Below are 55993 nucleotides of genomic sequence, written 5' to 3'. Positions count from 1 at the left end.
TCAGCACCGGCGACCTGGACGCGCGCGTGGACGACCCGCTGTCCAAGGATCCGTTCCGGCCGCAGGACGAGGTGGCCGCGGTCGCGGCGGCCCTGGACAGGATGGCCTCCACGCTGCAGAGCAAGCTGCTGAGCGAGCAGCGGTTCACGGCGGACGTGGCACACGAGCTGCGCACCCCGCTGACCGGGCTGCACGCGGCCGCGGAGCTGCTGCCGCCGGGCCGGCCGACGGAGCTGGTGCGGGACCGGGTGGCGGCACTGCGCACCCTCACCGAGGACCTGCTGGAGATCTCCCGGCTCGACACCGGGCGGGAGAAGCCGGCGGTGGGCACCGAGGAGCTGGGGGCGCTGGCCCGGCGGGTGGTGCGGGCGTCGGGCACCGACACGGAGGTGCGGATCGTCCGCAACGCGCGCGTGGAGACCGACCGGCGGCGGCTGGAGCGGGTGCTGGGGAACCTGGTGGCCAACGCGCACAAGCACGGGGGGCTTCCCGTGGTGCTGACGGTGGACGGGCCGGTGGTGACCGTGCGGGACCACGGGGGCGGGTATCCGAAGTACCTGGTGGCCCATGGGCCGCAGAGGTTCCGCACGGAGGGCGGGGCCACGGGACACGGGCTGGGCCTCACCATCGCCAAGGGCCAGGCGGAGGTCCTGGGCGCGCGGCTGGCGTTCGCCAACGCGGTGGACGGGGGCGCGGTGGCCACGCTGATCCTCCCGGTGGACGAATCCCCGGGCCTCTGAGAGAGCGTCGTGCCGGGCTGGGCCACCTGACGCCTCGTAATGTGGCGAACAGTAAGGTTTCGCCCCTTTTCCGGAGGCCCACATGTCTTTGCCCCGTTCCCTCACCCGATCACTCGCCGTAGCGGCCGCCGCCGGCGCCCTCCTCGCCACCGCCTCCATCGCCCCCGCTGCCGCCGGCGGCGGCAAGGGGGGCGAGGAGGGGCTCGGCCACTACAAGGGGGTCGTCACCGCCAAGGGCGGGATCTGGCTGCGGGAGCGGCCGGACCGCAGCAACCGGCAGGTGCGGTTCGTCAAGCAGGGCGAGCAGGTCTCCATCTACTGCAAGACCTCCGGGGACGCCGTGCGCGGCAACCCGGTCTGGTACCTGCTGACGAACGGCACCTGGGCCTGGGGGTCGGCGCGCTACATCGCCAACGTCGGCCCGGCGCCGCGCTCGTGTTAGTGGGCACAGCCCACAAGACGCCTCATATGGGTAGGTTCCGGGCATGACCAAGGCCGGAACCACCCTGGCGGCGGCGCGGAGACCCGCACCCGCCGTACGCCTCCCCCGGCGCCGTGGCTTCGAACTCGCCCTGATCGTGCTGGCCGTCCTGCTGTGCGTGTGCGGCTACTGCGCGGTGGGGCTCGCCCGGACCGGCACCGTCCCGCCCGGCGCCCTCGGCTACGGCGCCGGGCTCGGGATGCTCGCCCTGGTCGCGCATCTCGTCGTACGCCTGCGGGCGCCGTACGCCGATCCGCTGCCGCTGCCGATCGGGGTGCTGCTCAACGGGCTCGGCCTGGTCCTGATCTACCGGCTGGACCTGGAGACCCCGCACGACCGCGCGGCACCCGCCCAGCTGGTGTGGTCCACGCTCGGGATCGGGCTGTTCATCGTCGTCGTCCTGCTGCTGCGCGACCACCGGATGCTCCAGCGGTACGCGTACGTGTTCGTGGCCGCGGCCCTCGTGCTCCTCGCGCTGCCGATCCTCTTCCCGCCCGTCAACGGGGCCCGCATCTGGCTGCGGATCGCCGGATTCTCCATCCAGCCCGGCGAGTTCGCGAAGGTGCTGCTCGCGGTGTTCTTCGCCGCGTACCTGGCCGCCAACCGCAACGCGCTCGCCTACACGGGGCGCCGGCTGTGGCGGCTCCAGTTCCCGACCGGGCGGGTGCTCGGCCCGATCGTGACGATCTGGCTGCTGAGCGTCGGCGTGCTGGTCCTGGAGCGGGACCTCGGCACCTCGCTGCTGTTCTTCGGGCTGTTCGTGGTGCTGCTGTACGTCGCGACCGGCCGGACGGGGTGGATCGCGGTCGGGCTGCTGCTGGCGGTGCTGGGCGCCGATGCCGTCGGACGGTTCGAGCCGCATGTGGGCGGGCGGATCGAGGACTGGCTGTATCCGTTCCACACGATCGACGCGGGGATCGGGCCCAACCAGCTGTCCCAGTCGCTGTTCGCGTTCGCGGCCGGCGGGGTGACCGGCACCGGGCTCGGGCTCGGGCACTCCGTGCTGATCGGCTTCGCCGTCAAGTCGGACTTCATCCTGGCGACGGCGGGCGAGGAGCTGGGCCTCGCCGGGCTCGCGGCGATCTTCCTGCTGTACGCCCTGCTCGTGGAGCGCGGCTTCCGGACCGGGCTCGCCCTGCGCGAGCCGTTCGGCCGGCTCCTCGCCGTCGGACTCGCCTCGCTGCTCGCGCTCCAGGTGTTCGTGATCGCGGGCGGGGTGACCGGGCTGATCCCGCTGACCGGCATGGCGATGCCGTTCCTCGCCCAGGGCGGCTCCTCGGTGGTCACCAACTGGGCGATCGTGGCCCTGCTGATCCGGGTCAGCGACTCGGCACGCAGCCAGTACGACGGGCGGGAGGCCCCGTGAGCGATCCCGGCCGCCACCACGACCGCGCCGGCCTTCCCGACGGCGGCCGGCCCATGGCCCGGTACATCCGCCGCGCCTGGGGGTTCTGCGCGCTGCTGCTCGCGGCCCTGCTGGTCAACGCCGCCCGGGTGCAGGTGGTGCAGTCGCGCCTCTTCGACGCCAATCCGGCCAACCGCCGTGCCACGATCGCCCGTTACGGCCAGCCGCGCGGCGACATCCTGGTCGGCGGCGAGCCGGTCACCGGGTCCACCGACACCGGCGAGCAGCTGCGCTACGAACGCGCCTACCGCGACGGCCCGTTGTACGCCCCGGTGACCGGCTTCGCCTCGCAGCTGTACGGCACCACGTTCCTGGAGCACGCCGCGGACGGGGTGCTCTCCGGCACCGATCCGCTGCTGTCGCCGCTGCCGCTGTGGCAGGACATGACGCACAGGCCCGGTCCGGCCGGGAACGTCGTGACGACGCTGAACCGGGCCGCGCAGGAGGCCGCGTACCGTGGGCTCGCCGGGCGCAAGGGCGCGGTCGCCGCGATCGACCCGGCCACGGGCCGCGTCCTGGCGCTGGTGTCGAGCCCGTCGTACGACCCCGGGCAGCTGTCCGGCAACGGCGAGGCGGTGACCTCGGCGTGGGAGCGGCTGAGCCATGACCCGGAGAAGCCGATGCTGAACCGGGCGGTACGGCAGACCTATCCGCCGGGCTCGACGTTCAAGGTGGTCACGGCCGCGGCGGCGCTGGAGGCGGGCGTGGTCACCGACCTGGACGCGGACACCGACTCCCCCGACCCCTACCGGCTGCCGGGCACCACGACCCGGCTGACCAACGAGGCCGACGGCTGCGACGACGCCTCGCTGCGGGCGGCCTTCGAATGGTCCTGCAACACGGTGTTCGCCAAGCTCGGCGTGGACGTCGGGGCGCACGACATGGTCGCCACGGCGCAGGCGTTCGGCTTCAACGACACAGGCGTGCGCGTCCCCTTCGGCGTCGCGCCCAGCACCTTCGACCCGCACGTGGACCGGGCGCAGCTGGCACTGTCGTCGATCGGCCAGTACAACACCCGGGCCACGCCCCTGCAGATGGCGATGGTCGCGGCGGCCGTCGCCGACGGCGGTCTGCTGCACTCCCCTTACCTGATCGAGCGGACCACCGCGCACAGCGGTGAGATCCTCTCCGGGAGTGGGGCGCATCCGGTGCGGCAGGTGATGAGCCCGCCGACGGCCACCCGGCTCAAGGAGCTGATGACGGACGTGGTCCAGGAGGGCACCGGCACCCGGGCCGCCATCCCCGGCGCCCTGGTCGGCGGCAAGACCGGAACGGCGCAGCACGGGGTCGGCAACTCCGGTGTGCCGTACGCCTGGTTCGTCTCCTGGGCGCAGGCCGACCACACCCTGGAACCGCAGGTGGCGGTCGCGGTGGTGGTGGAGGACGCCTCGGCGGACCGGGGCGAGATCAGCGGCGGCGGGAACGCGGCACCGATCGCGCGGGACGTGATGCGGGCGGTGCTCGGGAGGTGAGACGGGGGTTCCGGGGGCGACCGCGGCCGCCGTGCCGCGGTGGGCGCCGGCCGGCCACCGCCCGACGGTCGTCAGCCGATCGGCGTGATCATCTCCGAGCGGACCCGGAGGGCGAGCTTCGCGTAGAACGCGAGGTCCACCTGGGCCGGGTCCTGCGCGGCCGACCTGGGGGTGACCGAGGCGACCATGGCCCCCGTGTTGCCGTCGTTCCAGGCACACGCGGGGTAGGTCACGGTCGCGCCGACCCTCTTCTGCGTCAGCACCTCACAGCTGACCGTGGGCGAGCCGCTGTCCGTGAAGTCCTTCCGTGCCACCGCCACCGTCATGCCGTCCGCCTCGGAGGCGCCCTTCAGCATGTCGACGCGGGCCTCGTCGGCGTTCTTGAACCGGCCGTACATGCCCGACACCGCCATGGTGCCCTGGCTCGCGTCGCCGTTCAGGGTGTACGAGGCGATCACGGCGTGGACGTCCTTGGCGTCCCAGGCGCCGTCGGCCTCGTCCTCGATCTTCTTGCCCTCGGAGTCGGAGAGGTCCTGGGCCAGCTGGAACCTCCCGCCGACCAGTGTCCTCGGCAGCGTGAGCCTGTTCTTCGCCGCGGGGAAGCCGCTGCTGAGCGCCGCCCCGAGCAGGACGAACCCCACGACGACGAGCGTGACGACACCGCCCACGATCCCCAGGACCAGCCCGACCCGGCGCTTCCTCGGCGGCGCCGCCATGGGCGGCACGCCCCAGGCCGGGTAGGGCTGCTGGGGGTAGGCCTGCGGCGGGTACGGCTGCTGCGGGTACGGCTGCTGCGGCGGGTACGGGGAGCCGTACGGGCCGGGGGCAGGCTGCGGCGGCGGGCCGTACGCGGGCTGCCCGCCATAGGGAGGCTGCGGCCCGTACGACGGCTGCGGCTGCTGCGGTGGCGGAGGCATGGACACGCCGGCACGCTACTCCACCTGGGTGAACCTCCCCGCCCCCGCGATCCGCCACCGTGACCTGCGGGCTCAGTCCTGCGCCGCCCCCGCGTCGACGGCCTCGCGGACCTCCGCCACCCGCTCCCGCTCCTCGGCGGCGAAGCGCTCCGCGTCCAATTGCTCGGCCAGTTCCTCGTCCTGGGCCATGAGCAGGTCGAGGCTGGCGTCGCCCAGCTCGAACACCCCCATGTCCACATAGGCCTGCTGGAGCCGCTTGCCCCACAGGCCGATGTCCTTGACGCAGGGCACGATGCGGCTGAACAGCAGCTTGCGGAAGAGCTGGAGGAACTCGGAGCGCTCGCTCAGCTCCGCCGCCTCGGCCTTCGGGATGCCGAAGTTCCCCAGCACCTCCTCGCCGCGCAGCCGGTCGCGCATCAGGTAGCAGCCCTCGATGACGAACTCCTCGCGCTCGCGCAGTTCGGCGTCGGTGAGCTGCTTGTAGTAGTCCCGCAGGGCCATCCGGCCGAAGGCCACGTGCCGGGCCTCGTCCTGCATGACGTAGGCCAGGATCTGCTTGGGCAGCGGCTTGGTGGTGGTGTCCCGGATCATCCCGAAGGCGGCCAGCGCGAGGCCTTCGATGAGCACCTGCATGCCCAGGTACGGCATGTCCCAGCGGCTGTCGCGGAGCGTGTCCCCGAGCAGGGCCTGCAGATTGTCGTTGATCGGGTAGACGAGCCCGATCTTCTCGTGCAGGAACCGGCCGTAGATCTCGGCGTGCCGGGCCTCGTCCATGGTCTGGGTCGCGGAGTAGAACTTGGCGTCCAGGTCGGGTACCGACTCCACGATGCGCGCGGCGCAGATCATCGCGCCCTGCTCGCCGTGCAGGAACTGGCTGAACTGCCAGGCGGCGAAGTGCCGGCGCAGCTCGCCCTTGTCCTGGTCCGTCATCCTGTCCCAGTACGGCGTGCCGTACAGGGCCATGGACTCCTCGGGCGTACCGAGCGGGTCGTACGGATCGACCTCCAGATCCCAGTCGATGCGCTTCTGCCCGTCCCACTGCTTGTCCTTGCCCTTCTGGTACAGGGCGAGCAGGCGGTCGCGGCCGGCGTCGTACTCCCAGCTGAACCGGGCCGCGCCGCTCGCGGGCACCTGCCAGGGGGAATCTCCGGGGTCGTTGGCGTACAGGTCATGGGTCGGCATACCAGGCAGGCTCACACGTAGACGCGGAGTCAACAAGTCATGCGCAAGGGATTGACGCCCTTGCTGACAGGCAGTCTCATAAGAGACAGGACGACGTACCCCCGGGTAACGAGGTGAGGGAGCCATGACGACGCTGACGGAAGCGGACGCGCTGGACGGACTGCGCGACGCGCTCGGCCTGCTCAAGGACCGGGAACAGGTGGCCGAACGGCTGCTCGCCTCCTCCGCCAAGCACTCCTTCGACCCGGACAAGGAGCTGGACTGGGACGCGCCCTTCGAGCCGGGCAAGTGGTTCTGGCCGCCGGAGCTCGTGTCGCTGTACGACACGCCGATGTGGAAGCGGATGAGCGAGGAACAGCGGATCCTGCTCTCCCAGCACGAGGCGGCGGCACTGGCCTCGCTCGGCATCTGGTTCGAGCTCATCCTGATGCAGCTGCTCGTCCGGCACATCTACGACAAGGCGGCGACGAGCGCGCACGTCCGCTACGCCCTCACCGAGATCGAGGACGAGTGCCGGCACTCGAAGATGTTCGCCCGCCTGATCTCGCACGGCGGCACGCCCTGGTACCCGGTGAGCCGCACCCACCTGAACCTCGGCCGCGTCTTCAAGACCATCTCCACCACCCCCGGCTCCTTCACGGCGACCCTGCTGGGCGAGGAGGTCCTGGACTGGATGCAGCGCCTGACCTTCCCGGACGAGCGCGTCCAGCCCCTGATCCGGGGCGTCACGCGTATCCACGTGGTCGAGGAGGCGCGCCATGTCCGCTACGCCCGTGAGGAGCTGCGGCGCCAGATGCTGACCGCCCCGAAGTGGTCCCAGGAGTTCACCCGGGTCACCTCCGGCGAGTTCGCCCGCGTCTTCTCGGTCGCCTTCGTCAACCCCGAGGTCTACACGAACGTAGGCCTCGACAAACGGGAGGCGACGGCCCAGGTGAAGGCGAGCGGACACCGCCGCGAGGTCATGCAGACGGGCGCGAAGCGGCTGACGGACTTCCTGGACGACATCGGCGTGCTGCGGGGTGCGGGGCGGCGGCTGTGGAGGTCGTCCGGCTTGCTGGCGTAGCAGGGGCGGCTCCGCCGCGCGGACGCGACCAGCCACGACGGGCCGCAGACGAAAGACGGCTCCCCGAGCGGAGCGATTAGGCTGCGGTTCATGACCCCGTCCGCCACCCCCGCCTACCGTCGGCTCAGCGTCGAGGAGCGACGAAGCCAGCTCCTCGACGCCGCCCTCACCCTCTTCGCGCACCGCGCGCCCGAGGACGTGTCGCTGGACGACGTGGCGGAGGAGGCCGGAGTCTCGCGCCCGCTGGTGTACCGGTACTTCCCGGGCGGCAAGCAGCAGCTGTACGAGGCCGCGCTGCGGTCGGCCGCCGAAGAGCTCCAGCAGTGCTTCGACGAGCCGCTGGAGGGCCCGCTGCTGCGCCGGCTCTCCCACGCCGTCGACCGCTATCTGGCCTTCGTCGACGAGCACGACACCGGCTTCAGCGCACTGCTCCAGGGCGGCAGCGTGGTGGAGACCTCCCGCACCACCGCCACCGTGGACGGGGTACGCCGGGCCGCCGCCGAGCACATCTACCGCCATCTCGGCGTCCCCGACCCCGGCCCCCGGCTGCGCATGACCGTGCGCACATGGATCACGGCGGTCGAGGCGGCCTCCCTCATCTGGCTCGACGAGGACAAACAGCCCCCGGTCGAGGAGCTGCGCGACTGGCTGGTGGAGCAGTTCACGGCCGTCCTCACCGTCACCGCGGGCCGCGACCCGCAGACGGCCGCCCTCGTCGGCAGGCTCGCCGGGGATGGCCGAGACTGAGCCTGTGAAGAGCGAGGACATCCCCTTCGAGGGCGGACCGATGGACGGGCGGGTGCTGTCGGTCGCCCTCGGCCCGACCGGGCACCCCCCGAAGACGTACCGCATCCCCGTGCCCGACCCGGACGGCGGTCCGCCCACGGTGCTCGTCTACCGCCGGGTGCCGCGCGGGCACAGCAGGCGACTGGGCCTGATCCAGGGGTGGAAGTACCTCCACGACCCGGACGACACCTCCGGCGGCGGGCTCCGGTGGCCGTGGTCGAGGCCGGCCGGCGCACCGACCGCCGCGCGAACGGACAGACCGGACGACGCCCGGCCGGACGACGCTAACGAGTGACAGGCGTGGGCCGAACCGCCCACGCCCGGCGCGCGCCCCACACGGATACATCTGATTATCGCGGTGCGATAGGAGGGACCAGCCCGCCCGCCGGGCCCCCTCCCCGCATCGAGGTGATGACATGTCAGGAACGTTTCGGCGCCTGGCCTGTACGGTGACGGTGGCGACCCAGGCCGTCCTCGTGCCCGCGCCCGCCGCGGCCCAGCCGGCCGCACCGACCCCGCCCCGCTCCGTGTCCCGGCTGCTGACGGACCTTCAACAGCTGTACCGGCAGACCGAACAGGCCACCGAGGCCTACAACGCCACCGCGGAGCAGCTGACGAAGCAGCGCGCCGTGGTGTCCCGGCTGGACGGCGAGCTGGCCCGCGCCCGGCTGGACCTCCAGGACAGCCGGACCGACGCCGGCCGGCTGGCCCGCGAGCAGTACCAGAACACCGGCGGCCTCGGATCCTTCGCCCGGCTCCTGCTCGCGCCGGACCCGGAGCAGGCGCTGGACGAGGGTCATGTCCTCGGCCGGCTGGCGCGCGAACGGGCCCGCGAGGTGTCCCGGCTGACCGGCGCCGAGAAGCGGCACGACGCCCTGGCCCGCGCCGCCCGCACGGCTCTGGACACCCAGCTCACGCTCGCGGACCGGCAGCGCGCACAGCGCGACGCCGTCCGGGCGAAACTGGCCGACGTGGAACGCCTGCTGGCCGGTCTCACCCCGCAGCAGCTGGCCGCGGTCACCACGCTGGAACAGCGGGACGTCACCCGGGCCCAGCAGAAGCTCACCACCGCGGGCGCGCTGCCCACGGCCCGCGCCGCCTCCCCGGCCGGGCGGCGCGCGGTCGGCTACGCCATGGCGCAGCTGGGCAAGCCCTACGCGTGGGGGACGCAGGGCCCCGCCTCCTACGACTGCTCGGGCCTCACCTCCCAGGCCTGGGAGCACGCGGGCACCCCGATCCCGCGCACCAGCCAGGAGCAGTGGAAGCGGCTGACGCACGTCCCGCTGACCGGGCTGCGCCCCGGCGACCTGGTGGTCTATTTCCCCGAGGCGACCCATGTGGCCCTGTACGTCGGGGACGGCAAGGTCGTCCAGGCGCCGAGACCGGGCGCGCGCGTCACGGTGTCACCCCTGGCGTCGTACCCGGTCCTCGGGGCCGTACGGCCGGATCAGGCCCCGGCGACCGAGCCCAGGTAGGCCGCGGTCTTGTCGGGCTCGTAGAAGAAGTTCTCGAAGTCCGCCGGGTCGTCGAAGGCATTGGCGAAACGGTCCGCCACCGGCTGGAGCTGGCCGGCCGCGCCGATCAGGTTCAGGATGTGCTCCGGCGGCGGGGCGAGCATCGCGTTCGTCCACTTGGTGACGTGCTGCGCGGTGTTCCAGTAGCGGTCGAACGTCGCCTGCATCCAGGCCTCGTCGAACTCCTGGTCCCCGTGTTCGAGGATCGAGGCGAGGTAGGCGGCGGCGCACTTGGACGCCGAGTTGGAGCCCTGGCCGGTGATCGGGTCGTTCGCCACGACCACGTCCGCGACGCCGAGGACCAGACCACCGCCGGGGAGGCGGCCGACGGGGTTGCGCACGGTGGGCGCGTAGCGGCCGGCCAACGTGCCGCCGGCGTCGGTCAGTTCGACCTTGGTCGCGCGCGCGTACTCCCAGGGCGTGAACTTCTCCATGAGTTCCAGGGTCAGGGAGAGGTGCTCCGCCGGGTCCTTGACGCCGTTGAAGACGTCGAGCGGGCCGCCCGGGATGCCCTCCCAGAACAGGATGTCCGCGCGGCCGGAGGTGGTGAGCGTCGGCATGACGAACAGCTCGCCGACGCCGGGCACCAGGTTGCAGCGCACGGCGTCGAAGTCCGGGTGCTCGGGGCGCGGGCCCAGGCCGTGGACGTACGACACCGCCAGCGCGCGCTGCGGCTCGCTGTACGGGGAACGGGAGGCGTCGCGGCCGAACATCTGGACCAGCTCGCCCTTGCCCGCCGAGACGAGAACGAGGTCGTAGGCGCGGGAGAAGTAGTCGAGGTCGCCGACCGCCGCGCCGTGGATGACCAGCTGGCCGCCGCGCTGCGCGAAGGTCTCCATCCAGCCGGCCATCTTCACCCGCTGGTCGACCGACTGCGCGAACCCGTCGAGCCTGCCCACCCAGTCGATGGCCCGCTGCGTGGGGCCCGGGTCGTGCGAGCCGGGGGCCGCGACCGAGACGCCGAGCCCCTCGATCCTCGGGGCCTGCGACTCCCAGAAGTTCAGCTGGAGGTCGCGCTCGTGCTGCAGTGCCGTGTGGAACATGCACTGCGTCGACATGACCCGGCCGGTGCGGATCTCGTCCGCGGTCCGGTTGGACATCAGGGTGACCTCGTAGCCGTGCGACTGGAGGCCGAGGGCGAGCTGGAGACCGGACTGGCCGGCTCCGACGACGAGTATCTTCCGCATACGGGGGAGGACTCCTAACCGGGACTACTCGGAACTGATCGGACTACTCGGGGGTTTCGTCCAGCGCGTGGCCGACCAGGGCCAGGAGTATCTCGATGACCGAAATTCGACGCCGCGCATCCATGATCATGACAGGGATGTGCGCGGGGATCGTCAGCGCCTCCCGTACGTCCTCCGGCTCGAACCGCTCGCTGCCGTCGAAGTGGTTGACGGCGACGACGTACGGCAGCCCGCAGCTCTCGAAGTAGTCCAGCGCGGGCCAGGAGTCCTTCAGCCGGCGGGTGTCGGCCATGACGACCGCACCGATCGCGCCACGCACCAGGTCGTCCCACATGAACCAGAACCGCTGCTGGCCCGGCGTGCCGAACAGGTAGAGCACCAGGTCGTCGTCGAGGGTGAGACGGCCGAAGTCCATGGCCACGGTGGTCGTGACCTTGTCCGGCGTGGCCGTGAGGTCGTCGGTGTCCTCGCTCGCCTCGGTCATCAGCGCCTCGGTCTGCAGCGGCGTGATCTCCGAGACGGTGGTGACGAGTGTGGTCTTGCCGACGCCGAAGCCTCCGGCCACCACGATCTTCGTGGCGATGGGGGCCCGCGTGCGGTCCGTCTGCCAGGACTTCAGGTCCTCGTCGGGCTCGGCGAAGCCGGCGACGAGGGGGATGCCTCCGACCGCGGAGGCGCCGGCCGCGGAGGCGGCGGTGTCAGAGACGACGGAGTCCACCGAGCACCCTTTCCAGCAGAGCGCGGTCCGGGCGGCCGGTGCCGTGACCGGTGCCGGTGCCGTACACACGGATCTTTCCCTGGTCCGCGAGATCGCTCAGGAGGACGCGGACCACGCCGAGCGGCATCTTCAGCAGCGCGGCTATCTCGGCCACCGTGCGCATACGGCGGCACAGTTCGACGATGGCCCGCATCTCCGGCATGACCCGGGTGTTGAGGGAGCCGTTCGTCAGTTCCTTGCGCTCCTCCGGGGCATCGAGCGCCGCCGTGCTGGCTACGAACGTCTCCACGAGGAGGACGTGACCGAAGCGGGTACGGCCGCCGGTGAGCGAGTAGGGGCGGACGCGGGCGGGTTTGCGGTCGCCGCCGCGTACGGGGAGTTTGTTCGGTGTGCCGCTCATCGCGCGCTCCCGGTCGACTGGGACTCCAGTGACTGCCGTAGCTCCGAGCGGAGTTCCGGCGTGAGGACGTGGCCGGCGCGGCCGACGAACAGGGCCATGTGGTACGCCACCACGCTCATGTCGCACTCGGCGGAACCGTGCACCCCGAGCAGCGAGCCGTCGCTGATGGACATCACGAAGAGGCTGCCCTCCGCCATGGCGACCATGGTGTGCTTGACCTGGCCGAAGTCCATCAGCTTGGCGGCGCCGATGGTGAGGCTGCCGATGCCGGAGACGATGGTGGCGAGGTCGGCGGAGGAGCCGCGGGGGCCCTTCGCCGGGCGGTGCTGCCGGGACTGCTCCGCCTGGCCCGGATCGGACGAGAGCAGCAGCAGACCGTCCGAGGAGACCACGGCGACGGACTGGATGCCGGGCACTTCCTCGACCAGATTGGTCAGCAGCCAGTGCAGGTTGCGGGCTTCACTGCTCAGTCCGTAGGTACTGGGCGCGGTCAACTGCTTGCCTCCTCGGCTGTGCCCCCCGTGGTTTCTTCGGCGTGTGCGTAAACGGTCGGCCGGCGGTGACCGGCGGTCTGCTCCTCGATCTCCGCCTCCACGGCGCGGTACCCGGCCTGGGCGCCGCTGCGGAAGCCGCCGAGCCTGCGGCGGAGCGCATCGGCGTCGACACTGCCGGTCCGCTGGCGCGGGGCCTGGGCGGGGGCGGTGATCCTGGGGGTGCGCTTGGGGAGGCCCTTGCTGGTGACCTGCTCCTCCGCGTCGGCGGTTTCCTGCGGAGCCTCGGCCCGCACGGCGCCCGCCTCGGCTCCGCCGTCGGCGTCCACCGGGTGCGCGGGCGCCGGGCGCACGGGCAACGGGGCCGGGGCAGGTGCGGCCGTCGAGGGGGCCGTGGACGCCCGATCCGTAGGCGCCGGGCCCGGGGGCACGGCGGCGGGCCCGGGAGTCGGCTGGCCGGTGGACGGCGGGGTCGTGGGCGTCGAGGGGGCGGTGAGCGCCGGGCCCGGGGGCACGGTGGTGGCCGGGGGCGCCGGCTGGCCGGTGGACACCGGGGGCGTGGCAGTCGGTGGCGGGGCGGGGTCCGTCGGGGGCTGGGTCACGTCCGGAAGCAGCAGCTCCATCGTCGTCTCGGCGTACGTCTCCGCCGGGGCCTTCGGCCGGGTCTCCGTGTGCTGGGCCGTGCCCGGCTCGGCCTGCCCGTGTTCGGCGGGCTCGTCCGCCTCGGTGCCGGCCGTCTCCGCCCGGACCGCTTCCTCCGCCAGGGCGACCAGCGGGTCGGTGCCCTTCGCGCGGGCGTGCAGGACGTTGGAGTTCACCTCGGCGTCGGCGCCGGGGAGGGAGAAGGTGCCGGTGCCGCTCATCGACGTGGTCCGCGACGGAAGCGCGGCCGAGGGGGCCTGGGTGAGGAGGGTGGCGGGCAGGACGACGACCGCCGCGACACCGCCCTGCTTCTGCTCGCGCAGCTGCACCCGGACGCCGTGCCGGTGGGCGAGGCGCGCGACGACGTAGAGGCCGAGGCCGAGACCTGCGTCGCCCTCGTTGTCGTAGTGGGACTCGGGGTCGAAGTCGGCCAGGCGGGCGTTGAGGTGGTCGAGGCGGTCCGTCGCCATGCCGATGCCCTCGTCCTGGACGGAGAGCATCACCTCGCCGGACTCCAGGAGCCAGCCGGAGACCTCCACCGGAAGGTCCGGCGGGGAGAACGAGGTGGCGTTCTCCATCAGTTCGGCGAGCAGATGGGAGAGGTCGTCGGCGGCGAAGCCGGCCACGTGGGCGTGGGGCGGCAACGAGGCGATGCGGACGCGTTCGTAGCGCTCGATCTCGCTGACCGCCGCGCGGACGACGTCGACCAGCGGGACCGGGCCGTGGTGCTGCTGGACGTGCTCGGTGCCCGCGAGGACGAGGAGGTTCTCGCTGTGCCGGCGCATGACCGTGGCGAAGTGGTCGAGCCTGAAGAGCGTGGCCAGCCGGTCGGGGTCCTGCTCCCGCTCCTCCAGGCCCTCGATGACGGCCAGTTGGCGCTCGACCAGGCCGAGGGTGCGCAGGGCGAGGTTCACGAACGTGCCGCCGATGCTGGTGCGCAAGCGCGTCAACTGGGCTGCGGAATCGGCGAGTTCGGCGCGCAGCTCCTCGCGGGCGTCGGCCATCTTCTGGCGCTGGCCGACCAGGTGCTTGCGGTCGGTCTCCAGCGTGGCGACGCGCTCGTGCAGGGCCGCCGCGTGCGCGTGCAGGGCGTTGACCGAGCGGACCACCTGGGCGAACTCGTCGTTGCGGCCGGTGAAGGCGATCGGCTCCCGCGTCGCCGCGTCCCCGGGCTCCGCCAGGCGGGCCGAGCCGCGGCGCAGCACGGACAGGGGGCGGGTGAGGGTGCGGGCCATGGCCGTCGCGATGCCCACCGCCGCCAGCATCAGGGCGCCGAGGACGGCGATGCGGATCTCCAGCGCCGTGACGTCGTCGTCCCGGAGCTGCGCCAGGTCCTTGGTGCGGTGGTCGTAGAGGGCCGACTCCGCGCCGCGCATCAGGTCGACCCGCGCGGACAGGGCCGCGTCCACCTTCTTGGCGCTGGTGGCCGGCTCGCCGTCGGTGAGCGTGGGCTGGGCGGTGAGCGTGGTCAGGTACTTCTCCGCGGTGTCGACGTCCTGACCGGTGACGGTCGAGTCGTAGGAGTCGACGGCGGACTGCGGGGCGGTCTCGCGGAAGTCGGCGAGGGCCGCGTCGGCGCGCAGCCGGGCCTGCTGGGCGGCGGCGGTGAGGGCGTCGCGCTGCTTCCTGTCGGCCTCGGTCGCCGTGGAGGTCGTGACCGGCAGGCCGGTGACGGGACTGATCACCGTTCGGGTGACGCCCGGCACGTTCAGCGCGGCCAGCAGCAGGCCGCGGGCGGCGGCGGACTGCTGGACGGCGGTGTCCAGTTCGGCGAGCGCGTGGGCGCCGGAGCCGGCCCTCGGGGTCGACTGGTCGGCCAGCTGCTCGGCGACCTTGTGCAGGGCGGCGATCGTCTGCGAGTAGGCCTGGTGGGCCTGGAGCGCGGTGGTCTGGCCGGTGAGCGCGGAGTGGCGGACGGCGGCGATGCCGTCGAGTTCGCCGCGCAGGCTCGCCGGGGTGTCGGAGGTGCCGCGCAGGTCCTCGACCTGGCGGTCGACGCGGGCACTGCGGTCCTCGGAGGGTGCCTTGGACTTGACGCGCCCGGCCGCGATGTAGGTGGTGACCTCGTCCCGCTCGTCGGCGAGGGAGTTCGCCAGGGCGAGCGCGTCCTGGGTCCGGCCGGCCAGCGTCACCAGACTCTGCGCGTCGCTGACGTCCCCGGAGGCGGTGAGGAGGGACGGCGTCCCGGCGCCCGCGACGGCGGCGGCCACCACAGCGACGGCGACGATCAGCCGGGTGCGCACATGAGTGGGGCGGCCGGTGCCCACGGGGGTCTGCTGGTCGGCCCCCGCGGGGTCCGTCTGCCTGCCTGTGCGCCGAGGCCGCTTTTTCTGCACCGGTGCTCGCATTCCTGAACTCGACTACCAAGGGGCCCGGGTGGCGCCCCGTCATCTCGGTGCCAAGTGGTGCGTACACCCGGTTCGTACGGTTCCCGACCCTCCCAGCGCCGGTGGGCAGTGGTCGTGCATCACCTGACCCGCCACTCGAAGGAGTGAACATCGCTGGGGAGTTGGCGGGCAAGTTCCTGTGGCGCGTGCACGACTGCCGCGGGGCACGCCGGTTGGACGCGCGCGGGATGCTTTGGCAGTATTCGCCACCCACGCCTTCCCGGAAGGGTGGATTCTCCCCCAAAGCAGGCGGCTGACCTGCGGGGTCGTGGCAATTCGGCGGCGCATGCCAGCCTTTGGCGGAGGCTGTGAAAGCCTCGTGCAGACTGGCTGAATGCGAACTGAACTCGTTTCGGAGCCCGGCGACGCGAACCGCCCCAACGAGGACTTCGCCGGTGTCGGACTACCCGCCTCCGGACAGGGCGGTTGTGTGATCGTCCTGGACGGGGTGACACCGCCGAGGGGTGGGACGGGGTGTCTGCATTCCGTCCCCTGGTTCACGGCGCGACTCGGCGGCGCGCTGACCGAACTGACCGTTTCGGGGCGAGATCTGACGCTCCCGGAGATTCTCTCGCGGGCCATCGCCCGCACGGCCGGAGCCCACGCGGACACCTGTGACCTTTCTCACCCGCGAACCCCGCAGGCAACCGTCGCCCTGGCGCGCTGGTCCGCCGAGACCGTCGAGTACCTGGTGCTGTCCGACTCCGCACTGCTGCTCACGGCGCCCGACGGTACGGTCACGCCGGTGCTGGACGACCGGCTGGCCCGCCTCCCGCGCGCCGCGCTCGCCACGGAAGCCCTGGTGGACGCGGACCTGCGCAACAAGGAGGGCGGCTTCTTCACGGCCGCCGCCGACCCCGCCGTATCCGCCCGCGCGGTCACCGGCACCGTGCCCCGTGCCGGGGTCCGGGCCCTGGTCGCGCTGACGGACGGGGCCACCCGCTGGACGGAGACGTTCCACGAGGGCGACTGGACGGCCCTGTTCGACCTGGTGGCGAAGGACGGTGCCCGGTCGCTGGTGGAGCGGGTGCGGGAGCTGGAGACGGCGGACAGCGAGGAGCGGGCCTTTCTGCGGCGGAGCAAGACGCACGACGACGCGACGGTGGTGTACGCGGAACTGTGAGCCGTGTGTCGTGCGCCGTCACGGCTCCGCGGCTACCGCGTGACGCCTTTACCCCGTGAAAACGTGACCATTCCGGTCTGCTTCCCCTACTTCTCCATGACGCCGTTGAGCTGGTGCAGCAGCCGGGCCAGCTCGGCGACCTCGTGGCGGTCCCAGTGGGCGAGCTGGCTGACGTAGCGGGCACGGCGGGCCTCACGCACCGTGCCGACCCGGCCGCGGCCCTCGTCGGTGAGGGTGACGAGCCAGGCGCGGCCGTCGGCGGGATCCGGCTCGCGGGCGATCAGGCCCAGCTCCTCCAGGGCCCGCAGCTGGCGGGACATGGTGGCCTTGCCGACGCCGATGTAGCCGGCCAGTTCCGTGGCCCGCTGGCCGCCGCACTCGTCGAGCCGGATGAGCAGCCCGTACGCGGAGGACTCCAGGTCGGGATGGACCTCGCGGGCCATCTCGCCCTGGTTGGCCCGGGCGCGCCGCAGGAGCACGGTCAACTCCCTTTCCAGCGCCAGGAATTCCTGGTCTGCACCACTGGGCGTCATCTGCCCGGCGGCGTGATGTGCGCCGTCGTTTCCGTGCTCGTGCACGTCAGCACCCCTGCTCGGTTTCGCGATCCTGAAAGTTTCTGTCAAACGCCGTCATTGCCGCAGCTCCGTAAGTATTTCGCAGGCGTAGACCAACGGCGGCGCCCGGACCCCCTTCCCACGCCGTCATCTACGTGCGTAGCTTCTTTACCAGGCAATGAATGGCATGCCCACGCTCAGTGGGACGACCCCCCACGTGTTCGTCGCTCCCCCCACCTCTCTCCCTCCGGAGGCACGCCATGCCCGTGCTCAGACCCGGCACCATCCGCACCCCCCACGCTCTCCTCACGGCCCTGCTCGCGGCGCTCTCCCTCACTCTTCCCCTCACCCCGGCCCAGGCCGCCACCGCCACCGCGCCCAGCCGCGGCTCCGCCCGCATGGGCATGGGCGTCCTCGCGCACGACGGCGGCAGCGGCTCGCCCACCAGCGGTGCCGTCACCCAGACCGAGGGCGTGGACGTCGCCGGCTACCAGGGCAACGTCGCCTGGTCGACCCTGTGGAGCAGCGGGGTCAGGTGGGCGTACACCAAGGCCACCGAGGGCACGTACTACACGAACCCGTACTTCGCCCAGCAGTACAACGGCTCGTACGACGTCGGCATGATCCGCGGCGCCTACCACTTCGCGACCCCGGACACCACCAGCGGCGCCACCCAGGCGAACTACTTCGCCGACCACGGCGGAGGCTGGTCCAGGGACGGCAAGACGCTGCCCGGCGCGCTCGACATCGAGTGGAACCCGTACGGCGCGGAGTGCTACGGCAAGTCGGCGAGCGCGATGGTCGGCTGGATCGCCGACTTCCTGAACACCTACAAGGCGCGCACCGGCCGGGACGCCGTGATCTACACGGCGACCAGCTGGTGGAGCGACTGCACCGGGAACTACGGCGGCTTCGCGGCGAACAACCCGCTGTGGATCGCCCGCTACGCCTCGGACCCGGGCACGCTGCCGGCCGGCTGGGGGTACTACACGATGTGGCAGTACACCTCCTCCGGCCCGACGGTCGGCGACCACGACAAGTTCAACGGGGCGCTGGACCGGGTGCAGGCGCTGGCCAACGGCTGACGCCTGATCCGATGACCTCTTCGTGGCCCCCGCCGGCGCGCGGGGGCCACGTCGTTCGCGGGCCGCTGCGTCGGTGCTCCGCGCCGCCCCGGCCGATCCTGGTCCGGGACAGCCCGCCGGACAAGGCGAGATGAGCGGCGATGGAGCGACAGGCGACGTACACGGCCACGGCCACCATCGACGAGCAGGGCATCCTCACGAGCTGGAACGAGGGCGCCCGGCGCCTGCTCGGCTACGAGTCCCCCGCCGTCGTCGGCCGTCGGCCACCGCCCCGCTCGCCTCCGACGAAGCCGCCGACGGCGCCCGCCGCGCCCCGGCCGGCCGGCAGCGCTGGAACGGCACCGTCCCGCCGCGCCACCGCGACGGCCGGCTCCTGGAACCGGGCCTGCTCGCGCACCGCCCCGCCGACGACGTCGCCCTATTCGTCGCACGCACCCGCGCCCTGCAGCGGACCGGGTCGCCGCCTGGGAGCCGGCGGACGATCCCGCCATGGGCGCCGCGCCCGCCGTCTCACCGAGGAGCCGCTGTCCGCGTGGGCCTGACGGAGGCCGCGTTCACCACCGAGCTGGTGGTCAGCGAACTGGTCACCAACGCCATCCGCTACGGCCGCCCGCCCATCCGGCTCCGGCTGATCCACCAGGACTCCACGCTGATCTGCGAGGTGTACGACGCCGGCGGCACCGCCCGGCACCTGCGCCGCGCCCGGATCGACGACGAGGGCGGCCGGGGCCTGCTGCTGGTCGCCCAGCTCGCCGAACGCTGGGGCACCCGCCACGACCGGGTCGGCAAGACGGTGTGGGCACAGCAGACGCTCGTCCCGCGACGAGCGGACGGGCGCAGGGCGAAGGCCCGGGCCTCCCTCACGCGACCCGGGCCCTCGTCCGTCCGGCCCCCGCGGGCGGAGCCCGCTGAAGGACCACGTCGTCACGCCGCGACCGGAACCTCCGGGGCCGCGCCGTGCACGGCGGGCGCGAGCGCCAGTTCCAGGACCTGGCGGACGTCGGTCACGGTGTGGACGTCGAGCGTGGCCAGCACCTCGGCCGGGACGTCGTCCAGGTCGGGTTCGTTGCGCTTGGGGATGATCACAGTGGTCACCCCGGCGCGGTGGGCGGCGAGCAGCTTCTGCTTCGCACCGCCGATGGGCAGCACCCGGCCGGTCAGCGAGACCTCGCCGGTCATCGCCACGTCCGGACGGACCAGCCGGCCGGAGAGCAGGGACGCGAGGGCGGTGGTCATCGTGATGCCCGCGCTCGGCCCGTCCTTCGGGACCGCGCCCGCCGGGAAGTGGATGTGCACGCCCCGGTCCTTCAGGTCGGCCACCGGCAGCTCCAGTTCGGCACCGTGGCTGCGCAGGAAGCTGAGCGCGATCTGCGCCGACTCCTTCATGACGTCACCCAGCTGACCGGTCAGGGTCAGCCCCGCCGCGCCCGTCTCCGGGTCGGCCAGCGACGCCTCCACGAAGAGGACGTCGCCGCCCGCTCCCGTGACCGCGAGGCCCGTCGCCACGCCCGGCACCGACGTACGGCGCTCGGCGGGGTCCTGGGCGGACTCGGGCACGTGGTGCGGACGCCCGAGCAGACCGCGCAGGTCCGTGTCCCGGACGGTGAACGGCAGCTCCCGCTCGCCGAGTTCGTGCTGTGCCGCGATCTTGCGCAGCAGGCGGGCGATCGCGCGCTCCAGGGTACGGACGCCCGCCTCGCGCGTGTACTCGCCGGCGAGCTTGCGCAGCGCGCCCTCGTCGATCGTGACCTCGTCCTCGCGCAGGCCGGCCCGCTCCAGCTGGCGCGGGAGCAGGTGGTCCCGGGCGATGACGACCTTCTCGTCCTCGGTGTAGCCGTCGAGCCGCACGATCTCCATCCGGTCGGCGAGCGCCTCCGGGATGGCCTCCAGGACGTTGGCGGTGGCCAGGAACACCACGTCGGACAGGTCGAGTTCGACCTCCAGGTAGTGGTCCCGGAAGGTGTGGTTCTGCGCCGGGTCCAGGACTTCGAGCAGGGCCGCGGCCGGGTCGCCGCGGAAGTCGGAGCCCACCTTGTCGATCTCGTCCAGCAGGATCACCGGGTTCATGGACCCGGCCTCCTTGACGGCGCGCACGATCCGGCCGGGCAGCGCCCCGACGTACGTACGCCGGTGGCCGCGGATCTCGGCCTCGTCGCGGACGCCGCCGAGCGCGACGCGGACGAACTTCCGCCCCATCGCGTGCGCGACGGACTCGCCGAGCGAGGTCTTGCCGACGCCGGGCGGGCCGACGAGGGCGAGTACGGCACCACCCCCCCGTCGCCCACCACCGCCCTCAACCGAGGCGCTTCGCGCCGCCCCCTGGTCGGCCCGCCCGCCGATGACGCCGAGGCCGCGCTCGCCGCGCCGCTTGCGCACGGCCAGGTACTCGGTGATGCGTGCCTTCACGTCCTCCAGGCCCGCGTGCTCGGCGTCGAGGACCGCCTTGGCGCCCTGGATGTCGTAGGCGGAAGCACTGTCATCGGTTCGCTCGTTCCAGGGCAGCTCCAGGACCGTGTCGAGCCAGGTGCGGATCCAGGAGCCCTCCGGGGACTGGTCGCTGGAACGCTCCAGCTTGTCGACCTCCTTGAGCGCGGCCTCGCGGACCTTCTCGGGCAGGTCGGCGGCCTCGACGCGGGCGCGGTAGTCGTCGGACTCCTCGGCCGTGTCCGCGCCGTCGCCGTTCAGCTCGCGCAGCTCCTTGCGGACGGCCTCCAGCTGGCGGCGCAGCAGGAACTCGCGCTGCTGCTTGTCGACGCCCTCCTGGACGTCCTTGGCGATGGTCTCGGCCACGTCCTGCTCGGCGAGGTGGTCGCGGAGCTGCTGCGCGGCGAGCCTGAGCCGGGCCACCGGGTCGGCGGTCTCCAGCAGTTCGACCTTCTGTTCGATGGTGAGGAACGGTGAGTATCCGGAGTTGTCGGCGAGCGCGGAGACGTCCTCGATCGCCTGGACGCGGTCGACGACCTGCCAGGCGCCGCGCTTCTTCAGCCAGTTGGTGGCCAGCGCCTTGTACTCCTTGACGAGGTCGGCGACCTGACCGGGCAGCGGCTCGGGCACGCTCTCCTCGATCCGGGCGCCCTCGACCCACAGGGCCGCGCCGGGCCCCGTGGTGCCCGCGCCGATCCGCACCCGGCCGCGGCCGCGGATCAGAGCCCCCGGGTCGCCGTCGGCCAGCCGGCCGACCTGCTCGACCGTACCGAGCACACCGGTCTTGGCGTACGTGCCGTCGACGCGTGGCACCAGCAGCACCTGGGGCTTTCCGGGCGCCGACCGGGCGGCGGCCTGTGCGGCCTCCACCGCGGCCCGCACCTCGGCGTCGCTCAGGTCCAGCGGAACCACCATGCCGGGCAGCACGACCTCGTCGTCGAGCGGCAGCACGGGCAGTACGAGCGTGAACGCCGTGGACTCAGCAGCCATGATCTCCCCTTCGGCAGTCAACTTGAGCTATGCCGACTCAACCTCTGGGCAGGGGCTGGTGTTCCCCCCACGTGTTCGCTGTGAGCGATCGGGGGGTGACGTAGAGACCTATGCAGGCGAAAGCAGTGAGAGGTCAGACCGCGCGGGCCCAGCGGCGCACCAGGGGCCAGCTCATGACGCCTATCGTCAAAGCGATCAGGTGGCCCCAGTCCGTCATCGGGTCCACGAACTCGGCCAGGTCGTTCAGCAGCAGTCCGGCCACCACGGTGAGCAGGGGCCAGCGGAACCAGGGGCGGAGCAGGCCGGCCAGGGAACCGATGCTGGCGGCCACGCCGAAGCTGATGCCGTAGTCGAGGCGGTGCAGGGACGTGGCCGGGAGATGGCCCGCCAGGACGGCGAGGCCCACCGGGACCTCGGTGGCGAGCGTGGCCAGGACATGCCCGGCCAGGAAGACACAGGCCGCACGCCCTCCGCCTATGCGCCGCTCCAGCGCGGTGAGCACCAGCACGAAGGCCGCGCTGTACGGCGAGAGGATCCCGCCCGCGATCCACAGCGCGCTCGCCAGGAGCACCACCGCGGGCGACTGCACCAGATGGGCCACGTCGGTGCTGGAGCCCTGGTAGAGCGTGTTCATCAGCCCGGGGTCGGCCACGGCCGCGACGGCGGAGGTGACGGCGAGGAGGGCCGCGTAGCCGAAGGTGAAGGGCGTGGCGGCCGGGGTGGGCAGCAGCCGCCACAGCCGGGCGGCCGGGACCGGACGCGGTGCCCCGACGGGCACGGGATCCGCCGGCGCGGGGCCGAGCGTGTCGAAGGGAACCGCCGGCGCGGGGCCGCGCTGGCGGGGCATGCCGTCCAGGAGTCCCTCGAACACGGGGGCCGGGACGACGGCGGCGCCGTCGGACAGGGGCGTGCCCGCCGGGGGCGGGGACGCGGCCGCCGCAGGGCCCGTCGCGGTCCGTTCCACGATGAGGCACTCCTTCCGTCGCGCCCACCATTGAGGCTCGACCGGCCGCATGTCTATGACCGACGCCACGCGGAAGCCGATTCTCAGCAACCTCCTACATTCCGCTCGCGTCCGCACCCCGGCGTACGCCCCTCGGACGAGTACGTCGGACCGGGGCCGCGCCTCCGTCATCCGCAATTCCCATGCCCGACAGGACACGTTCAAGCAGGATGGGGGCATGACTGCCGCGTACGACACTCCCGTGGTCCTCGACCGGCGTGACGGCCCGTACGGCGAGGTGGTGCTGCGCAGACACGGCGCGCTGCTCCAGATCATCGCCAACGGGTGTTTCCTGATGGACACCTCCGACGGCCGCTCGGAGCGGCTGCTGGTCGACGCGGCGTACGACGCGCTGGACGGGCGGCCGGGGCCGGCGCTGCTGCTCGGCGGGCTGGGCGTCGGGTTCTCGCTCGCACACGCCGCCGCGGACCGGCGCTGGGGGCGGATCACCGTGGTGGAGCGCGAACCGGCGGTGATCGGCTGGCACCGGGACGGGCCGCTCGGCCGGCTGTCCGCCGCGGCGCTCGCCGATCCGCGCACCGACGTCGTCCAGGGCGATCTCGTCCCTTACGTCACTGAGACGTCGGACACGTTCGACGCGCTGTGCCTGGACATCGACAACGGGCCCGGCTGGACGGTCACGGACGGCAACGACAGCCTGTACTCTCCGGCCGGACTCGCTTCCTGCGCAAGGGTGTTGAAGCCCGGCGGGGTGCTCGCGGTGTGGTCGGCCACCCCCTCTCCGGATTTTGAAGGAAGCTTGCGGAATGCCGGGTTCCGGCAGGTGCGTACCGAAGAGGTGCCGGTTGCCCGGGGCGTTCCGGACGCTGTGCACCTCGCGGTCCGCCCTGGATAGCGGCAGCGCGGCGGATCCCCGTAATGTGCTGCCCTGACGCGGATCATTCAACGGATCAACCAAGCGTCGATCGCAGACATGGGATCACCCCACTGGTTCCGGAAAGCAACAAGCAGGGGCGGGCGATGGAGCAGACACATACCTCCCAGAGCGGCGCGGCGACGAGCACCCCGGGCGCTCAGCGCCGGGTGCTGGTCGTCGAGGACGACCCCACGATCGTCGACGCCATCGCGGCCCGGCTGCGTGCCGAGGGATTTCTCGTGCAGACGGCGGTGGACGGTCCGGCCGCGGTCGACACGGCCGAGGCCTGGCAGCCCGACCTGCTGATCCTCGACATCATGCTGCCGGGCTTCGACGGTCTCGAGGTCTGCCGGCGGGTCCAGGCGCAGCGGCCGGTACCGGTGCTGATGCTGACCGCGCGGGACGACGAGACGGACATGCTCGTCGGTCTCGGCGTCGGCGCGGACGACTACATGACCAAGCCGTTCTCGATGCGCGAACTGGCGGCACGCGTGCACGTGCTGCTGCGCCGGGTGGAGCGGGCGGCCCTCGCCGCCACCACGCCCCGCTCCGGCATACTGCGCCTCGGTGAGCTGGAGATCGACCACGCGCAGCGCCGGGTGCGGGTGAAGTCCGAGGACGTCCACCTGACGCCCACCGAGTTCGACCTGCTGGTGTGCCTGGCGAACACCCCGCGCGCGGTGCTCTCCCGGGAGCAGCTGCTGGCCGAGGTGTGGGACTGGGCGGACGCCTCCGGGACCCGCACGGTCGACAGCCACATCAAGGCGCTGCGCCGGAAGATCGGCGCCGAACGGATCCGTACGGTGCACGGCGTGGGCTACGCCCTGGAGACACCGACGCCATGAGCGACGGCGGGCGCCAGGCCGCACGGAGGAGCCCCGGGAGCCTCGGCGAGGACCCCTGGGGCGGCGTACGCCCGTTCTCGGTCAAGACCAAGCTCGGCGCGCTGGTCGTCATCTCGGTGCTGATCACCACCGGTCTGTCGATGATCGCGGTGCACACCAAGACCGAGCTGCGCTTCATCACGGTCTTCTCGATGATCGCCACGCTGCTGATCACGCAGTTCGTGGCGCACTCGCTGACCTCGCCGCTGGACGAGATGAACGCGGTGGCCCGGTCGATCTCGCAGGGCGACTACACCCGCCGGGTCCGCGAGAACCGCCGGGACGAGCTGGGCGACCTGGCCGGAACGATCAATGTCATGGCCGACGAGCTGGAGGCCCAGGACCGCCAGCGCAAGGAGCTGGTCGCGAACGTCTCCCACGAGCTGCGCACGCCCATCGCCGGGCTGCGCGCGGTGCTGGAGAACATCGTCGACGGGGTCACCGAGGCCGACCAGGAGACCATGCGGACGGCCCTGAAGCAGACCGAGCGGCTGGGCCGGCTGGTGGAGACCCTGCTGGACCTGTCGCGGCTGGACAACGGCGTCGTCCCGCTGAAGATGCGTCGCTTCGAGGTGTGGCCGTACCTGTCCGGCGTACTGAAGGAAGCCAACATGGTGGCGTCGGCGCGGGCGGGCATCGCCTCCGGCTCCGGCAGCCACACGCGCACCGACGTCCACCTCCACCTGGACGTCTCGCCGCCCGAGCTGACCGCGCACGCGGACCCCGAGCGCATCCACCAGGTCGTCGCCAACCTGATCGACAACGCGGTCAAGCACAGCCCGCCGCACGGCCGCGTGACGGTGAAGGCGCGGCGCGGGCCGCAGCCGGAGTCGCTGGAGCTGGAGGTCCTGGACGAGGGTCCCGGAATCCCCCGGTCCGAGTGGCACCGGGTGTTCGAGCGCTTCAACCGGGGCGCGGTCACCCGGCCGCACGGCCCGGGCAGCGACGGCGGCACGGGGCTCGGGCTGGCCATCGCCCGCTGGGCGGTGGATCTGCACCGCGGCCGGATCGGTGTGGCCGAATCCGAGCGGGGCTGCCGGATCATCGTCACCCTCCCGGGACTGACTTCCGCCCCAAGTTGACGTAAAGTCCGAACCGGAAGCACAAGATCCACGACGGTCGCCGCCGCTCAGGCGCAGCTGGACACGTGTGATCAGGGGCAGGCCCGCGCCACCCTTCGCGGAACGGCGCGCCGGGCCCGGGTTTGTGCACCCTCTCACATGCGGAACCACGCTTGTTTCCCGCCATATCAAGCCCTGAAACAAGATTTCCGATGTGACTTACGCGACGATGACCTTGCTCGACCTGACCTTCCCGGCCATGGAGGCGTAGCCTTTATTCCCGCTGTCCATCACCTTGTGAAGCGGAAGAGGGCGGTTGCCGCCGTGTCGCCACAGTCCCCCAGTAACCCGAGCGTCTCCACCGACGACCAAGCCGGGAAGAACCCCGCAGCTGCCTTCGGTCCGAACGAGTGGCTCGTCGACGAGATCTATCAGCAGTACCTCCAGGACCCGAATTCGGTAGACCGCGCCTGGTGGGACTTCTTCGCCGATTACAAGCCGGGTGCGCCTGTCACCCCGGCTGCGGCGGGTACTGCGGCCGCGGGGGCCGCAGGGACCACCTCCACGGCCCCGCAGGCCCAGCCCGCGGCCCCGGCCCCCCAGGCCGCCGCCGCGCCGGCTCCCGCCGCCCCGAAGCCCGCCGCGGCCCCCGCCCCGGCACCGGCTCCCGCGGCGCAGGCCCCGGCACCGGCCCCGGCCAAGCCGGCGCAGCCCGCACAGGCGCCGGCCCAGCCGAAGCCGGCCGCCGCCAAGGCGGCCCCGGCCGCCGCGGCCCCCGAGGGCCCCGAGCTGGTCACGCTGCGCGGTCCGGCCGCCGCAGTCGCCAAGAACATGAACGCCTCCCTGGAACTGCCGACGGCCACCTCGGTCCGCGCGGTCCCGGTGAAGCTGCTGTTCGACAACCGCATCGTCATCAACAACCACCTCAAGCGCGCCCGGGGCGGGAAGATCTCCTTCACGCACCTGATCGGCTACGCGATGGTGCAGGCCATCAAGGCCATGCCGGCGATGAACCACGCGTTCGGCGAGAAGGACGGCAAGCCGACCCTCATCAAGCCGGCCCACGTCAACCTCGGCCTGGCCATCGACCTGGTGAAGCCCAACGGCGACCGCCAGCTCGTCGTGGCCGCCATCAAGAAGGCCGAGACGCTGAACTTCTTCGAGTTCTGGCAGGCCTACGAGGACATCGTCCGCCGCGCCCGTGACGGCAAGCTGACGATGGACGACTTCACCGGTGTCACGGTCTCCCTGACCAACCCCGGCGGCCTCGGCACCGTCCACTCGGTCCCGCGTCTGATGCCCGGCCAGTCGGTCATCATGGGCGTCGGCTCCATGGACTACCCGGCGGAGTTCCAGGGCACCAGCCAGGACACCCTGAACAAGCTCGGCATCTCGAAGGTCATGACGCTCACGTCGACCTACGACCACCGGGTGATCCAGGGCGCCGCCTCCGGCGAGTTCCTGCGCGCCGTCGCGAACCTCCTCCTCGGCGAGAACGGCTTCTACGACGACATCTTCGAGGCCCTGCGCATCCCCTACGAGCCGGTCCGCTGGCTCCGGGACATCGACGCGTCCCACGACGACGACGTCACCAAGGCCGCCCGCGTCTTCGAGCTGATCCACTCCTACCGGGTCCGCGGCCACGTCATGGCCGACACCGACCCGCTGGAGTACAAGCAGCGCAAGCACCCCGACCTGGACATCACCGAGCACGGCCTCACCCTGTGGGACCTGGAGCGCGAGTTCGCGGTCGGCGGCTTCTCCGGCAAGTCCCTGATGAAGCTGCGCGACATCCTCGGTGTGCTGCGCGACTCGTACTGCCGCACCATCGGCATCGAGTTCATGCACATCCAGGACCCCAAGCAGCGCAAGTGGATCCAGGACCGCGTGGAGCGCCCGCACTCCAAGATGGAGCGCGAGGAGCAGCTGCGGATCCTGCGCCGCCTGAACGCCGCCGAGGCCTTCGAGACGTTCCTGCAGACCAAGTACGTCGGCCAGAAGCGCTTCTCGCTGGAGGGCGGCGAGTCCGTCATCCCGCTGCTCGACGCGGTGATCGACTCCGCGGCCGAGTCCCGGCTGGACGAGGTCGTCATCGGCATGGCCCACCGCGGCCGGCTGAACGTGCTCGCGAACATCGTCGGCAAGTCGTACGCGCAGATCTTCCGCGAGTTCGAGGGCAACCTCGACCCGAAGTCGATGCACGGCTCCGGCGACGTGAAGTACCACCTGGGCGCCCAGGGCACCTTCACCGGCCTGGACGGCGAGCAGATCACGGTCTCGCTGGCCGCCAACCCCTCCCACCTGGAGACGGTCGACCCGGTCATCGAGGGCATCGCCCGCGCCAAGCAGGACATCATCAACAAGGGCGGCACGGACTTCACGGTCCTGCCGGTCGCGCTGCACGGCGACGCGGCCTTCGCGGGCCAGGGCGTGGTGGCCGAGACCCTGAACATGTCGCAGCTGCGCGGCTACCGCACCGGCGGCACGGTCCACATCGTCATCAACAACCAGGTCGGCTTCACCGCGGCCCCCGAGTCCTCGCGTTCCTCCATGTACGCGACGGACGTGGCCCGCATGATCGAGGCCCCGATCTTCCACGTGAACGGCGACGACCCCGAGGCCGTCGTCCGCGTTGCCCGCCTGGCCTTCGAGTTCCGCCAGGCGTTCAACAAGGACGTCGTGATCGACCTCATCTGCTACCGCCGCCGCGGTCACAACGAGTCGGACAACCCGGCCTTCACCCAGCCGCTGATGTACGACCTGATCGACAAGAAGCGCTCGGTGCGCAAGCTCTACACCGAGTCCCTCATCGGTCGCGGCGACATCACCCTGGAAGAGGCCGAGCAGGCGCTGCAGGACTACCAGGGCCAGCTGGAGAAGGTCTTCACCGAGGTCCGCGAGGCCGTCACCGCACAGCCGGGCGCCGAACCGGCGCCGGACCCGCAGGCGGACTTCCCGGTCGCCGTGAACACCGCGATCTCCTCCGAGGTCGTCAAGCGCATCGCCGAGTCCCAGGTCAACATCCCGGACTCCTTCCACGTCCACCCGCGTCTGCTGCCGCAGCTGCAGCGCCGGGCGACGATGGTCGAGGACGGCACGATCGACTGGGGCATGGGCGAGACCCTCGCGGTCGGCTCCCTGCTCCTTGAGGGCACCCCGGTCCGGCTGTCCGGCCAGGACTCCCAGCGCGGCACCTTCGGCCAGCGGCACGCGGTCCTCATCGACCGCGAGTCGGGCGAGGAGTTCACGCCGCTGATGTACCTCGCCGAGGAGCAGGCGCGCTACAACGTCTACAACTCCCTGCTGTCCGAGTACGCGGTCATGGGCTTCGAGTACGGCTACTCGCTGGCCCGCCCCGACGCGCTCGTGATGTGGGAGGCGCAGTTCGGCGACTTCGTCAACGGCGCCCAGACGGTGGTCGACGAGTACATCTCGGCGGCCGAGCAGAAGTGGGGCCAGACGAGCGGTGTCACGCTGCTCCTCCCCCACGGCTACGAGGGCCAGGGCCCGGACCACTCCTCGGCCCGTGTCGAGCGGTTCCTCCAGCTCTGCGCGCAGAACAACATGACGGTCGCCATGCCGACCCTGCCGTCGAACTACTTCCACCTCCTGCGCTGGCAGGTGCACAACCCGCACCACAAGCCGCTGGTGGTCTTCACCCCGAAGTCGATGCTGCGCCTGAAGGCCGCCGCGTCGAAGACGGAGGAGTTCACGTCGGGTCAGTTCCGCCCCGTCATCGGCGACGGCTCGGTGGACCCGGCCGCGGTCCGCAAGGTCGTGTTCGTGGCCGGCAAGCTGTACTACGACCTGGAGGCCGAGCGTCAAAAGCGCGGCATCACGGACACGGCGATCATCCGCATCGAGCGCCTGTACCCGCTGCCGGGTGCCGAGCTCCAGGCGGAGGTCAACAAGTACCCGAACGCCGAGAAGTACCTGTGGGCCCAGGAGGAGCCGGCGAACCAGGGTGCCTGGCCGTTCATCGCGCTCAACCTGATCGACCACCTGGACCTGGCGGTCGGCGCGGACGTCCCGCACGGCGAGCGCCTGCGCCGCATCTCGCGTCCGCACTCCTCCTCCCCGGCGGTCGGCTCGGCCAAGCGCCACCAGGCGGAGCAGGAGCAGCTGGTGCGTGAGGTCTTCGAGGCGTAGGCCTTGGGACAAGGGCCCGGTACCGAGTTCGTACTCGGTACCGGGCCCTTCGCGTTGCCGGACGCTCAGCTCGCCTGCGGTTCGAAGTCCCAGTACGGACGGTTGCGGGAGCGGGCCGAGATGGTGTGGGTGTGCTGGGCGCCCAGGGTGGCCGCGAGGTCCGAGAGCGCCTCCTGCTCGACCTTCTCGGCCTGCTGACGGTCCCGCAGGGCGCGCAGGTCGGCCGCGTGGGCGACGCGGGCGGACAGGGTGAGCGGGTGGGTGCGGCCCAGGGTCTCGGTCGCCCGGGCGATCGTGGTCCGGCTGAGGTCGGCGGCGGCCTCCGCGTCCCCGACGAGGTTGCGCAGCGCCGAGGCGTTGATGGCGCAGCCGAGGGTGTGCGGGTGGCCCTCGCCGAGCGCCGCGGTCAGCCCGGCCAGTGCTTCCTCCGCGACCGCGTACGCGTGCTCCCGTTCGCCGACGCTGCGCAGGATCAGGGCGTGGTTGGCGCGGGCGCCGATGACGAAGGGGTGGCCTTCGGGCAGCAGCATCTCGTAGCGGGCGATGACCGACTCGCTGGCCTCGCGGGCCTGGTCGATGTCGCCGTGCTCGCGGGCGAAGCAGCTCTGGCTGACGGCCGCGGCCAGGGTCAGCACGTGGGTGTCGCCCAGCTTGCGCTCGTAGCCTTCGAGCACGCGCGTGAGGAGCGTGCCCGCCGAGGCCCGGTCGCCGCCGCGCAGCTGGCACATGGCCAGGTTGTGCTCGGCGCGCAGGGTGTCCTGGTTGTCCCGGCCCATGACCATCCGGTACTCGCGCACGTTCTTCGCCTGGGCGGACTCCGCCTCGGCGTAGCGGCCCAGCAGCCGCAGGTCGATCGCGTACGACACCTCGGAGAAGAGCGTCCACGGATGGCGGCCCTTCAGCAGCAGGCGCCGGGCCTCCAGCGTGCGCTGATCGATGCCCCGCGCCTCCTCGTAGCGGCCCATCAGCCGCACGGTGTAGCCGATGTTGTTCAGGGCGTTGAGGGTGCGCGAGTCCTGGTCCCCGAGCAGCTCGCGGTAGGCCGCGTAGAGCCACTGGGACATCTCCAGCGCCTCGTCGTAGCGCCCGAGTTCGCGCAGGTCGGCGGCGAGTCCGCCGGCCATGCGCAGATGGTCCAGGTCGTTCGCGCCCTTCTCCTCGCGCAGGTGCTCCACCGCCGCCCGCTCCAGGGCCTCCGTCTCCTGGAACCGCCCGGCCGAGCGCAGCAGGTTCGCGTAGTGGTAGGTGACCTCCCAGACCCGGGGGTGGGCCTCGCCGAGCAGCCGGCGCCAGGTGCGCAGGGCGCGGGCGCCGAGGTTGACGCCGGCGCTGTACTCGCCCGCGAAATACATGTAGCGCAGGCAGTTCAACACCATCGTCTGGACCTTGCGGTCCTTGCTCTGCAGGACGTCGGCGTACTTCAGGTGCGGCACGATCTCCGCGTACGCGTCCCAGTTGCGGGTGTCCGTGGGGCGGCCGGGGTCGGCCTCGGCCAGGGCACGGCGGACCACGTCGATGAACTCGCTCCGGTCCGACTCGGGCATGTCCTTGTGCACGATCTGGTGGACCATGCGGTGCAGGTAGACCGACTCGCCCGTGGCGGCCGTCTCGTCCAGGGCTCCCTCGTGGGACTCCAGGCGGACGACCGAGTACTGGCGGAGCTGGTTGACCGCCTTGTTCCACAGCAGGGGGTCGTCGAGGAGACCCGCGAGCTGTTCGGGCAGGTCGTCGTGGGACATCTCCTTGAGCAGCCGGACGGGGATGAACCCGGGGGCGAAGAAGGTGCACAGCCGCAGGAGGTCGACGGACTCGGGGACGGTCTCGCGGAGTTTGTTCAGCAGTATCGACCACGCGGTCTGGAAGGCGAGCGGGAAGTCCGCGGACACCTTGACCACGTCCTGGTCGATGCCGCCCTCCAGCAGGCCGATGTACTCCTCGACGGACAGGTCGGAGTCGTTGAGCCAGCCCGCCGTCTGGTCGAGCAGCAGCGGCAGGTCCTCCAGGGCCTCCGCCAGCTGGTCGGCGTCCGTCTCGGTCAGCCGGGGCGCGCGGCGCCGGATGAAGGCCACGGACTCGTCGCGGGCGTAGACGGGCACTTCGAGGAGTTTGCTGTTGTGCTCGCTCCACTCGGGGTTGCGGGAGGTGATGATCACGTGGCCGGGGCCGGACGGGACCAGGTCCCAGATCTGCTCGGGCTCGTCGGCGCCGTCGAGGATGAGCAGCCAGCGGGAGTACGGCTCGCCGCGGCGCAGGGAGTCACGCACGGCGCGGAGCCGTTCGCCGTACTCGGGGCCGGTGGACAGGCCCAGCTGGGGGGCGAGTTCGGCGAGGAGGCGGCGGTAGCTGACCCGCTTCTCGGAGCCGACCCACCACACGACGTCGTACTCGGAGCCGAAGCGGTACGCGTACTCGACGGCCAGCTGGGTCTTGCCCACTCCGGACATGCCGTGCAGGGTGAGGACGCCGGCGCCGGGCTCGCTGCCCTGCAGCAGGTGGTAGGCGTCGTTCAGGAGCGGCTCGCGGCCGGTGAAGCGGGTGTTGCGGCGCGGCACACCGCCCCAGACGTCGGGCATCGAGGCGGGAAAGCGCGGGGCCGGGCGGGTGACGTCCCCGGTGACCTGGGTGTCGAGCGGCACGTCCAGCCGGTCCAGCAGCCGCCGTTCGGCCTCCTCCGCGCCCATGTTGGTCAGGTCGACCGGGGCGAGGACGGCGGTGGCGGAGGGCACGGTGGTGTTGGTGACGGACACGGCGGCGAACCGGTCCGGATCGGGCGCGACGACCTCGCGCAGGGCCTCGTTCCACTCCTCGTGGGTGCGCGGGCCCAGCTGGAAGTACCACTCGCTGACCAGGATCAGGGTGCGGCCGCCGGCCAGCGTGAGGTCGCGCAGCAGGCCGGTGAGGGACTGGTCCGGCGGGGCGTCCCAGCGCAGGTACACCACGCGCAGACCGCGCCGCTCCAGCCTGTCCCCGATCCACGCCGCCCAGGGCCGGTTGAACCCGGCGAAGCTGATCGCGACGGTCTGCCTCGCGACCCCCTTCCCGGTCGACCGGACCGGCGTACGAGCTTCAGACATGCAGCGGCCTCCAGCGCGTAGTACCTGAAATCGTAGAACCTCGGCGCGGCTCTGGGGAGTCCGGCGACTGCGGCAGCACCGTGCCTGGGCCCGACGATCTTCCCGCAGTGCGGGGCGGGAAGTCTGTATTTTGCCGATCGGCCTTTCACCGATTCGTGAACGGAGGCGCCGGAGGCTGCCGCTGCCGCCACAGGTTCCGTACGGCCTTGACGTACGCCTGGGCGCGTGCGGTGTACCCCCGGGGTGCCGGGCGCGCGGCGAGCCGTTCGTGGACGGCGGCCATGGCGTCGACGAAGCGCCGGCCGGCCGGTGTCAGGTCGGGCGAGCCGGCGAGCGCGGGCAGGGCGGCGCCGACCATGGCGTGGTAGCGGGCGTGTTCGGCCCATGCGGCCGCCCCCCGGGCGGGGTCCGCGAGCGCCCGGCGCTGGAAGAAGTCCGCCATCGCCAGGTGGGAGTAGGCGCCCTGGAGGAGGCCGTCGTACGGCCGCGGGTCGGGGCGCCAGGGGGCGAAGTAGCGGGCCTCGGGGCCGGCCCGGTGCAGTTCCACCAGCTCGCTGAGCGCGGCGAGTTTGGTGTGCTGCACCTCGTGCACGAGGGTCGCGGCGAAGGCCACCGGGCTCGCGGGCGTGCTGCTGAGGAGCGCGCCGAACGCCTCGCGCCGGGTCGCGCTGCAGCCGCCGCGGCCGGCGGCGCCGGGGGGCGGCTCCAGCGGGACCAGGCAGCGCAGCAGGGCGAGCGTCTCGGCGAGCCGGTGCTCGCCCGCGCCGCGCAGTACGGCGGCGGTGCCGGACCAGGCCTGCAGCCAGCGTTTGCGCTCGGCGTCGTCGGGGGCCATGGGTCCGCTCAGCGCGTGCTGGTCGGGCTCGCGGGGCGGGACGCGGTAGGGGTCGAGGTCGTCCAGCGGCATGGGGGCGGCGCCGGGCACGAGGCCGGGCAGGGCATGGGCCGGAATCCAGGCGGGGGTCGCGGACCAGGCGCCGGTGAGGTGCTCCGGGCACACGGTGACCTCGGGCGCGTCCGGCCGGCGCAGGGTCAGCCGGCCGTCGGCGTGCCGGACTTCGATCCGTACGTCGTCCCGCTCGTGCGTGCGCAGGGCGCCGAGGGAGGGCAGGGTCAGCACGCCGTCGCGGGCGGTGAGGTCGGTGGTGAACGGCAGCCCGGCGCGGGCCGCGGCGGCCACGGCGACCGCGCTGAAATGGGCCAGGTCCCGCAGGAGTTCGGTGCGGTCCTGTGCCGTGGGGCGGCCGTCGCGGGGGTTGAGTCCGGCCAGGACGCGCCGGGCCCAGGGTCCCAGCAGCGGATGGGTGAGGCGGGCCCGCGCCGCGGAGTGCGCGCCGCCGTCGCCCGCCCGGTCCGCCGCCGTCAGCAGCGCCCAGTCCTCGCGCAGGCGGCGTTTCGCCGCGCCGGGGCAGACCGCGAGGTCGGCGGCCTCGGCGGCGTCGAGCACGGCACGGAGCATGAGCAGACGCCGGGTGTCCTGGTCGCGGACGAGCAGCGCGAGGGTGTCCGGGCCGCCCTCGGTGCGGCTCAGCTCGGCAAGTGCCCGGTCCGGGACCGCCGGAGGTATCACGGGGTGCCCCCTTCGGATGACGCCGGAACCACCGGGCGGGTACTGCGGGTGTCCCGGGTCCCCCCGGCCAGCCGGCCGGCCACGTGCTGGATGAAGTGCTGGAGGTCCGCGCAGTACACGGACGGGTTCCGAAAGCCCTGTCCGGCCCGGTAGCGGTGGGCGTAGTGGCCGCCGCCGCACACCGTGAGCAGCGGACAGGCCCGGCAGCGGTCGGCCAGGGCGTCCGGTCCGGCCTGCCGGGCGGCGACGCCGGGGTGGGCGAGCGCCCGGTCGAAGTCGTGCCGGAAGACGTCGAGTCCGGTCGCGGCGGCGCCCTCGTACGCCGACTTCAGGGAGTCGACCTGCTCGATCGAGCCGTCCGTCTCGACCACGACGGCGTCGAAGGGCTGGAGCCCGAGCGACTCGGTGGCGGCCGGCAGGCCGAGCAGCAGCGCCAGGCACTCCTCGAAGAGCCGCACCCGCGTCTCGCGCCGCCCGGCCGACCACCAGCGGTCGAAGACCCGGCACAGCCAGGCGCCGTACCGCGCCTCACCCCAGTGCGGCGGCGGCGCGGACCAGTTACCGTGCGGCAGCAGCAGATCCAGCGCGGGCGGACCGAGCGCGAGCAGCGACTCGTACGTGTCGACCGGGTCGTTCGTGGGGTCGACGACGGTGAGGACACCGGCGTACGACCGCGGGAAGTGCTCGGCGACCAGCCGGGCACCGCGTGCCGCGGCGGGCCAGGAGGGCCGGCCGGCGTGGTCGACGCGCCGGGCGTTGTGCGCGGGGCGGCCGCCGTCGAGGCTGATGCCGACGCGGATGCCGTGCCGGGCGAGGACGGTCATGCGCGCGTGGGTCAGCAGGGTGGCGTTGGTCTGCACGGTGGCCCGCACCGCGCAGCCGGCCGGGACGCGGGCGCGGACGTCGTCGGTGAAGCGGGCGAGCGTGTCCGCGCCGGCCAGCAGGGGCTCTCCGCCGTGCAGGACGAGGGAGACGGTGCTCAGGGCGTGGGCACGCGCGTGCTCGGCGACGCGGTCCGCGGTGCGGGCCAGGACCTCGGCGGGGGCGGCGGCCGGGCGGGTGCGCCAGGTGTGGTCGGGGCCCTCGTACAGGTAGCAGTAGCGGCAGGCGAGGTTGCAGCGGCCGTGCACCTTGACGATGAACTGCCGGAAGGGGCGGGGAGGTCGGGCCACGGGCGCGTCGGCGGTGTTTTCGGACACTCCAGGACCCCCATGCCGTACGCCCCGCCGGCTGCGATACGAGCGCGGGCCACGGCTCTCTCCGCCCGTATGGACGCGCATTCCCGGCCAGTGGCCGGGCGCAAACCCCCGACGGCCGAAGTTGGCTTCTTCTGCTCCTGGTTGACCGGGATGCGGAGGCGGTCACCGGGGTTCAGAGACAGTTGGTGAAACCCCAGAGCATCTCGCTCGGGCGCTCCGCCCGCTCCCGCAGGCCCGCCAGCACCTCCTTCAGGACCGGATGCTCGACCGTGCGCAGCTCCTCCAGGTCCAGCGCCAGCAGGTCCGGCAGTGGTCCGTCGTTCTCCGGCGGGGGTGTCCCGTCCCGTGCGCCCATCCCCGTTCCCCTCTCCTTTTCCGGCGTTCTTCCGCCGGTGTGCTCATTCCAGCTCGGCCAGCCGCTCCGCCGTGTCCGCCGCCGTCGGTCCGCCCGTGCCGAGGCTCGGGTCGGGCAGCCTCGACCACTCGGTGCGCGCCGCCCGGTAGGCCTCGCGGGCCGCGCGGGGGCGGGCGGCCGCCTCGTAGGACATACCCCGCCAGTGGTGCGCCTGCGCACCCAGCTCCACCGCGTCCAGCCGCCGACGCTCGGTTTCGGCCTCCTCCTCGGCGTCCCGCGCGGATTCGGCCGCCGAGCGGAAGGCGTCCACCGCGTCGTCCAGGCGGGTGGGCCGGCCGAGGCTGCGGTAGGCCTCGTACTGTGTCTGCCCCAGCTCCAGTCGGCAGCGGGCGGCCAGCAGCGCGTCGGCCGCGTCCGCCGCGGCCAGGCCGAAGAGGTGCTCCGCCTCCCGCAGGTCGACCCGGTCACCGCGCAGCCGGTAGCGCAGGATCAGCGCGCGGCCCAGCATCAGCAGCCGGTACGCCGTGTGCCGGCTGCCCGTGGGGGTCTCCGTACGGCAGTCCCGCAGCACGCGGATCGCCTGGGACAACGGCTCCCACGCGCGGGCCCCGCTCTCCGCGACCGCGCGGCGCAGCAGCGCCTCGCCCCACTCGGCGAGGACGTCGGAGTAGCCGGCCGCGTCCCGCGGCACGTCCGCGGCCGCCAGGGCGAACGCGTCGGCGGCGTCGCGCAGTTCGCGCAGGTCCCCCGACTCGGTGTACCGGGCGATGCGGACGCGTCCGGCGCGCACGTGCAGGAGGGAGCGCAGGCTGCGGCTGCTGGTGCTCGCCAGCGCCTCCTCGACGTGGTCCTGGGCCTCGGCCAGGTCCCCGCCCGACGTCAGCAGGGCGTCGACCAGGTCGAGGCGGGCCCGGACGCGTTCCCGGGCACGACCGGTGCCGCCCGGGCTCTCGTGCGCCGCCTCGGTCGCCAGCGCGTCGCGCAGGGATCCGCAGGCCTGCTCGGCATAGCCGCGGGCCTGCTCCGGGTCGGTCGTGGCGGCCGCGAGGCGGAGCAGCAACCGGCCGTGGGCGAGCGGCAGTTCGGGCGGGCGGTCCCGGCGGTCGGGCCAGATGTCGGCGAACGCCTCCAGCATGCCGACCGCGCCCTGGAGCAGGGCGCTGTCGTCGCCGCCGAGGTGCCACTGCGTCTCCAGCGCGCCCACCCGCTCCAGGGTCAGCCGCAGCGCCTCCTTCGGGTCCAGTCCGGGCGCGGCGCAGGCCACCGCGTACTCCCGGTCGGCGCGGCGCAGCAGGCCCAGGGCGCCGTGCTGGTCGCCGCGGCGCCTGCGGTCGGTGGCGGCGGCGCGCAGCACCCGGGCCAGCGCCGCCCGCTCGCGCAGCGCGTGGGGGTGCGCCACGGCCTGCTCGGCGGCCGTCTCGGCCTCCCGCAGCAGCTCGGCCCCGCCCTGCACCTCCCACAGCCGCAGCGTGGCGTAGGCGTACTCGGCCCACAGCTCGGGGTCGGCCCCGGCCGGACGCTCGTGCTCGGTGGCGCCGCGCAGCAGTTGTACGGCGTCGATCGCGTCCTGCACCATGCCCTCGGCGTCGAAGCGGGCGAGCAGGGTGCGGGCCCGGACCACCGCCGGATGCGTCGGCCGTTCCCCGGGTGTCTCGCCGCGGAACGGTTCGGGCAACGGCATGAAGCGCTCCAGCACCCGCGCCGCGACCTCGGCGAAGGGCTGCGGGACCAGCGTCGCGTCCCCGTTGTCGCCGTTCTCCGCGGCGGCGTAGCCGGTGCGGGGTGCGTAGGCGGGCGCCGGCGCCACGGCGTGCTCCCGCGGCTGACGCGTCTGCGCCTCGGCGTCGGTCGCGCCGCCGAGCTGGGCGAGGGCCAGGGCCGGGAAGTTGGCGCCGCCCTTGCCGAAGTGCTGCTCGATGTACTCGGAACAATGCTTGAGGACTAAAACGGCCTCGTCCCGGCCGAGCGTCGACAGCAGGGCCTCGCGCACGTCGGGGTCCATCTCGTACCACTGGGCGGCGTCCGGCCCGTAGTCCTCCTCGGCGCGCCGGACGAGGCCGCCGAGCAGTACCTCGGCGAGTTCGGAGGGGCCGGAGCCGGGCAGCATGGTGCGCTGCACCAGCTGCATCACCGGCAGGCACAGCGGGGCGGCCGCCAGATAGACGGCGAGCCGGCCGGCCGTCGGGGAGGCCGCGGCACGGAACCGGCTGATCCGCTCCACCGACGTCGGCCTGCGCGTACGGCGCGCCTTCGGCGCGGGCGGCTGGTCCGGGCGCACCCAGCCCACCGCGCCCGGCACCGGTCCGGTGCCGGCCCCGGACAGCAGCCGGGCCCACGCGCCGAGGGCCACCGGCTCGGGCGGCAGCACCGGTACGGGCAGCACGCCCGGCGGCGGGACGACGGGGGCGCCGCCGGGGGAGCGCACGCGCAGGGTCGTGCCGCCCAGGGTGTCGCCGCGGGTCAGTTCGCCGTACGTCACGGGCAGCAGGGTGCGGTTCCACAGGCGCTGCGGGAGCGGCTGGAGCACCGCGACGGGGGCGAGACGGGCGAGGTGGTGCAGCAGCCGGTGCGCCCGGCCGGCACGCCAGAGCTCGCCCGCGCAGTCGCTGACCAGCAGGGTGATCCGGCGGCCGGTGGGGTCGCTCAGCCGCTCCACGGTGTGCAGCGGGGCCGCGTGGGCGTCCGCGCTGCGGCTGACCGCGGGCTCGCCGTCCGGGCCGGCGTGCAGATGGCTGACCTGGATGTCCCCGAAGGCGCCCAACTGGGCGAAGGCCTGGTGGAGTTCGGCGAACATCCGGTCCCACACCCGCATCGAGGGCGCCGCGTCGAGCACCAGCTGGAGCCGGGCGTCCCTGCGGGTCACCGCGCGGTGCACGGGCAGGATCAGGCCGCCCGCGCGGGCGCTCAGTTCGGCGGTGGCCGTCTCGTCCAACCGGGTGCGCAGCGCCGGTGCGGCGCTGCGGTAGGCCTGCAACGGCCGCAGGGCGCGCTGGAGTTCGAGGAGGGAGGGCAGCGCCGGGGCGGCGGGCACGCCGATCGGCAGTGCCTTGACCCGCCCGGTCGCGCGGGTGCTCGGGGCGCCGTCCCGTGGCAACGGGTACAGCGTCACACGCCGGTCGGGAACAGGGACGTCCGCCTCCGGCTCCACCCACGGGGCGGGCCGCACGGCATCCGGCTCGGCCGGTCCCCCACCGCCCGGTCCAGGCACGACCTCGCCCGTCCCCGTTGCCGTCCCCGGCGAGCCCTGGCCCCCGCCGGCGGCAGCCCCCTCACCGTCGCCCTCCTCCTCCGCCCCGGCCCAGCGCGCCAGCCACAGCGCGTCGCTCAGCTCCTCGACATCGGGGTCCATCCCGATCTCCCGCAACCGGCGTACGAGTTCGGCCAGGAGACCGCCGCCCGGGTCGGGACGGTCGGCGGGGGCGGATGTGTCGGGTCGGTCGGAGGGGTCCGGCGGGACCGGGCCGTGGCGTGCCGCTGCGTCGGGCATCAGCGCCTCACCTCGAACGGTCGAGTCGCTGGATGAGCAGATCGGCGAGGCGCTCGCGGCTCGGCGGGGCGGCGGCTGCGGTGAGATGGATCGCGTTCAACAGCTGGTCGGCGGCGAGGAGTTCGCTGCGGGAACGCTCCAGGAAGCGGGCGATCAGGTCGTCGCCCGCCCGTGCGGCCTCGTCACCGAGGTGGGCGCGGACGAAGGTGGCGAGCCGGTTGTGGTCGGGCCGGTCCAGCTCCAGATGGATGCACCGGCGCATCAGCGGCGCCGGGAAGTCGCGCTCCCCGTTGCTGGTGAGGACCACGAACGGGAAGGCGCGGCAGCGCACCCGGCCGTCGCGCACCCGGACCCTGGCGCCGTCGGCGGTGAGCACCTCGGCCTCGCCGCCGGGCAGCCGGTCGGCGATGCGCTGGAGCTCGGGTATCTCGAACTCGCCCTCCTCCAACACGTTCAGCAGGTCGTTGGGCAGGTCGATGTCGCTCTTGTCCAGCTCGTCGATGAGCAGCACGCGCGGCGTGTCCGAGGGCAGCAGGGCGGTGCCGAGGGGCCCGAGCCGGATGTAGCTGCCGATGGCCTCCACGGCCCCAGGGCTGCCGGCCGCGCCGCCGTGGCCCCCCTGCGCCGCGATCTGGACGTCCTGCAGTCGGGCGATGGCGTCGTAGTGGTAGAGCCCGTCCTGGAGCGCGGTCCGGCTGACGATGGACCAGCGCAGCACCTCGCCCAGCCCCAGCTCGTACGCCACCGAATGGGCCAGGGTGCTCTTGCCCGCACCGGGGCTGCCGGTGACGAGCAGCGGGCGGCGCAGGTACAGCGCCGCGTTGATCATCTCCAGCTCCTCCGCGCCGGGCCGGTGCAGTTCGGCCAGGTGCCGGTGCGCGCCGAGCCTGCGGTCCTGGGAGCTGTCGCCGTCCGCGTCCCGGCCGGAGAAGTCGCGCCAGGGCGGTGGCGGCGGGAGCCGGCTCATCCCGTCGTGCGGTTCTCCGGCGCCTCGGTAGATGAGCCACTCACTGGATTCGGTCATGTCCAATCCTCGTCGTCACTCGTCCGCCACCGCAGCCGTCGAACGTGCCTCACGTTATCGACCCTCAGGACGCCTGGTAAGAGGAACTGGAGGGATCGCGCGCGCTGCGTCACGGCGCCTCCAGCAGATCTCCGGTTCCGGGCAGGGGGCTGTGCGGATCGTCGTACAACAGTGCTATTCCATGGGCCCAGTAGGCCTCCGTGAGCCCCGCGTGGACCTGCCGGCGCAGCCCGTGCACCACCCCGGGCAGCAGGGCCACCCCGGCGCCGTCGTCGACGACCGTCTTGGCGCCCCGGTGGAACTCGCCGCACACGGACTCGGGCTGCCACCGCCTGCGGCGCCAGACCGCCACCCCGAACCCGGCGTTCAGGATCCGGCCGAGCGAGGCGGGGTCGCTCGCGTAGCGCTGGTCGCCCAGGCGGCAGAGCACCGGGACGTCGTGCGGCGCGAGGCCGCGCAGCGCCGGGGCGTCCGGTACGGGCCTGCGCACTCCGTCGTCGCAGTCGAGCACCTCGGCCCGCGCCTGACGGGTGTGCAGCCGCCGCCAGCGGTCGCGGCGTTCGCCGTCCTCGTCGTCGTACGGCTCCCAGGCCGCCGCCGGCCACGCGCCGGGGCCCTGCGCCGCCGCGTCGGGCAACTGGTCGCGGTCCGAGCAGCGCACGAGCACCGGCCGCTCGACGCCCACCGGGACGCCGTCCGGCCGCAGCCGCCAGTCGTCCACCGGCATGTCCAGGAACCGGTGGGGCAGGGCCACGTACAGGGGCGCGGGCCGCCCGGGCTCGTCGCACTGCCGGAAGGCCTCGGTGAGCGCGGCGGCCGCCCGGGCGTCGAGGTCGGCCAGCGCGGTGCGCTGGGTCTCGTGCAGCAGCGTCGTCCCGCCGTCCGCGTCCGCGACGGAGACCGACCAGTCGCAGCGGTCGGGCTCCCAGCCCCGGCACAGCACCACCAGCAGCACGGACGGTCCGGGCGGTGCGAGGGGCGGATGCTGCGCGGGGCGCTCGGGCGCCCGGCCGGCCTCGCCGTCGGCCCGCTCGTGACCGGCCCGTCGGCGACCGTCCCGCTCCCGCCCGAGCAACTCCTCGCGCTGCTGGGCGAGTTCGGTGCGATAGCCGCTGTCCAGCCCCGTCGACGCGTGCCACACCCACTCCCACAGGGCCCGCTCGGCGGCGAGCACGCTGCGCGTGCGGTCGCGGTCGGCCAGCAGGATCCGCATCGCGTAGCCGATGACGAGCCTGCGCGCCTCGTCCTGCCGCGCGTGCTCGTACAGCACGCCCAGGCCGTCCCGCCAGCCGCGCGGCGCGGGCACCAGGGACGGCAGCCGGAAGCCGGGCAGCGATCCGAGGATGCCGAGCAGAGCGCGGGTGCTGACCGGGGGCGGCAGATCGGCCAGCCGCCCGAGCAACTCCCCGCGCTCGTGCGGACTGAGCGCGCGCCCGGGGCGCGCGCCGAGCTCGCCCTGGATGTCGGCCCAGGTGGGCGCCGCCGACTCGGAGGGCTGCTGACGGTCGCGGTGGTAGCGGTCGTGGGCGTGGAAGACGGCTTGGTAGAGGTCGGTGTGGTCAGCGTGGTCGGTGTGGGGGGCGGTGTCCGCGTGGCGGGAGGGGCTCGGGTCGGCGGGGCCCGGGAACGTGCCGTGGGTGTGGCCGCCGTTCCCCTCGGCGCCGTCGCCCCGGCCGTCGCTCCGGTGGAGGGTGCGCAGCTGCTCGACGCCGATGGACGTGCCGCCCGCCCCCTGGTCCGCGCGGGACTTCAGGACCCCGACGACCTCACCGCGCACGGGGTCGATCACCGGCCCGCCGGAGACACCGGGCGGCAGGTCGTTCTGCCCGAGCCGCACCTGCTCCTCCGGCGACCAGGCGCTGATCGTCCCCTGGACCGAGAGGTACCCGTCGAGGATCTCCAGCCGGCCACGGGCGCCCGTCCAGCCCGCGTAGTACACCCTGTTCCCGCCGAAGTGCGGGTTGGGCCGCTCGGAGACGTACACGCACGCGTGGCCGACGGGCTCGCGGAGCCGGACCAGCGCGAGATCCGGAGCGGGCCAGCCGCCGGGGACGAGCCGGCCGGCGTGCTCCGGCAGGGTCGCCGCCACCTGCCCGGGCACGGCGCACGGGTCGTCGTAGGGGCTGGTCCGGTACACCACGACGACCTCGCCCCCCTCCTCGGCGTGAACCACGTGTGCACAGGTCAGAACCCAGTTCGGCGCGACGAAGAATCCGCTGCCGAGGAAGCTGCCGGGCTCGTCGTGGGCATACCCGGCACCCGCGTGATGAATGCGCACCGTCGCCGCGAGAACGAGTTCACGCAGCGCAAGCCGGGCAGCATCGAAGCCGTCCGGTGCGCCCCCGTCGTACCCCTGCGTCATGCCGTGCCCCCGACGCCGCCGTCCCCGGCGCCCCCGTGCCCCCGAGCGCCGGTGGGCGCGCCGGTACGGGAAGCCGGGCCGGGGGTCCGCGGGGACGGGGGCACGGGGGCGCCGGGGCCGTGGGCCGGCCGGGGGGCGGAAGCGTCCGCGGACGACGGGTCCGGCGGACCGTCCCCGTGCCAGGTCAGGGTGACCGTGATGGCCGCCTTGGCCTCACCGTCCGCGAGCAGGCCCACCACCTTTCCGGCCTTCGCGGTCAGCTCGATGCCGAACTCGACGCTCACCTCGTCCGGCCGCACCGCCCGCAACGGGCCGGACAGCGACCGCGCGACCCCGGTGATCAGCGACTGGAGGCTCTCGACACTCGCCTCCACCCGCTCGGCGAACCCGGTGTCCGTGTACGACAGTCCCCCCGGCGGATGTCCCGCCGACGGCGCGGCGAGCTCCTCCGCCCCGGAGATCCGGGCCCACACCGGCGTGCCGTCCGGCAGCTGGATCCGCGCTACCCGCGTCGACTCCGGCGACTGCGCGTTCATCATGTTCCCCCGTCCCCTCGCCCCGTCTCGCCCCGCGCGGACCGCTCGCCCGCCGGGGCCGGCGGCTGCCTATCATTTTCCTGTTCTCGCCAGACTCCTCAGGCGGAAGAGCGGCATCTTCCACCTCTCACAGGTTGAGGGTTCTTCCCGCCCGGGAGCGGCCCTATCCCTGCACTGAACGACGGAGCGGCATCCATGTACTTCACCGACCGAGGCATCGAAGAACTGGAGAAGCGGCGCGGCGAGGAAGAGGTCACCTTCGAGTGGCTCGCCGAGCAGCTGCGCACGTTCGTCGACCTGAACCCCGACTTCGAGGTACCGGTGGAACGCCTCGCGACCTGGCTGGCCCGCCTGGACGACGAGGACGACGAGTAGTCCCCTTCACGGCGGTTTCCCGGCGCTTGCGCGGCGGTACGACAGCGGCCCCTGGCGGCGCGGTACGGCGACACGGTCGTACCGCGGCCACCAGGGGCCGCAGCACATGAGCCCCACGAAAGGGTGTCTTGACTTTCCGCGACCGCGATATATCGTGAATACGGAAGACGCGATATGGCGCGTCGCGAGTGCGTCGCCGCGCTTCGCCCCGCCGTGCCCGAGGAGGTCCCCCATGCCCGAATGGTCCGTGACAGAGCCCCGGAAGCTGACCTTCGACTCACGCGTGAGCGATCTCCGGGTCCGCATCGTCAGCGGAACAGTGAACGTGGTGGGCACGGAAGAAGGTTCCGCCCGCCTGGAGGTCTCCGAGATCAAAGGCCCGCCCCTCGTGGTCACCGAGGAGGACGGCCGGCTGACGGTGACCTACGAGGACCTGCCCTGGAAGGGCTTCCTCAAGTGGCTCGACCGCAAGGGCTGGCGGCGCAGCGCCGTCGTCTCCCTCGCGGTCCCGGCGGACACGCGCGTGGAGGTCGGCGTCGTCGACGCCGACGCGATCGTCTCGGGCATCCACGGCCCCGCCGCGGTCAAGGGCGTGACCGGCGACACGACCCTGGTCGCCGTCTCCGGCCCGGTCCACGCGGACACCGTGTCGGGCAGCCTGGAGGCCCAGGCGGTCACCGGCGACCTGCGGTTCAACTCGGTCTCGGGCGACCTGACGGTGGTCGAGGGCTCCGGCCGCTCCGTCCGCGCCGACTCGGTCAGCGGATCCATGATCGTCGACCTGGACCCGGACGGCCCGACGGAGGTCAGCCTCACCAGCGTCTCCGGCGAGATCGCCATCCGCCTGCCGCACCCGGCGGACGCCGAGGTGGAGGCGAACACCGCGAGCGGCACGATCTCCAACGCCTTCGACGGACTGCGGGTGCACGGCAACTGGGGCGCCCACAAGATCACCGGCCGGCTCGGCGCGGGCACCGGCCGGCTCCGGGCCACCACGGTCTCCGGTTCCATCGCCCTGCTGCGCCGGCCACCGCGCGAGGACGGGAAGAGCACCCCGTGGGAGCCTGAGCCCCCACGGGCCCCGGGCACCGCCCCCGCCGCGGGCTCCCCGGCCGCCCCGGGGGAGAATTCCGTCTCCGGCCAGGACGCGAAGGCGACGGACGCCACCGGCGGCTCCGGCACCTCCGACACCCCGGCCGACGGTACGACCGACAAGAAGGTGCTCTGACATGCCCCCCGTCTTCGCCCACGGGCGCCTCCGCCTGTACCTGCTCAAGCTGCTCGACGAGGCACCGCGCCACGGCTACGAGGTGATCAGGCTCCTGGAGGAGCGCTTCCAGGGGCTGTACGCCCCCTCGGCGGGCACGGTCTACCCCCGCCTGGCCAAACTGGAGGCCGAGGGCCTGGTCCGCCACACCACGGAGGGCGGCCGCAAGGTCTACTCCATTACGGACGCGGGCCGCGCCGAACTGGCCGACCGAAGCGGCGAGTTGGCCGACCTGGAGCTGGAGATCCGCGAGTCCGTCGCGGAACTGGCGGCCGAGATCAGGGCCGATGTGCGCGGCGCGGCCGGCGACCTGCGCCGCGAGATGCGCGCGGCCGCCACCGAGGCCCGCCAGGGCGCGCGGACGGGCGCGGCGGGCCCGTCTGGGGAGTACCTGGGCGGCGACAAGGAGTCCTGGCGCGTCGCGAAGGAGGAGATGCGCCGGGCCAAGCAGGAGTGGAAGGAGCAGGCCCGCCGCGCCAAGGACGAGAGCCGCCGGGCCCGCGAGGAGGCCCAGCGGGCCCGGCACCAGGCCCAGGAGGCGCAGGCGCGGGCGCGGGCCCAGGCACAGGAGGAGATGCAGCGCATCGCCCGCCACGTCCAGGACCGCGTCCAGGACCACTTCACGCGCGGCGACTGGCCGACCGGCGTCCGCGAGGGCCTGACCGAACTGGCCAAGGAGTTCGGCGACTTCGGCAAGGAGTGGAGCAAGGGGCTGGGCAAGGAGCGGGGCTTCACCCGCACCCCGCAGGACACGTCCCGGCCCACCACCCCGGCGCCCGACTACATCGAGCCGGCCGAGGAGTTCCCGGCCGAGTACGAACCCTCCTGGTCCCACGAGGACTTCACCGGAGACCCGGCCCGCGACCTGGACCGCCTGCTGGACCGCTTCCGCGACGACATCCGCGACACGGCCCGCGACCACGGGGTCACCACCGACCAACTCCGCGAAACCCGCCACCACTTGTCCACGGCGGCAGCGCGCATCGCCGCGCTGCTGCACCAGCCGAAGCCCTGACGCACCCCCGGCCGCCGGGGCGCCCCAAGGACGCCTCGCCCGGCCGGGACGGCCCACCCGCCCGGCCGGAAGGTCCGGCGGGGCGGGTGGGCCCGTCACAGCACGCCCTGCACCGTCTCGTACGTCACCCCGTGATCCGCCAGGACCTCGCCCGCCACCCCGGGACGCATCGTCAGGGACAGCAGGATGTGTTCGTCGCCGATACGGCCGTCACTGCGGCCGACGGCGCTGCGCAGGGCGCCCTCCAGGACACCCTTCGCGCCCCGGTCGAAGGAGCGCCGGCCCGACCACCGACCCCGGCCCGCACGGCCGCCGGACATCGCGCCGACGCCGTGCGCCTCCTCGACCCGGGAGACGATCTCGGACACGTCGATCCCGAGTCCCGCGAGCGCGTCCGTCTCGGCCCGTGACAGCCCGGCCCGCCGCCGGGCCTCGGCCAGCGCCTGCCGTACGGAGGCCTCGCGCTGCGCGATCCCGAGCGCGGCCAGCGCGGTCGACGCAGGGCCGCTCTCGCGGTCGAGAAGGGCGAGCAGCAGATGCTCGGCGCCCACGGTCCGCTCCCCCGCACGCTCGCAGTGGCCGACCGCGCCCTCGACGACCTCGCGGGCGTCCTTGGTGAAGTGTTCGAACATCACTGCCTCCCGTACTTCTTGTGCACGGCCTGCCTGCTGACACCCAGTTCCGCGGCGATCTCCTGCCACGACCAGCCCTGATTGCGCGCACTGCGCACCTGCACCGCCTCCAGCTGCTCCAGCAGCCTGCGCAGCGCGGCCACGGCCCGCAGTCCCACCCGCGGGTCACGGTCACCGGCGCGCTCGGCGAGATCGGTTGCATCGGTCATGGTGTCAACCTACATTGACAGGACCGCCATGTCAACCAAAGTTGACATGGCGGCCCATGGGTCAACCGGCCCGCCGGACTCAGGAGTTGGTCAGCACGATCTTCCCGAACTGCTCCCCCGACGCCAGCCGCTCGAAGCCCTCGCGGGCCCGGTCCAGCGGCAGCTCCTCGTCGATGACGGGCCGTACCCCGGTCGTGGCGCAGAAGGAGAGCAGGTCCTCCAGCTCCTCCTTGGTGCCCATGGTCGAGCCGACGACCTTCAGTTCCAGGAAGAAGATCCGGGTCAGCTCGGCGTGCGAGGGCCGGTCGCCGCTCGTCGCCCCGGAGATGACGACCGTGCCGCCGGGCCGCAGGGACTTCACCGAGTGCGACCAGGTGGCCGCGCCCACGGTCTCGATCACGGCGTCCACCCGCTGCGGCAGCCGCGCCCCCGGCTCCACGGCCTCCACGGCCCCCAGCTCCAGGGCCCGCTTCCGCTTCGCCTCGTCCCGGCTGGTGGCGAAGACGCGCAGCCCCGCCGCCCTGCCGAGCACGATCGCGGCCGTGGCGACCCCGCCGCCCGCGCCCTGCACGAGGACCGAGTCGCCGGGCCGTACCCCGGCGTTGGTGAACAGCATCCGGTACGCCGTGAGCCACGCGGTCGGCAGACAGGCCGCCTCGGCGAAGGACAGCTCCTTGGGCTTGGGCAGCACGTTCCAGGTCGGTACGGCGACCTGCTCGGCGAAGGTGCCCTGGTAGCGCTCCGTGAGGATGGAGCGCGGCTCGTCCGGGCCGACGCCGTGGCCGGTCTGGCCGATGACGGAGTGCAGGACGACCTCGTTGCCGTCCGCGTCGACCCCGGCGGCGTCGCAGCCGAGGATCATCGGCAGCCGGTCCTCGGGGAGGCCGACGCCGCGCAGGGACCAGAGGTCGTGGTGGTTGAGGGAGGCGGCGCGCACATCGATCGTGCTCCAGCCGGGCCGGGCCTCGGGAGCCGGACGCTCCCCCAACTCAAGGCCGGTGAGCGGCTGGTCGCGGTCGATTCGGGCGGCGTAGACAGCGAACATGGGCCCGACGATAGGTGCGCGGATCAGCCGAGGGAACCAGGCACCCCTGTGACACATGCCCTCTTGCGCACCGGCACCCGTGCGGCGCAGACCGCACGGCCGGCGCCGCGGAGAGCCCCCTGACACGACCGGCCCCGCCTCAGCAGGCGGGGCCAGTCGATCCGGAGGTGTGTGCCCTAGAGGCGCGCGACCCCTTCGGCACGGGCGGCCGCGGCCACCGCCGCGGTCACCGCCGGGGCGACCCGCTCGTCGAACGGCGAGGGGATCACGTAGTCGGCGGCGAGGTCGTCGCCCACCACGGCGGCCAGCGCCTCCGCGGCGGCGATCTTCATGCCCTCGGTGATCCGGGTGGCCCGCACCTGGAGCGCCCCCGCGAAGATGCCCGGGAACGCCAGCACGTTGTTGATCTGGTTCGGGAAGTCCGAGCGCCCGGTGGCGACGACCGCCGCGTACTTGTGCGCGACGTCCGGGTGGACCTCGGGGTTCGGGTTGGCCATCGCGAACACGAAGGCGCCCTCGGCCATGGAGGCCACGGCCGCCTCGGGCACCGTACCGCCGGAGACGCCGATGAAGACGTCGGCGCCCGCGAGGGCGTCCTCCAGCGAGCCGGTGATGCCCGCCTTGTTGGTGAAGCCGGCCACCTTGCGCTTGACCGGGGTGAGGTCCTCCCGGTCGGCGGAGATGACGCCCTTGCGGTCCGTGAGGGCCACGTCCCCGACGCCGGCCCCGATCAGCATCTTGGCGATGGCCACACCGGCCGCGCCGGCGCCCGAGATGACGGCCCGCAGGTCGCCGATCTCCCGGCCGCTCAGCTTCGCCGCGTTGCGCAGCGCCGCAAGCGTCACGACGGCCGTGCCGTGCTGGTCGTCATGGAAGACCGGGATGTCGAGGCGCTCCTGGAGCTGCCTCTCGATCTCGAAGCACCGGGGCGCCGAGATGTCCTCCAGGTTCACGCCGCCGAAGGACGGAGCGAGCCGGACGACGGTCTCGACGATCTCGTCCACGCCCGTGCAGTCGAGCGCGATCGGGACCGCGTCGACGCCGCCGAACTGCTTGAAAAGGATCGCCTTGCCCTCCATCACGGGGAGGGAGGCCTGGGGACCGATGTCCCCGAGCCCGAGCACGGCCGTACCGTCGGTCACGACGGCGACCACGTTGGACTTCCACGTGTAGTCGTTGACCAGTTCCGGCTGCTCCGCGATCGCGGTGCACACGCGCGCGACGCCGGGCGTGTACGCGAGGGAAAGGTCGTCCTTGTCGCGGACCGGCACGGTGGCCTGCACGGCCATCTTGCCGCCGCGGTGCAGCGCGAACGCCGGATCGAAGGACTCCAGAGGCTCGGCCCCGGCGTCCTGGTCCGTATTGCTGTCGCTGCGAGGATTGACGATCTCCGCTGCCACTTTGTCTTACCCCTTAGGTATGCATGGTTTGAGGGTCGACCACTCCTGGTGAGGGGTGGGCGGGCACCGCGTACGGCCCGATTGCTGATACGTACGAGCACATACACGACGGGCGCGCCGCACACGCGCCCTGAGCCCCGGATGAGGGGTGTAAAGAACCTTCTTACCGGACGGACGGTGCCCACGACGAGTCCATTAGGTCCAAGGTCACATCTGACAACCAGAGAGCCACACGCAGATGACACGAGGCTGACGTCCGCCCCAAGGGCGCGCGGCCGGGCCCGCAGTCGGGCCCGCCGCCAGGCGCAAGCCGCCGCTACGCGGGTAGATGCATTGACCACATCGTGAGATACGCCGAAGATTCTCCGGCGTAAGTGCTGGATTTCCGCAGATGGTCCGGCGGCCAACGACCGTTGCCGTGCCGACCTGATGCGGTTCGGGGGGTCACCCGTTATGCGATTTTGACATAGTCGCCACCTCGAATGGCGCAGTCCGAATGGCAAGATGCCGTAAACCCGCGAGGTCGTGACACCCGAAGGTGTGTGTTCCAGTCGACCCATCGGTACTTCTTCATCTCTTCCCATCCGCCGGAGGATCCACGATGACCGCACGTTCCACCCGTCGTACCACCGCCACGCACTCCCGTCTGGCCGCGGTGGGGGCGATCGCGGTCGCAGGCGCCCTGCTGGTCACCGGCTGCGGCGACCAGACGAAGGACAAGAACAAGGGCTCCGGCAGCGGCTCCTCCGTCGCCGGTGCGCCGCTCAGCAGCAAGCTCCCGGCCGACATCCGGAACAAGGGCGAGATAAAGGTCGGATCGGACATCGCGTACGCCCCCGTGGAGTTCAAGGACTCCTCCGGCAACGTCACCGGCCTCGACCCCGACCTCGCGGCGGCCATGGGCAAGCAGCTCGGCGTGAAGCTGACCTTCGAGAACGGCACCTTCGACGGCCTGCTCACCGGCCTGCGCTCGGGCCGCTACGACATCGCGATGTCCGCGATGACGGACAACAAGAACCGCCAGCAGGGCGTCGACCCGGACACGGGCAAGAAGGTCGGCGAGGGCGTCGACTTCGTGGACTACCTGACCGCCGGCGTCTCGATCTACACGCGCAAGGGCGACACCCAGGGCATCAACGGCTGGGCGGACCTGTGCGGCAAGAAGATCGCCGTCGAGCGCGGCACCGTCTCGGAGGACCTGGCCAAGCAGGAGGCCAAGAAGTGTCCGGGCGGCAAGAAGCTCTCCATCGAGCCCTTCGACGACGACCAGCAGTCCCAGACCCGGCTGCGCTCGGGCGGTGTGGACGCCGCCTCCTCCGACTTCCCGGTGGCCGCGTACGCGGTGAAGACCTCCGGCGGCGGCAAGGACTTCCAGACCGTCGGCCAGCAGGTCGAGGCGGCCCCGTACGGCATCGCCGTCTCCAAGGAGGCCACGCAGCTGCGCGACGCGCTCCAGGCCGCGATGAACGCGATCATCAAGAACGGCGAGTACGCGAAGATCCTCCAGAAGTGGGGCGCCCAGGACGGCGCCGTCCAGCAGTCCGTGATCAACGGCGGCAAGTGACCCGCGCAGGCGAGCGGCCACTGAGAGGCAACACCCGTGACTGACAACGAGAAGAGGGCCGGGGCGGCGCCCGCGGCCCGCCCGGAGGCCGTCAGGGCCGTCCCGGTCCGCCACTACGGACGCTACGTCACCGCCGTCGTGGCCATCGCGATCCTCGTCGCGATCGTCTACGCGTTCGGCCAGGGCAAGATCAACTGGCATGCGGTGCCGGAGTACTTCTTCGACCACCGGATCATGACCGGTGTCAGCAAGACCCTCCTGCTGACCGTCCTGTCGATGCTGATCGGCATCGTCGGCGGCATCGTCCTCGCGATCATGCGGCTGTCGAGGAACCCGGTGACCTCGTCGATCGCCTGGTTCTACATCTGGTTCTTCCGCGGCACCCCGGTCCTGGTCCAGCTGTTCCTCTGGTTCAACCTGGGCCTGGTCTTCGAGTACATCAACCTGATGCCGTTCTACAAGGACTACTGGTCGAACTTCATGACGCCGCTGCTGACGGCGCTGCTCGGCCTGGGTCTGAACGAGGCGGCGTACATGGCCGAGATCTGCCGGGCGGGCCTGCTCGCGGTGGACGAGGGCCAGACCGAGGCGGCCCACGCGCTCGGCATGAGCCACGCCAAGACCCTGCGCCGGGTGATCATCCCGCAGGCGATGCGCGTGATCGTGCCGCCGACGGGCAACGAGGTCATCAACATGCTGAAGACGACCTCGCTCGTGGCGGCCGTCCAGTATCCCGAGCTCTTCCGTTACGCCCAGGACATCGGCCAGAACTCCGGCGCCCCGGTGGAGATGTACTTCCTCGCAGCGGCCTGGTACCTGATCATGACGTCGATCCTGAGCGTCGGCCAGTACTACATCGAGCGGTACTACGCCCGCGGCTCCAGCCGCAGCCTGCCGCCGACCCCGTGGCAGAAGGTGAAGGCCAACATGTTCTCGCTGGGCCGGCCGAAGGGAGCGGTGAGCGCATGAGCGACGAGCTGAACGAGACCGAGGGCGCCGCCCCCGTGCGCAGCGGCGTGCCGATGGTCAGGGCGCAGGGCGTGCACAAGTCCTTCGGCCACGTCGAGGTGCTCAAGGGCATCGACCTGGAGGTGAGGCCGGGCGAGGTGTTCTGCCTCATCGGCCCCTCCGGCTCCGGCAAGAGCACGTTTCTCAGGTGCATCAACCACCTTGAGAAGATCAACGCCGGCCGGCTGTACGTCGACGGCGAGCTGGTCGGCTACCGCCAGCAGGGCGACAAGCTGTACGAGTTGCGCGACCGCGAGGTCGCCATGAAGCGCCGGGACATCGGCATGGTCTTCCAGCGCTTCAACCTGTTCCCGCACATGACGGCCGTGGAGAACGTCATGGAGGCGCCGGTCCAGGTCAAGGGGGCCGGCAAGGCGCAGGCCAAGGAGCGGGCCATGCAACTGCTGGAGCGCGTGGGCCTGGCCGACCGGGCCGGGCACTACCCCTCGCAGCTCTCCGGCGGCCAGCAGCAGCGGGTGGCGATCGCCCGGGCGCTCGCGATGGACCCGAAGCTGATGCTGTTCGACGAGCCGACCTCGGCCCTGGACCCGGAGCTGGTCGGTGACGTCCTGGACGTCATGCGCGACCTCGCCGAGTCCGGCATGACGATGGTCGTCGTCACCCACGAGATGGGCTTCGCCCGCGAGGTGGGCGACAGCCTGGTGTTCATGGACGAGGGCGTGGTGGTCGAATCCGGCCATCCGCGGGACGTCCTGACCAACCCGCAGCACGAGCGGACGCAGTCGTTCCTGTCCAAGGTGCTGTGAGCGGGTGACGCGGCGAGGGGCGGTACGGATTTCCCGTACCGCCCCTTTTCGCCCGTGAACGGCCTACTTCACGGCGAGCAGCAGCGTGTCCGACGGCGAGCACCACACCGCCCGCGCCTCGCCGAAGCCCCGGGCCAGCAGCGTGCGCGCGTGCCAGGCGGCCGAGGGCGTGTCGCCTTCGGCGTGCTCGCCGTAGATCTCGAAGCGGCGGGCGGTGGGCTCGGCGAGCACCGGGTCCTGCGCCGCCAGCTGCCACCACTGCGCCCAGTCCACGACACCGTCCTCCTTGGCCCGATCCATCCGGGCGTGGCGCTGGGCGCGCTCGGCCGCGTTGATCCGGGGCGTGCCCTCGTCGATCATGTGGTCCGCGTTCATGAAGACACCGCCGTCGCGGACCAGCCCCGCGACCTGGCCGTAGAGGGTCGCGAGGGGTTCGCTGTGCAGCCAGTGCAGGGCCGTGGCGGTGAGGACGGCGTCGTAGGAGTCGTACGGCAGCTGCGCGGACCACGCGGGGTCCTTGAGGTCGGCGGTGACGAAGGAGACCCGCGCGTCGCCCGCGAAGGTGCCGCGCGCGATGGCGAGCAGGGCCGGGTCGAGGTCGACGCCGGTGCTGGTCGCCTCCGGGAAGCGGGCCAGCAGCCGGGCGGTGATGCTGCCGGTGCCGCACGCGAGGTCGAGGACCCGCGGGGCCGTCCCGACCAGCGCCTCGACCATGTCCAGCATGATCCGGAACCGCTCCTCGCGGTCCGGCATGTACCACTCCTGCTGCCGGTCCCAGCTGTGCTGCCAGGCGGCCCAGTCGGTGCCCGTGCTCGTCGTCATCGGATCCGTCCCCCTTGTCCACAAGGCGTGCGTAATACCCTGGATGCACGACCGGCTGTTACCCGACCGCAGACACGACCATAAAGCGCCCTCGTAAGGACTACAAGTGGAACTGGCCTATTACTCGGATTACGCCGTCCGTCTCGTCAACAGCGAGGAACCGGCGCGGGGGAAGGACTCCCTGACCTCGGTCGAGGCCGTCCGCGATCTCTTCGGCGCCAACAACTCCTCCACGGCCCGGCGCGCCACCGACGCCGACGTCACCCGCTTCCGCTCGGTACGGGCACGGCTGCGCGCCGTCTTCGAGGCTGCGGACCAGGGCGACGAGACGCTGGCCGTGGACCTGCTGAACTCGCTGCTCCTGGAGTTCCCGGTCAGCCCGCAGATCTCCGGACACGACTTCCGGGACGAGGACGGCCGCCCGCTGTGGCACATGCACCTGGCCGACCACCCGTCCAACCCGACCGCGGGCTACGCGGCCATCGCGGCGATGGGCCTGGCCTTCCACCTCACCGAGTACGGCGTCGACCGGCTGGGCCTGTGCGAGGCGTCCCCGTGCCGCAACGCCTACCTCGACACGTCCACCAACCGCTCCCGGCGCTACTGCTCGGACCGCTGCGCGACCCGCGCCAACGTCGCCGCCTACCGGGCGCGCAAGCGCCTGGAGGCCGACCGGTCCGGCAGCAGCGGCCGCGCGGCCGAGAACACCCAGCGCGCCAGCGCCAGCGGCGAGCGCTGACCGGCGGGCCACGGCCGGTACCTGAAGTACGCCTTGCCCAGGACCAGTTCGTCCGGTACGACCCCGTAGTCGGTGCTGTCCCCGCCCGCGTACGGGTTGTCCCCGAGCACCCACCAGCCGCCCTCGCGCCGCTCCACGGCCCGCTTGACGACGAGCAGATCCTGCTGGAACGGATGCCGCAGCACGACGACGTCCCCCGGCCGCACCACCGCTCCGTACCTCAGCAGCAGCCGGTCCCCGTGCCGGAGCGTGGGCACCATGGACGGGCCCGTCACCTCGGCCAGCCCGAACGGCGCCCCGGCCCTCCCCCGTTCGGTCTCCTGCGACAGCTCCGGCATCCCCGGCACCTCCCCGGTCCGTTCCTCCACCAGTCTCAGTCTGACCCTGGACTTTTGTCCTAAGCCCTAGGGGGCACCCGAGAAATCGCCTTCCTCAGGGAGTAATGTCGCACCTGAGAAGACGATCACGAGGAAGGAATGCTCCATGCTTTCCCGCCTGTTTGCCCCCAAGGTCAAGGTCAGCGCCCACTGCGACCTGCCCTGCGGCGTCTACGACCCGGCCCAGGCCCGCATCGAGGCGGAGTCGGTGAAGGCCGTGCAGGAGAAGATGGCCGCCAACGACGACGCCCACTTCCAGGCGCGTGCCGCAATCATCAAGGAGCAGCGCGCGGAGCTCGCGAAGCACCACGTCTCCGTGCTGTGGAGCGACTACTTCAAGGCCCCGCACTTCGAGAAGTACCCGGAGCTGCACCAGCTGGTCAACGACACCCTGAAGGCCCTGTCGGCCGCCAAGGCGTCGACCGACCCGGCGACCGGCCAGAAGGCTCTGGACTACATCGCCCAGATCGACAAGATCTTCTGGGAGACCAAGAAGGCCTGATCTTGGATCATGCCCTCTGACCTGCGGTTTCCTTACTCGCAGCGTCGCCCTGTCCGCACCCGGTCCGCAAGCCGCCGAGCACGGCGTCCATGACGGACCGGGTGCGGTCTTCTTCGCCCGGCCACAGGTGGGCGGAGATCGCCTGGACCACCGGACACGGGGACCTCCACTGGGCCAACCTCACCCGCCCTCCGCTGCCCCTCCTCGACTGGGAGGGCTGGGGCGCCGCCCCTGCCGCCCCTGTCGGCTACGACGCCGCCAACCTCTACCTGCACTCCCTCCCCATCCCGGACCTTGCCGAACGGGTCCGCGTGGAGTTCGCCCACGTCCTGGGCACGCCGCCCGGCCGAGTCGGGGAGCTGACCGCCTGCACCGAAATCCTTCAGGCGGCTGCCCGAGTGCCGTTCTACGCCGACCTGGCCGACAGCGTGCGGCAGCATCTCGATCACCTCAGCTGAACGTCTGCGGCGCCAGCGCGACCGGGGCGGAACGTGATCGACGGGTGTCGGCCGCCCGCCGATCTCCTCGACTCGGGCGCGTAGTTCTGATCAATGGGCGCGTCCGGGGCACTGCCCTGCATAGGTGATCCAGCGCCGTAACAGGGGACACCGATACCGCCGAGTCTGTGCCGGGGCCATTTGCGCGGCCCGCGCCGCCGCTCACCACACGCCTAGGCCGTTTCTGATGGCTCTTGGACGATGTCTCGGAGCCAGATGACGATCGCTGTGATGGCCAGGGTGCCGTTGAAGATGTAGTCGCGTTTGTCGTACCGGCTGGCCACCGCCCGGTACTGCTTCCACTTGCTGACGCACCGTTCGACGGCACTGCGGTGGCGGTACTGGACCTTGTCGAAGGCCGGCGGGCGCCCTCCGGTCCGACCCTTGCGTCGACGGGCGGCTCGCTGGTCATCGGGCTGGGCGATGGTCGCTTTGATCCCCCGTCGCCGCAGGTAGCTGCGGTTGTCGCGGCTTGAGTATGCCTTGTCACCGCGCACACGATCCGGCCGGCTGCGTGGTCGGCCCGGTCCGCGCCGTCGGATCCGTAAGCCCTCCAGCACAGGGATGAACATGGGACTGTCGCCCCGCTGGCCCGGCGAGGTCTGCCAGGTCAGCGGGCGGGCGCGATCGTC

General features: G+C 72.4%; 48 protein-coding genes and 2 pseudogenes (1 of these 50 cut by a window edge). 24 read left to right on the top strand and 26 right to left on the bottom strand.

All coding sequences use genetic code 11. The features are described 5' to 3' along the window. The 4 genes from ACZ4MF_RS39610 to ACZ4MF_RS39595 all read left to right on the top strand — a co-directional run. Positions 1-740, top strand: partial view of an ATP-binding protein gene (locus tag ACZ4MF_RS39610; protein WP_467497974.1) — the 3' portion only. The gene continues 451 nt to the left of window position 1, outside the view; only the last 740 of its 1191 coding nucleotides appear in the window; its start codon lies beyond the left edge, outside the window; its stop codon occupies positions 738-740. Between the two features lie 82 nt (positions 741-822). Further along, a complete protein-coding gene (locus ACZ4MF_RS39605) occupies positions 823-1182 on the top strand; it encodes an SH3 domain-containing protein (protein WP_356027682.1) in 360 nt (119 codons plus the stop codon). A gap of 43 nt (positions 1183-1225) precedes the next feature. Then, positions 1226-2587, top strand: a complete 1362-nt coding sequence (locus ACZ4MF_RS39600; protein ID WP_467497930.1) for an FtsW/RodA/SpoVE family cell cycle protein — start codon at positions 1226-1228, stop codon at positions 2585-2587. 53 nt (positions 2588-2640) lie between these two features. Continuing rightward, positions 2641-4098, top strand: coding sequence for a penicillin-binding transpeptidase domain-containing protein (locus tag ACZ4MF_RS39595; protein ID WP_467497972.1), 1458 nt, complete (start codon positions 2641-2643; stop codon positions 4096-4098). A 71-nt stretch (positions 4099-4169) separates the two neighbouring features. Here the strand turns inward: ACZ4MF_RS39595 and ACZ4MF_RS39590 are convergent, their stop codons facing one another. Together ACZ4MF_RS39590 and ACZ4MF_RS39585 are read right to left on the bottom strand one after the other, a co-directional pair. Continuing rightward, positions 4170-5015, bottom strand: coding sequence for a hypothetical protein (locus tag ACZ4MF_RS39590; RefSeq protein ID WP_467497970.1), 846 nt, complete (start codon positions 5013-5015; stop codon positions 4170-4172). A gap of 72 nt (positions 5016-5087) precedes the next feature. After that, positions 5088-6197: a ferritin-like domain-containing protein gene (locus ACZ4MF_RS39585; RefSeq protein ID WP_467497928.1), complete on the bottom strand. Its 1110-nt coding sequence runs from the start codon at positions 6195-6197 to the stop codon at positions 5088-5090. Positions 6198-6321: 124 nt separating this feature from the next. On the opposite strand from ACZ4MF_RS39585, the gene ACZ4MF_RS39580 reads away from it, so the two are divergent. The 4 genes from ACZ4MF_RS39580 (at position 6322) to ACZ4MF_RS39565 (ending at position 9521) form a co-directional block, all read left to right on the top strand. Next, entirely contained in the window at positions 6322-7260 is a 939-nt protein-coding gene (locus ACZ4MF_RS39580) for an AurF N-oxygenase family protein (RefSeq protein WP_467497926.1), read from the top strand. A gap of 90 nt (positions 7261-7350) precedes the next feature. Continuing rightward, positions 7351-8007 (top strand): TetR/AcrR family transcriptional regulator, encoded by a 657-nt coding sequence (locus ACZ4MF_RS39575; RefSeq protein ID WP_467497924.1) that lies wholly within the window; start codon positions 7351-7353, stop codon positions 8005-8007. 4 nt (positions 8008-8011) lie between these two features. After that, positions 8012-8341, top strand: a complete 330-nt coding sequence (locus tag ACZ4MF_RS39570; protein WP_356027887.1) for a hypothetical protein — start codon at positions 8012-8014, stop codon at positions 8339-8341. 121 nt (positions 8342-8462) lie between these two features. Then, positions 8463-9521 carry a C40 family peptidase gene (locus tag ACZ4MF_RS39565; protein WP_467497922.1) on the top strand — a complete coding sequence of 353 codons (1059 nt, stop codon included), beginning with the start codon at positions 8463-8465 and terminating at the stop codon, positions 9519-9521. Here ACZ4MF_RS39565 and ACZ4MF_RS39560 read toward each other — a convergent pair. Genes ACZ4MF_RS39560 through ACZ4MF_RS39540 form a run of 5 tightly spaced genes read right to left on the bottom strand, consistent with a single transcriptional unit; the run spans position 9494 to position 15334 of the window. After that, complete coding sequence (locus ACZ4MF_RS39560) at positions 9494-10747, bottom strand: styrene monooxygenase/indole monooxygenase family protein (protein WP_467497920.1); 1254 nt, start codon at positions 10745-10747, stop codon at positions 9494-9496. The genes ACZ4MF_RS39565 and ACZ4MF_RS39560 overlap by 28 nt on opposite strands. 43 nt (positions 10748-10790) lie before the next feature. Next, positions 10791-11465, bottom strand: a complete 675-nt coding sequence (locus tag ACZ4MF_RS39555) for a GTP-binding protein (RefSeq protein ID WP_467497918.1) — start codon at positions 11463-11465, stop codon at positions 10791-10793. Next, positions 11446-11865 (bottom strand): DUF742 domain-containing protein, encoded by a 420-nt coding sequence (locus tag ACZ4MF_RS39550; RefSeq protein ID WP_467497916.1) that lies wholly within the window; start codon positions 11863-11865, stop codon positions 11446-11448. The genes ACZ4MF_RS39555 and ACZ4MF_RS39550 overlap by 20 nt, the downstream gene beginning before the upstream one ends. After that, positions 11862-12359: a roadblock/LC7 domain-containing protein gene (locus ACZ4MF_RS39545; RefSeq protein WP_467497914.1), complete on the bottom strand. Its 498-nt coding sequence runs from the start codon at positions 12357-12359 to the stop codon at positions 11862-11864. The genes ACZ4MF_RS39550 and ACZ4MF_RS39545 overlap by 4 nt, the downstream gene beginning before the upstream one ends. Next, entirely contained in the window at positions 12356-15334 is a 2979-nt protein-coding gene (locus ACZ4MF_RS39540; RefSeq protein WP_467497912.1) for a sensor histidine kinase, read from the bottom strand. The genes ACZ4MF_RS39545 and ACZ4MF_RS39540 overlap by 4 nt, the downstream gene beginning before the upstream one ends. Positions 15335-15719: 385 nt before the next feature. Here ACZ4MF_RS39540 and ACZ4MF_RS39535 point away from each other — a divergent pair, with 385 nt between their 5' ends. Then, complete coding sequence (locus tag ACZ4MF_RS39535) at positions 15720-16508, top strand: protein phosphatase 2C domain-containing protein (RefSeq protein ID WP_467497910.1); 789 nt, start codon at positions 15720-15722, stop codon at positions 16506-16508. Positions 16509-16594: 86 nt separating this feature from the next. On the opposite strand, the gene ACZ4MF_RS39530 is transcribed toward ACZ4MF_RS39535, so the two are convergent. After that, positions 16595-17086 (bottom strand): MarR family winged helix-turn-helix transcriptional regulator, encoded by a 492-nt coding sequence (locus ACZ4MF_RS39530; protein ID WP_467497908.1) that lies wholly within the window; start codon positions 17084-17086, stop codon positions 16595-16597. A gap of 236 nt (positions 17087-17322) precedes the next feature. Between ACZ4MF_RS39530 and ACZ4MF_RS39525 the strand changes: the two genes are divergently transcribed. Next, complete coding sequence (locus tag ACZ4MF_RS39525; protein WP_467497907.1) at positions 17323-18147, top strand: lysozyme; 825 nt, start codon at positions 17323-17325, stop codon at positions 18145-18147. Between the two features lie 385 nt (positions 18148-18532). Continuing rightward, positions 18533-18961 (top strand): annotated as a pseudogene (locus tag ACZ4MF_RS39520) (ATP-binding protein); the annotation flags it as partial. Positions 18962-19071: 110 nt separating this feature from the next. On the opposite strand, the gene lon reads toward ACZ4MF_RS39520, so the two are convergent. Together lon and ACZ4MF_RS39510 are read right to left on the bottom strand one after the other, a co-directional pair. Then, positions 19072-21561 (bottom strand): endopeptidase La, encoded by a 2490-nt coding sequence (gene lon / locus ACZ4MF_RS39515; RefSeq protein WP_467497904.1) that lies wholly within the window; start codon positions 21559-21561, stop codon positions 19072-19074. A 133-nt stretch (positions 21562-21694) separates the two neighbouring features. Next, positions 21695-22525 (bottom strand): rhomboid-like protein, encoded by an 831-nt coding sequence (locus tag ACZ4MF_RS39510; protein ID WP_467497902.1) that lies wholly within the window; start codon positions 22523-22525, stop codon positions 21695-21697. 217 nt (positions 22526-22742) lie between these two features. Between ACZ4MF_RS39510 and ACZ4MF_RS39505 the strand changes: the two genes are divergently transcribed. From ACZ4MF_RS39505 to ACZ4MF_RS39490, 4 genes are all read left to right on the top strand, one after another. Then, a complete protein-coding gene (locus ACZ4MF_RS39505; RefSeq protein WP_467497900.1) occupies positions 22743-23420 on the top strand; it encodes a spermine/spermidine synthase domain-containing protein in 678 nt (225 codons plus the stop codon). A gap of 125 nt (positions 23421-23545) precedes the next feature. Continuing rightward, positions 23546-24286 (top strand): response regulator transcription factor, encoded by a 741-nt coding sequence (locus ACZ4MF_RS39500; RefSeq protein WP_356027647.1) that lies wholly within the window; start codon positions 23546-23548, stop codon positions 24284-24286. Next, entirely contained in the window at positions 24283-25407 is a 1125-nt protein-coding gene (locus ACZ4MF_RS39495) for a sensor histidine kinase (RefSeq protein ID WP_362818622.1), read from the top strand. Before ACZ4MF_RS39500 ends, ACZ4MF_RS39495 begins: the two co-directional genes overlap by 4 nt. A 303-nt stretch (positions 25408-25710) precedes the next feature. Further along, positions 25711-29535 carry a multifunctional oxoglutarate decarboxylase/oxoglutarate dehydrogenase thiamine pyrophosphate-binding subunit/dihydrolipoyllysine-residue succinyltransferase subunit gene (locus tag ACZ4MF_RS39490; protein ID WP_467497898.1) on the top strand — a complete coding sequence of 1275 codons (3825 nt, stop codon included), beginning with the start codon at positions 25711-25713 and terminating at the stop codon, positions 29533-29535. Positions 29536-29600: 65 nt separating this feature from the next. Here ACZ4MF_RS39490 and fxsT read toward each other — a convergent pair whose 3' ends face one another. The 8 genes from fxsT to ACZ4MF_RS39450 all read right to left on the bottom strand — a co-directional run bounded on the left by fxsT (position 29601) and on the right by ACZ4MF_RS39450 (position 43142). Then, positions 29601-32609, bottom strand: a complete 3009-nt coding sequence (fxsT, locus tag ACZ4MF_RS39485) for an FxSxx-COOH system tetratricopeptide repeat protein (RefSeq protein WP_467497896.1) — start codon at positions 32607-32609, stop codon at positions 29601-29603. A 145-nt stretch (positions 32610-32754) separates the two neighbouring features. Continuing rightward, on the bottom strand, positions 32755-34176 hold the full coding sequence (locus ACZ4MF_RS39480; protein ID WP_467497968.1) for an aKG-HExxH-type peptide beta-hydroxylase: 1422 nt from the start codon (positions 34174-34176) through the stop codon (positions 32755-32757). Continuing rightward, positions 34176-35459 (bottom strand): FxsB family cyclophane-forming radical SAM/SPASM peptide maturase, encoded by a 1284-nt coding sequence (locus ACZ4MF_RS39475; RefSeq protein ID WP_467497894.1) that lies wholly within the window; start codon positions 35457-35459, stop codon positions 34176-34178. The genes ACZ4MF_RS39480 and ACZ4MF_RS39475 overlap by 1 nt, the downstream gene beginning before the upstream one ends. A 91-nt stretch (positions 35460-35550) precedes the next feature. Then, the gene (gene fxsA / locus ACZ4MF_RS39470) at positions 35551-35733 is read right to left on the bottom strand and encodes an FxSxx-COOH cyclophane-containing RiPP peptide (protein WP_356027634.1); all 183 of its coding nucleotides are present in this window, start codon (positions 35731-35733) and stop codon (positions 35551-35553) included. A gap of 43 nt (positions 35734-35776) precedes the next feature. After that, on the bottom strand, positions 35777-39220 hold the full coding sequence (locus ACZ4MF_RS39465; RefSeq protein WP_467497892.1) for an SAV_2336 N-terminal domain-related protein: 3444 nt from the start codon (positions 39218-39220) through the stop codon (positions 35777-35779). A gap of 7 nt (positions 39221-39227) precedes the next feature. Beyond that, a complete protein-coding gene (locus ACZ4MF_RS39460) occupies positions 39228-40244 on the bottom strand; it encodes an AAA family ATPase (RefSeq protein ID WP_356027629.1) in 1017 nt (338 codons plus the stop codon). A gap of 109 nt (positions 40245-40353) precedes the next feature. Next, positions 40354-42606, bottom strand: a complete 2253-nt coding sequence (locus tag ACZ4MF_RS39455; protein ID WP_467497889.1) for a VMAP-C domain-containing protein — start codon at positions 42604-42606, stop codon at positions 40354-40356. Next, positions 42603-43142, bottom strand: coding sequence for a CU044_2847 family protein (locus ACZ4MF_RS39450; RefSeq protein WP_467497966.1), 540 nt, complete (start codon positions 43140-43142; stop codon positions 42603-42605). Before ACZ4MF_RS39450 ends, ACZ4MF_RS39455 begins: the two co-directional genes overlap by 4 nt. A gap of 195 nt (positions 43143-43337) precedes the next feature. On the opposite strand from ACZ4MF_RS39450, the gene ACZ4MF_RS39445 reads away from it, so the two are divergent. The 3 genes from ACZ4MF_RS39445 to ACZ4MF_RS39435 all read left to right on the top strand — a co-directional run bounded on the left by ACZ4MF_RS39445 (position 43338) and on the right by ACZ4MF_RS39435 (position 45799). Further along, complete coding sequence (locus ACZ4MF_RS39445) at positions 43338-43517, top strand: DUF6104 family protein (protein ID WP_003992906.1); 180 nt, start codon at positions 43338-43340, stop codon at positions 43515-43517. 232 nt (positions 43518-43749) lie between these two features. Continuing rightward, positions 43750-44745 (top strand): DUF4097 family beta strand repeat-containing protein, encoded by a 996-nt coding sequence (locus ACZ4MF_RS39440; protein ID WP_467497887.1) that lies wholly within the window; start codon positions 43750-43752, stop codon positions 44743-44745. A gap of 1 nt (position 44746) precedes the next feature. Continuing rightward, a complete protein-coding gene (locus ACZ4MF_RS39435) occupies positions 44747-45799 on the top strand; it encodes a PadR family transcriptional regulator (RefSeq protein WP_467497885.1) in 1053 nt (350 codons plus the stop codon). Between the two features lie 95 nt (positions 45800-45894). Here ACZ4MF_RS39435 and ACZ4MF_RS39430 read toward each other — a convergent pair whose 3' ends face one another. The 4 genes from ACZ4MF_RS39430 to ACZ4MF_RS39415 form a co-directional block, all read right to left on the bottom strand. Next, complete coding sequence (locus tag ACZ4MF_RS39430) at positions 45895-46431, bottom strand: Clp protease N-terminal domain-containing protein (protein ID WP_467497883.1); 537 nt, start codon at positions 46429-46431, stop codon at positions 45895-45897. After that, complete coding sequence (locus tag ACZ4MF_RS39425) at positions 46431-46640, bottom strand: helix-turn-helix domain-containing protein (RefSeq protein ID WP_037851906.1); 210 nt, start codon at positions 46638-46640, stop codon at positions 46431-46433. Before ACZ4MF_RS39425 ends, ACZ4MF_RS39430 begins: the two co-directional genes overlap by 1 nt. Positions 46641-46719: 79 nt before the next feature. After that, a complete protein-coding gene (locus ACZ4MF_RS39420) occupies positions 46720-47685 on the bottom strand; it encodes a zinc-binding dehydrogenase (protein ID WP_467497881.1) in 966 nt (321 codons plus the stop codon). 176 nt (positions 47686-47861) lie between these two features. Continuing rightward, positions 47862-49085, bottom strand: coding sequence for an NAD(P)-dependent malic enzyme (locus ACZ4MF_RS39415; RefSeq protein WP_467497879.1), 1224 nt, complete (start codon positions 49083-49085; stop codon positions 47862-47864). A gap of 601 nt (positions 49086-49686) precedes the next feature. Here ACZ4MF_RS39415 and ACZ4MF_RS39410 point away from each other — a divergent pair. Genes ACZ4MF_RS39410 through ACZ4MF_RS39400 form a run of 3 tightly spaced genes read left to right on the top strand, consistent with a single transcriptional unit; the run spans position 49687 to position 52424 of the window. Next, the gene (locus ACZ4MF_RS39410; RefSeq protein WP_356028888.1) at positions 49687-50649 is read left to right on the top strand and encodes an ABC transporter substrate-binding protein; all 963 of its coding nucleotides are present in this window, start codon (positions 49687-49689) and stop codon (positions 50647-50649) included. A 36-nt stretch (positions 50650-50685) separates the two neighbouring features. Beyond that, positions 50686-51618, top strand: coding sequence for an amino acid ABC transporter permease (locus ACZ4MF_RS39405; protein ID WP_467497877.1), 933 nt, complete (start codon positions 50686-50688; stop codon positions 51616-51618). Between the two features lie 53 nt (positions 51619-51671). Then, positions 51672-52424: an amino acid ABC transporter ATP-binding protein gene (locus ACZ4MF_RS39400; RefSeq protein ID WP_467497964.1), complete on the top strand. Its 753-nt coding sequence runs from the start codon at positions 51672-51674 to the stop codon at positions 52422-52424. A 63-nt stretch (positions 52425-52487) separates the two neighbouring features. Here ACZ4MF_RS39400 and ACZ4MF_RS39395 read toward each other — a convergent pair whose 3' ends face one another. Next, complete coding sequence (locus ACZ4MF_RS39395; protein ID WP_356028893.1) at positions 52488-53246, bottom strand: class I SAM-dependent methyltransferase; 759 nt, start codon at positions 53244-53246, stop codon at positions 52488-52490. Positions 53247-53352: 106 nt separating this feature from the next. Between ACZ4MF_RS39395 and ACZ4MF_RS39390 the strand changes: the two genes are divergently transcribed. Continuing rightward, positions 53353-53985: a CGNR zinc finger domain-containing protein gene (locus ACZ4MF_RS39390; RefSeq protein ID WP_467497875.1), complete on the top strand. Its 633-nt coding sequence runs from the start codon at positions 53353-53355 to the stop codon at positions 53983-53985. On the opposite strand, the gene sodX is transcribed toward ACZ4MF_RS39390, so the two are convergent. Beyond that, on the bottom strand, positions 53889-54323 hold the full coding sequence (gene sodX, locus ACZ4MF_RS39385; protein WP_362818830.1) for a nickel-type superoxide dismutase maturation protease: 435 nt from the start codon (positions 54321-54323) through the stop codon (positions 53889-53891). The two genes, ACZ4MF_RS39390 and sodX, sit on opposite strands and share 97 nt — an antisense overlap. 145 nt (positions 54324-54468) lie before the next feature. On the opposite strand from sodX, the gene sodN reads away from it, so the two are divergent. Continuing rightward, positions 54469-54864: a superoxide dismutase, Ni gene (sodN, locus tag ACZ4MF_RS39380; protein ID WP_356028896.1), complete on the top strand. Its 396-nt coding sequence runs from the start codon at positions 54469-54471 to the stop codon at positions 54862-54864. A gap of 7 nt (positions 54865-54871) precedes the next feature. Here the strand turns inward: sodN and ACZ4MF_RS39375 are convergent. Next, positions 54872-55003 (bottom strand): annotated as a pseudogene (locus tag ACZ4MF_RS39375) (tyrosine-type recombinase/integrase); the annotation flags it as partial. On the opposite strand from ACZ4MF_RS39375, the gene ACZ4MF_RS39370 reads away from it, so the two are divergent. Continuing rightward, positions 54954-55322 carry a hypothetical protein gene (locus ACZ4MF_RS39370; RefSeq protein ID WP_467497978.1) on the top strand — a complete coding sequence of 123 codons (369 nt, stop codon included), beginning with the start codon at positions 54954-54956 and terminating at the stop codon, positions 55320-55322. The pseudogene ACZ4MF_RS39375 and the gene ACZ4MF_RS39370 overlap by 50 nt on opposite strands. Positions 55323-55534: 212 nt before the next feature. On the opposite strand, the gene ACZ4MF_RS39365 is transcribed toward ACZ4MF_RS39370, so the two are convergent. Further along, positions 55535-55993 (bottom strand): transposase (locus ACZ4MF_RS39365; protein ID WP_467497872.1); only part of this gene is annotated, 459 nt, incomplete at its 5' end.

Source organism: Streptomyces sp. NPDC025793, from assembly GCF_055558375.1.
This window is presented reverse-complemented; position numbering and strand designations above follow the sequence as displayed.

Bases quoted from the DNA above. Each gene is read 5' to 3' on its own strand.
- ACZ4MF_RS39605 (WP_356027682.1), top strand. From the start codon at position 823: ATGTCTTTGCCCCGTTCCCTCACCCGATCACTCGCCGTAGCGGCCGCC.
- ACZ4MF_RS39600 (WP_467497930.1), top strand. From the start codon at position 1,226: ATGACCAAGGCCGGAACCACCCTGGCGGCGGCGCGGAGACCCGCACCC.
- ACZ4MF_RS39595 (WP_467497972.1), top strand. From the start codon at position 2,641: ATGGCCCGGTACATCCGCCGCGCCTGGGGGTTCTGCGCGCTGCTGCTC.
- ACZ4MF_RS39590 (WP_467497970.1), bottom strand. From the start codon at position 5,015: ATGCCTCCGCCACCGCAGCAGCCGCAGCCGTCGTACGGGCCGCAGCCT.
- ACZ4MF_RS39585 (WP_467497928.1), bottom strand. From the start codon at position 6,197: ATGCCGACCCATGACCTGTACGCCAACGACCCCGGAGATTCCCCCTGG.
- ACZ4MF_RS39580 (WP_467497926.1), top strand. From the start codon at position 6,322: ATGACGACGCTGACGGAAGCGGACGCGCTGGACGGACTGCGCGACGCG.
- ACZ4MF_RS39575 (WP_467497924.1), top strand. From the start codon at position 7,351: ATGACCCCGTCCGCCACCCCCGCCTACCGTCGGCTCAGCGTCGAGGAG.
- ACZ4MF_RS39565 (WP_467497922.1), top strand. From the start codon at position 8,463: ATGTCAGGAACGTTTCGGCGCCTGGCCTGTACGGTGACGGTGGCGACC.
- ACZ4MF_RS39560 (WP_467497920.1), bottom strand. From the start codon at position 10,747: ATGCGGAAGATACTCGTCGTCGGAGCCGGCCAGTCCGGTCTCCAGCTC.
- ACZ4MF_RS39550 (WP_467497916.1), bottom strand. From the start codon at position 11,865: ATGAGCGGCACACCGAACAAACTCCCCGTACGCGGCGGCGACCGCAAA.
- ACZ4MF_RS39535 (WP_467497910.1), top strand. From the start codon at position 15,720: ATGCGAACTGAACTCGTTTCGGAGCCCGGCGACGCGAACCGCCCCAAC.
- ACZ4MF_RS39525 (WP_467497907.1), top strand. From the start codon at position 17,323: ATGCCCGTGCTCAGACCCGGCACCATCCGCACCCCCCACGCTCTCCTC.
- lon (WP_467497904.1), bottom strand. From the start codon at position 21,561: ATGGCTGCTGAGTCCACGGCGTTCACGCTCGTACTGCCCGTGCTGCCG.
- ACZ4MF_RS39505 (WP_467497900.1), top strand. From the start codon at position 22,743: ATGACTGCCGCGTACGACACTCCCGTGGTCCTCGACCGGCGTGACGGC.
- ACZ4MF_RS39500 (WP_356027647.1), top strand. From the start codon at position 23,546: ATGGAGCAGACACATACCTCCCAGAGCGGCGCGGCGACGAGCACCCCG.
- ACZ4MF_RS39495 (WP_362818622.1), top strand. From the start codon at position 24,283: ATGAGCGACGGCGGGCGCCAGGCCGCACGGAGGAGCCCCGGGAGCCTC.
- fxsT (WP_467497896.1), bottom strand. From the start codon at position 32,609: ATGTCTGAAGCTCGTACGCCGGTCCGGTCGACCGGGAAGGGGGTCGCG.
- ACZ4MF_RS39475 (WP_467497894.1), bottom strand. From the start codon at position 35,459: ATGCGCGTCCATACGGGCGGAGAGAGCCGTGGCCCGCGCTCGTATCGC.
- fxsA (WP_356027634.1), bottom strand. From the start codon at position 35,733: ATGGGCGCACGGGACGGGACACCCCCGCCGGAGAACGACGGACCACTG.
- ACZ4MF_RS39465 (WP_467497892.1), bottom strand. From the start codon at position 39,220: ATGCCCGACGCAGCGGCACGCCACGGCCCGGTCCCGCCGGACCCCTCC.
- ACZ4MF_RS39460 (WP_356027629.1), bottom strand. From the start codon at position 40,244: ATGACCGAATCCAGTGAGTGGCTCATCTACCGAGGCGCCGGAGAACCG.
- ACZ4MF_RS39455 (WP_467497889.1), bottom strand. From the start codon at position 42,606: ATGACGCAGGGGTACGACGGGGGCGCACCGGACGGCTTCGATGCTGCC.
- ACZ4MF_RS39450 (WP_467497966.1), bottom strand. From the start codon at position 43,142: ATGAACGCGCAGTCGCCGGAGTCGACGCGGGTAGCGCGGATCCAGCTG.
- ACZ4MF_RS39445 (WP_003992906.1), top strand. From the start codon at position 43,338: ATGTACTTCACCGACCGAGGCATCGAAGAACTGGAGAAGCGGCGCGGC.
- ACZ4MF_RS39440 (WP_467497887.1), top strand. From the start codon at position 43,750: ATGCCCGAATGGTCCGTGACAGAGCCCCGGAAGCTGACCTTCGACTCA.
- ACZ4MF_RS39435 (WP_467497885.1), top strand. From the start codon at position 44,747: ATGCCCCCCGTCTTCGCCCACGGGCGCCTCCGCCTGTACCTGCTCAAG.
- ACZ4MF_RS39430 (WP_467497883.1), bottom strand. From the start codon at position 46,431: ATGTTCGAACACTTCACCAAGGACGCCCGCGAGGTCGTCGAGGGCGCG.
- ACZ4MF_RS39425 (WP_037851906.1), bottom strand. From the start codon at position 46,640: ATGACCGATGCAACCGATCTCGCCGAGCGCGCCGGTGACCGTGACCCG.
- ACZ4MF_RS39420 (WP_467497881.1), bottom strand. From the start codon at position 47,685: ATGTTCGCTGTCTACGCCGCCCGAATCGACCGCGACCAGCCGCTCACC.
- ACZ4MF_RS39410 (WP_356028888.1), top strand. From the start codon at position 49,687: ATGACCGCACGTTCCACCCGTCGTACCACCGCCACGCACTCCCGTCTG.
- ACZ4MF_RS39400 (WP_467497964.1), top strand. From the start codon at position 51,672: ATGGTCAGGGCGCAGGGCGTGCACAAGTCCTTCGGCCACGTCGAGGTG.
- ACZ4MF_RS39395 (WP_356028893.1), bottom strand. From the start codon at position 53,246: ATGACGACGAGCACGGGCACCGACTGGGCCGCCTGGCAGCACAGCTGG.
- sodX (WP_362818830.1), bottom strand. From the start codon at position 54,323: ATGCCGGAGCTGTCGCAGGAGACCGAACGGGGGAGGGCCGGGGCGCCG.
- sodN (WP_356028896.1), top strand. From the start codon at position 54,469: ATGCTTTCCCGCCTGTTTGCCCCCAAGGTCAAGGTCAGCGCCCACTGC.
- ACZ4MF_RS39370 (WP_467497978.1), top strand. From the start codon at position 54,954: ATGACGGACCGGGTGCGGTCTTCTTCGCCCGGCCACAGGTGGGCGGAG.